We start from the raw sequence: 56,305 nt of genomic DNA, 5'->3' as shown, positions 1-56,305 counted from the left end.
AGCAATCCGAGCATCGTGAGCGGGTGCACTTCACCGAACGTGCGGCCGGGCGTCCATGAGTCGAGTGCTACGGGTCGGGGGCATGGTGCCCCTGACCACCCTCGATTATCCGGGCCAACTGGCCTGTGTGCTGTTTTGCCAGGGATGTGCCTGGCGGTGTCGTTATTGTCACAACCCGCAACTGATCCCGCCGCGCGGCAGTGAGGAGGTGGAGTGGTGCCGGGTGTTGGCGTTCCTGCAACGCCGTCAGGACCTGCTCGACGCCGTGGTGTTCAGCGGCGGTGAGCCGACCTTGCAGGACGGCCTGGCGCCAGCGATGGAGGAGGTGCGGCAAATGGGGTTTCGCATCGGCCTGCACAGCGCCGGTATCAAACCGGCGGCCTTCGCCAAAGTGGTCGGCCTGGCCGACTGGGTCGGCTTCGACATCAAGGCCTTGCCCGAAGATGCCCTGGACGTGACCCGGGTCGAAGGCAGCGGCACTGCCAACTGGCGCAGCCTCGACCACCTGCTGGACAGCGGCGTTGATTATGAATGTCGCACGACGGTGCACTGGCATCTGTTCGACCCGGAGCGGTTGCTGACCCTGGCCCGACGCCTGAGCGAGCGCGGTGTCACCCGGTTTGCTGTGCAACTGGTGCGCACCGCGCGGATGCTCGATCCGCATCTTTCCAGTGTCTCGGCGCAGGCCTTGCAGCCCGAATTATGGGCCGCCATGCGCGAGTTGTTTCCCTCGTTTGTATTACGCAGTTGAACGCACGCTGGGTTGAGTGATTGCCCGCCACCCCCTGTGGGAGCGGGCTTGCTCGCGAAAGCGGTGGGTCAGCTTGCGATGATGTTGGATGTACCAACGCCTTCGCGAGCAAGCCCGCTCCCACAAGGATTTTGTGTTGAGCCCAGATGTTGAGAGCACCCGCTCCCACAGTATTTAGTGTGTCACCACCCCCAAAACTGCAACCACCAACCATACCCCACCCAACCGCTGGCCACTATCAGGCAGGCCATGGCGGGCAGTCGCTGAACGGGCGATGCCTCCATCTGCTCCAGGCGCTTCCAACCCAGCCACAGGCTCCAGGCCATCGCCGCCACCAACAACCCGGCTCGAGCCGGCTGCACCCATTCCAGCAACAGCCCTTCATAGCGCAGCAATTTGACGGTGGTGGCCGATAGACCGAGGAACAGGCCGGCACCGCCAAGGGGTGTCAGGGTGAGGGCCAGGGGCAAATATTCTGCGGGATTGCCCGCGAGTCGTGCTGCCAGGCGCATCAGCAGCATCAGCGAAGTCCCCAGCAACAGGGCACTCATGCCCAGATAACCGACGATGCAAAAGCCATCGAGCCAGCTGAAGCTGTCGTTGAGTTGCGGGTAGTGCGTCAGCAACCACCAGGGCGCGTTGTCTTGCAGCGGCCATAACAGGTCGTGTGCCACCAGCCATTGCGCCAGTGCCTGCTTCAGGGCGATGAACCAGGGGCTGACGGTCCATTGAAAGGCCCCCATGGCCAGGCCGATGACGCCGAACAACAGCAAGCGCACATCCCAGGGCGAGAGCGTGGTGGGCGTTGACTGAAGGATTTCCTGGTTGCTGGAGCGGGCGATCAGGCGCACCGCATCGCGCTGACCGCTGCAGCGACCACAGGCGTGGCAATCGGTGGCACCGCGCATTCGGCGGATGTCCAGCAAGGGCGCGCAGTTGGGTGCGGGGCGACGCGGCGCAGGGTTTTCCAGCCAGCGTTGTTCGTCTACCTGAAAGTGCATCGGTGCCAGGCGGGCGAGGAGGGCGAAGACGCCACTGACCGGGCACAGATAACGGCACCACACTCGCTTGCCCCGGGCGAACAGCAGGCCAACGATCACTGCCGCGACGGTCGAGCCACCCAGGATCAGCAGCGCCGCCTGGGCATAGTCGTAGACGCTGATGAGCTGGCCATACATCGTCGTCAGGCAGAACGCCAGGGTCGGCCAGCCGGCCCAGCGCACGCTTCTCGGCACACCCAGGCCTTTGCCGTAGCGACTGGCCCATTCACTCAAGGCGCCTTCGGGGCACAGCACGCCGCACCAGAGCCGACCGAACAAGACGATCGAGAGCAATACGAACGGCCACCACAGGCCCCAGAACAAAAACTGCGCCAGCAGCGTGAGGTTGTCGAACAGGTGCGCCTGACTGCTGGGCAATGGTAATAGGGCGGGTATCACCAGCAGCACCGCGTAGAACAGCACCACCGCCCATTGCACGGAACGAATGGTTGCGCCGTGGCGCCGCATGCCGTCGCCCAGGCGCTGGAGCCAGGGGTTCAGGTGGGGCATGGCAGGTTTTGCGCCTTGGGTGTCCGCAACCATCCTGCGACGGCCAGCCAATAGCCAAGCCATACCAGCAAGGTCAGCGCGCTGGGACTGGCGCGATACCCGGCGAAGTCGGCGAGGAATCCGCCCAGGCCATGGCCGTCGTCCAGTATCGCGCTACTGTTCCACAGTGCATCGCCAATGCCACGGTACACCGGCTCGGGCCAATCCATCGCGAGCAATTGCCCGCCGATCCGCTCGATGCCGCTAACCAGCAACGCCGCACCCAACAGCAGCAGGATCGCTTCGCTGATGGCGAAGAAACGCGGCCAGGAGATGAACCGACGACTGCCGTGGAGCAAGGAAACGCTCAACAGCGCCAGCACCAGGCCAGCGACTGCACCCACGGCGAACAGGCCCAGTGACGGCCCTTGCAAACGGGCTCCGGCGCCGTACAGGAAGACCACGGTTTCACTGCCTTCGCGGCTGACCGCCAGCAATGCCAGCACCATCAGGCCCAGGCCACCCTGACGGCTCAGGCGCTGGTCGGCTTGGCGCGACAGGACCTGTTTCAGTGTCCCCGCGTTGCGGTGCATCCAGCCGACCATTTGCACGATCAACAGACTCGCGATCAACGCCAACGAAGCCTGGAACCATTCATTGGCGCTACCACTCATGGCTTCGCCGGCCAGCAGGATCAAACCCGCCAGCACGCCCGACAACAGCAAGCCCAGGAGTGCGCCGCTCCATAGGTACCGCAACAGATGGCTGGCCTGTTGTTGCCGGCTGACCCAGGCCTGGAGGATACCGATCACCAACAACGCCTCGACGCTTTCGCGCCAGACAATAAACATCGATTGAGTCATGCAAACGCCTCCTTCTGGACGATCATTGGGCGAGAATCCCGCCCTCGGGCAGTTGCGGGTTGAATTCATCGAAAAACGGATAGTGCCCGGGGCGCAGCGGATGGATGACCACGAAGGTCGTGACGCCGGGCGAGAGCACTTTTTCGACGCGCAATGGCGTGCTTTCGAATTCCGCCGGGCCCTGGCCGACATTCTTCAGCACGATCTTGAAGCGTTTCCCGGCCGGCACTTCCAGCTGCGGCGGCGTGAAATGCCCGTCGCGCATGCTCAACTCATAGGTGGGCAGTTCGGCCTGGGCGAGCGACGGCAGCAGCAGAACGGCCAGCATCAGCCAGGCCAGGCATGACGGCCAGGATCGGCGGCTCATGCTCAGTACCCGCCTTTTTTACCGATCCCGGCGTAAACGAATTCGTAATGCAGCTCGCAACGTTCGAACCACGGCGCCACGCCGGTTTCCTTGTCGGTATGACGACCGAGGGACGCGTGGTCAGCCGGTGGCAGGACGGTGAAGGTCAATTGGTATTTGCCAGGGCCGAGCAGCTTGACGTTGTCACCGTAGTGCGGCCCGTCATTGGCGACCATGGCGTGGAAGTCGCCCTTGAGCTCGGTGTCGTTGCCTTGTTTCTTCAGCTGGAACGACACGTTGAGATAGGGTACGAAACTGCCTTCCTGAAAGCCTTGCTGGTTGTCCGCCGTGGCGCGGATGTCAGCTTCCAGGTGCACATCCGAATCTGCGGTGGCGCGCATCATGCCGGTGGGGGCCATTTCGATCGGTTGCAGGTACACCGCACCGACTTCCAGCCCCGGGCACAGTTGTGGTTCGCCGATGGGGTATTCCTTGGCTTGGGCCAGCGGTGCGAGCAACAGCAGGGTGAGGGACAACGGAGCAACGGGGCGCATGATGACTTCCTGGCTGGCTAAATGATGGCGCCGAGTCTAGGAAGCTTCGCTGCGAATAATAATGATTCTTGTCAATTTTCAGTGCGAAATTTTGCTCGGGGAGCATCTGTTGCTCTCGCGCGGCTGTTCTTGATCGGGATCAAGGGTGGCGCTGTCCCGACGGGGTAGGGTACGGGCACACCCATCTGTTATGCGGGGTCGCCATGGCAAAGCCTTTTCCCATCAGTCCCAAACATCCCGAGCGCATTTGCTGGGGTTGTGATCGTTACTGTCCGACCACTGCGTTGGCCTGTGGCAACGGTGCCGATCGAACCATGCACCCGGCCGAGATGATTGGGGACGATTGGTACCTGCATGGGGATTGGGGGCTGGAACTGGTCGACATTACCGCCAAGGTCATCGATCCAAGCGCCACTCACATGAAGGAATGAAGCAACCCTGTGGCGAGGGGATTTATCCCCGCTGGACTGCGCAGCAGTCCCACGATTTTGCGGTTGCTGCGCAACCGAGCGGGGATAAATCCCCTCGCCACATTAGAACCGGCAAACCTCACTGGCTTTCCCGAGCAGGGATATTTACAACTTCGGCAACTGCCCGATCCGCCCCATCATCTCGGTCACGATCTGCAAGTCCAACAGGAACTGCTCCACCGTCTTGAACTCGTTGTCGTTGTGGCCGGTGTATTTGACGTCGGGCATCGCCAGGCCGAATTGCACGCCGTTGGGCAGGTCATGGACCGACGTGGCGCCGGCGGAGGTGCCGTATTTGTGTTCCATGCCCAGGTTCTCACTGGCCACGGCCAACAGCGCCTTGACCCATTCACCCTCGGGGTTGCGGTACATCGGCTCGTCGATGGAATAGTCGAAGGCCACCGCGACCTGGGACTTCTTGCTCCAGGCGGCCAGTTTGTCGGCAATGTCAGTCTTGAGGGCTTGCGTGGTCTTGCCGACCGGCACCCGCAGGTTCACCGCCAGTTTGAAGGTCTTCTCATCCATCCCGACGAACGTCAGGGACGCGGTCAGCGGGCCCATGAAGGCATCGGAAAAGCCAATCCCCAGTTTGTTGCCCAGATAGTCCAGGCCCCAGTTGTCGGCGGCGTAGCGGGCGGCGTCGGTGATGTGGTTGTGTTTGAGCGCGACCTTGCCGTCCAGGCCATTGATGAAGTCCAGCATCCGCGCGACCGGGTTGACGCCTGACTCGGGCTCGGAGGAGTGGGCGGATACGCCGGTGAAGGTCAGTTCCACGTCCTTGCCGACGACCTGGGTGCCCACTTCGAAATTGCCGCCGTTGCGCTTGGCATACTCGGTAGCGGCCTTGAGCAGATCGGCGGCCAGTTCGGCAGGCTTGTCGGTGGCAAAGGTGGCCACGGACGTCGACGGGATCTGATTGGTCGCCAGGCCGCCGGTCAATGCGGTGATTTGCGCGCCCTTGCCCTGTGCGGTACGCCGGGCGAAGTTCGCCATGACGGTGCCGTAGCCTTTCTCGGCAATCACCACCGGGTAGCCGCCATCCAGCGCCAGGTTGTAGTTGGGCGTCGGGTTGCGCTCGAAATAATAGGGAATGGCGTCGCCGGTGGTTTCTTCGGTGGTGTCGACCAGCAGCTTGAAGTTGCGCGCCAGTGGCAGTTTTTCTTCCTTGATGACCTTCATGGCGTAGAGCGCCACGACGATGCCGTTCTTGTCATCTTCGGTGCCCCGGCCATACATGCGGTCGCCCACCAGGGTGACCTTGAACGGATCGAGGCGGGTGCCATCTTTCAACACCCAGTTTTGCGGCGTGACCGGCACCACGTCGGCATGGGCATGGATACCGACGACTTCGTCACCGCTGCCTTCGAGGGAAATCTCATAGACGCGGTTGTCGATGTTGCGGAAGTTCAGCTTGAACGCTTCGGCCAGGCTTTTGATCTTGTCGGCGATCTTGAGGAATTCCGGGTTCTCGTGCTGGGCTACACCGTCCTTGCGAAAGGTCGGGATGGCGACCAGTTCCTTCAGCGTCTCGGTGGCGGCTGTGCCGTATTTCACACGGGCGTAGAGGCCCAGCAGGCGATGGATTTCGTTCTGTTGGTCAGCCGACAGGGTTTTGTTGTCCTGGAAGGCGCTGATGGCCGGGCCGAGGTTCGCGGTCTTGGCGAGGTCGCTTTTGGCTACTTCTGCGAGGAACTGCCGGAAATCAGTGACGGAGGTGTCGGAGAAGGTTTTGACGAGGGTCGCGCTTTGTTGTGCAGTGATATTGGCGTTGGCCGACATCGCGAATGACGACAGGCTGGAGAGTATGAGGGTGGCAACGGCAAGACGCTTGAACGGGAAGTTCATGGTGGCAGGCATTCCTTTGCAGGGGAGAAGTGTCGTGTGATGAAACAATCACTTACAACCTAACACCATGAACCCGCGGCGGGGGAGCCCTTGAACAGAATTTGTCGCCCGGAAAAGCGAAAACGGCGCAGAAATGAAAAGTGGCGGTGGGATATTTCGGCCATTCCTCCACCGCAGATCCAGTGTGGGAGCGGGCTTGCTCGCGAAGGCGGTGGGTCAGTTACATTGATGTCGACTGTCACACCGCCTTCGCGAGCAAGCCCGCTCCCACAGGGATCTGCGCGGGTAGCAGGCCTTGCGGACTCAGTGCGGTGAGCGCGCAATTGTCTTGAGCAGGTCTTCAGGGCTGATATGGCCCACCACGGGCTGCGCCGTGCTGCCGGGCAATGGCAGGTCAAGGATGTGCCCCTTGATCTTGCCGACCACATGCATCTCGCAGGGTTTGCAGTCGAACTTCAGCGTCAGCACTTCATCGCCATGTATCAGTTGCATCGGCGCGACCTTGGTACGCACGCCGGTGACACCCTTGGCCTGCTTGGGGCAGAGGTTGAACGAGAAGCGCAGGCAGTGCTTGGTGATCATCACCGGCACTTCGCCGGTTTCCTCGTGGGCCTCGAACGCCGCATCGATCAGCTTGACCCCATGGCGATGATAGAAGTCCCGGGCCTTCTGGTTGTAGACGTTGGCCAGGAACGACAGGTGTGACTCCGGGTACACCGGCGGCGGGCTGGTCTCGGCCTTGCGGCCACCCCGTGGATGAGCCGCCACACGAGCAGCGGTCAGGGCCTCGATGGCTTCGCGGCGCAAGGCCTTGAGCTGCGAGTTGGGGATGAAGAACGCCTGGGGCGCATCCAGCTCGATGGCGGTGGCGTGGTATTCGGTGGTGCCCAGTTGGCCAAGCAGGTCGTGCAATTGCTCCAGGGCCTGTTCCGGCTTGTTGGCCAGGCCGAACGGCCCGTCCAGGACGATGCTGGCGCTGAGGCCTTCCTCGCTGGTGGCGGTCAGCTCCAGGCGCTCTTCCCGCAGGCGCGCGACCCAGGCCAGGCCGACGCGGCGCTCCGAGGAGGTCTTGAGCAACGCTTGCTGCCAGTTGTGATCCAGGTTGCGGCTCAACGGGTGGTTGGGACGCAGCTGGTGCATGCCGGCCGGCATTTCGTTGGGCTCGACGCGGTAGCGGTAGCGCTTCTGGCCGTCCTCTTCGAATTCGCCCTTGGGCTCGGCGATGTTGGCGCGGAAACCGACGACTTCGCGCTTGACCAGTACGTTGAGACCGTCGCCGTTGGACAGCGGATCGAAGGTCACCACTTGCAGGTCGCGCTTGCCGACTTTTTCCACCACGCCCACCGGCACGCCGGTAAAGGTTGGCGAATCAAAGGCACCGATGTCGATCTTGCGCTCGCTGACGAAATAGTCGGTGCTGCCACGGTGGAAGGTCTTGTCCGGGTCGGGGACGAAGAAGTGTGCGGTACGGCCGCTGGACGCGCGGGCCAGGTCCGGGCGGTCTTCGAGGACATCGTCCAGGCGCTGGCGGTAATAGGCGGTGATGTTCTTCACATAGCCCATGTCCTTGTAGCGCCCTTCGATCTTGAACGAACGTACGCCGGCTTCGACCAGGGCACGGATGTTGGCGCTCTGGTTGTTGTCTTTCATCGACAGCAGGTGTTTTTCATAGGCGACCACCCGACCCTGGTCATCCTTGAGGGTGTAGGGCAGGCGACAGGCCTGGGAGCAGTCGCCACGGTTGGCGCTGCGGCCGTTCTGGGCGTGGGAGATGTTGCACTGGCCGGAAAAGGCCACGCACAGCGCACCGTGGATGAAGAACTCGATGGCCGCTTCGGTCTCGTCGGCGATAGCACGGATTTCCTGCAGGTTCAGCTCACGGGCCAGGACCAGTTGCGAGAAACCGGCCTGGTCGAGAAACTTTGCCCGGGCCAGGGTGCGGATGTCGGTCTGGGTGCTGGCGTGCAACTCGATGGGCGGGATATCCAGCTCCATGACCCCCAGGTCCTGGACGATCAACGCGTCGACGCCGGCGTCGTACAACTGGTGGATCAGCTGGCGGGCCGGCTCCAGTTCGTTGTCGTGCAGGATGGTGTTGATGGTGGTGAACACACGGGCGTGGTAGCGGTGGGCGAACTCCACCAGCCGGGCAATATCGCCCACCTCGTTGCAGGCGTTGTGACGCGCGCCGAAACTCGGGCCACCGATGTACACGGCGTCGGCGCCATGCAGGATGGCCTCGCGGGCGATGGTCACGTCGCGGGCGGGGCTGAGCAATTCCAGATGATGTTTGGGCAAGGACATTTGTTTTTAGTCAGGCTGGTCACGGTCGAAGCGCGCATTGTAGCCGCCAGGCGCCTCGCCGGCACCTGTGGACTTGGGTTTGCACGATTCTGACCGATGCGCGGCACTCCCGCGGGTTCACCCCGGCGTCGAGTCGGCGCTGCACCAGCGGTTTCGCCCGGTGTTCTTGGCCAGGTACAAGAAGGCATCGGCGGCCCTGATCAGCATGGCCGGGGTGACGTCCTCGCCGCTCGGCTGGCAGGTGGTGATGCCCGCGCTGATGGTCACGATGCCCAAGGGATGGTCGCCATGTTCAATGTTCAAGGCCCTGACCGCTTCGAGGATTTGCTGCGCGACCTTGGTGGCGCCGGCGCTGTCGGTGTTTGGCAGCAGCACGGTGAACTCCTCACCGCCGTAGCGGACCGCCAGGTCGCCCGGCCGTTTGATGGTCTGCCTGAGTGCGGCTGCAATCGCCCGCAGGCAATCGTCCCCGGCGGCATGGCCGTATCTGTCGTTGAAACGCTTGAAGTAATCGACGTCGAGCATGATCAGGGCCAGGGACGAACCCTGGCGCCTGGCCAGGCGGATCTCATCGGCCAGGGCAATGTCCAGCCGCCTGCGGTTGCCCAGTCCGGTCAGGCTGTCGGTCAGCGCCATGTCGCGCATGGCCTGGTGGGCGCTGCGAATCTGCTTCTCCATGGCCATGCGGTAGCGCAGCTGGCTCAACACGATGAGCCCGAAGCCCACCAGGATCGCGATCAGGAAAATCAGCACCAGACCGGTCTTGAGCAGGTCGCGGCGCCAGGGCGCGATGATCGATTCGCGGGACAAGCCGGCTTCCACCACCAAGGGGTAAGTGGTCAGGGCCCGGTAGCCGTACAGGCGCTCGGTGTCGTCGACGACGGCCTTGGCTTCGGCAACCCCTTGGTTGGAGGTGGGTAAATGTTCCCTGAAAATCACGCTGTTGACGAGGCTCTTGCCAATCACCGAAGCGACGAGGGGACGTCGGACCAGGATCGTTCCGCTGCGCTTGGCCAGGACCAGCGCGCCTTTGCCATCGATTTTGAAGTCGCCGTAGTAGTCGACGAAATAGCTGACCTTCACGGTCCCCAGCAATACGCCGGCAAACGAGCCATCAGGGTTGTTCAGGCGGCGGGAAATGGGAATGATCAGGTCGTTGGTGGAGCGGCTATTGACGACGTCACCGATGCGCACGCCTTGATCCTCGTGGGTGCGGTGGTATTGGAAGTAGTCGCGGTCGGCGTTGTTCGCCATTTCCGGGATCGCCTCCTTGTCCGTCACCAGCCATTGGCCGTCCGGGCCATAGATAAACAACCCGTGCAGTTGCGGCATGATGGCAGCCTGCTGCACCAGTAGCTTATGGATGCGTGGGATGTCCATGTTCTGCAGGCCATCGCCCTCCACCCGTTCGGCGAGGGCGGCGGTGACCACATCCACTTGTCGAATGGTATCTTCAGCGTGCTGGGCCGTCGCCCGCGCCAGGTTCGTCACTGAATCCCGGGCAGATGCAAAAGCGGCACGATAGTCGCGCCACGTCCGCCAGCCTTCGACGGCCAGGAAGGCCAAAACCACCACCAGCATGAAGCTTACGGTGAGCCGCAACGCCGCTCCGGCCTGGGCGGTCTGGGGAGAGAAGGCCTCATCCGGGCTTTCGATCTTGGGCTCCGGCTGCTTGCGTCCGAGCATTGACGTATCCTTTCCATGACGGGTCTGCACTTTTCACGGCGCAGCCTATCCTATTCGAATTCAGCATGTTAGCTGACTGCGACGAGGCAGGTACGAGCGGCGACACACGATTGGGGAGAAAGGTTTCATGAAAGTCGGCGTCATTTCCGATACCCACGGCCTGTTGCGTCCCGAAGCACTTGCCGCGCTGCAAGGCTGTGAGCGGATCATTCATGCCGGCGACATCGGCAGCCCCGATATCCTGGCGCAATTGGCATGCCTCGCTCCGTTGTACGTGGTGCGGGGCAATAACGACCTGGGTGCCGAGTGGGCGGGGGAGCTTGCCGATCGCCTGCAATTCGACCTGGACGGCTGGCCAGTCCTGTTGGTGCATGACATCGCCGATGTCCAGGCTGCGCTGGACCCGGCCGTGAAGTGGGTGATCACCGGCCATTCCCACAAGCCGAGCATCGAATGGCGCGGCGAACGGCTTTACCTCAACCCCGGCAGCGCTGGTCGGCGGCGTTTCAAGCTGCCGGTGACACTGGCGTTGGTTGAGGTGGAGGCCGCAGTGATCGAGCCGCGGATCGTTCAGTTGCTGGAATGACCGGCGTGTAGCCCTCGTCTTTTCTCATTGGCATAGAAAAGCTGTACAAATACATATCTCTGTACAATTATTGGGGCGTCCTTGAGAAACCGGTGGCGTGCCCATGATCAGGTCGTTCGCGTTCAGGAAAAGCCTGGCCCGATGCATGGTTGGCCTGCTTGTGCTGTATTGCGCCCACGCCTGGTCCGATTGGCGGCTCGCACTGCCGGGCACACGGCTGGTCGGGCAGGCCGATTTCACCTGGTTCGGGTTCGAGGTGTATCAGGCGCGATTATGGAGCGCAGCCTTGCTACCCGGCCTTGAAACGGCGTTTGCCTTGGAACTCGATTACCGGCGCACCATCAGCGCGCAAACCCTGGTCGAGACCAGCCTTGCAGAAATGCAACGCATCAGGGGAGCGCCCTTGGATGCTGGGCGTCTGGATGCATGGCGAGGTCACATGCGGCAGGCCTTTGTCGACGTAAAGCCGGGAAGTCGCATTACCGGCGTCAATCTGCCGGGGCGCGGTTGTCGTTTCTATGTGAATGGGCAGCTGTCCCACGAGGTGATGGACCCGGCATTCGCCCGAGCCTTCTTCGCCATCTGGCTGGACCCGGGCACCAAGGATAAAAAACTCAGGAATCAACTGCTTGGGCTTCAAAGTTCACGTGACACAGGAGTTCAACCATGACCCGTTTTCTATTGGCGTTGCTGGTGATATTGGGTCTGACCAGTTGCGGTAATGTCGATGTCGACCACTACGCCGACCAGCAACCCCGGTTGGACCTGGAGCGTTTTTTCAGTCAGCCCGTCAAGGCCTGGGGCATTTATCAAAAACGCTCGGGTGAAGTGATCAAGCGTTTCGAGGTGGACATCTCCAGCCGCCACGAGGGGGATCGATTGATCCTGGATGAGCGTTTCCTCTACAGCGACGGCACGCGTCAGCGGCGGGTCTGGACGTTGACCCCCGAGGGGGCCGGACGCTGGCGCGGGCGTGCCGACGACGTGATCGGCGAAGCCCGGGGAGAAGTGGCCGGCAATGCACTGCGCTGGCAGTATCGGTTGAATTTGCCGGTGGACGGTTCGACCTATGAAGTGACCTTCGATGATTGGATGTACCTGATGGATGACGACACGCTGATCAACCGTTCGAGCATGAGCAAGCTGGGTGTCGAACTGGGTCAGGTCACGTTGTTTTTCCGGCGTCAGGCCGGGGGCATGCCATGACTTTGCAGGACTTGACCGACCTGGCCGTTGATGGCCGGATCCACGAACTGGAACTCTTGTCCCTGGAAGGCGGGCTCTACGTATTGCGCGCTCGGCTGGACAGCGGATGGCATACGCTGCTTGACGCATCGGACAAGACATTGCCGGTACGCTCCACCACCCACCTGCGGGAACTGCTGCGTTTCGTGCCGCGCCTGCCGTGCATGTTGGTGCAGCAGGTGGTTCATGATGAGATGTGTGGTCAGCGTGAGGGCGTCGTCGAGCCGTTGCGCATCCCGCTGTTTCTGGACGAGCCCTGGTAGCGTCTCGCTGGCGTCCTGTGGTCAGCGCGATTCGGCCAGGCGCAACGCCAGCGGCAGCCATAAGCCCCACAGTGGCGCCAGGAGCAGCGCGGTTGCGAGTGAGCCGAGGGGGAGCGTCACCCCGGCCAGCGGTGCGCCCGCGCAATAGGCCAGCGGCCCGCCAACCATCCCCACCAGCACACCGCGCCAGGCCGGTCTTGTGGCCCAGGCCAGGCTATGACGCAAACCAGTGGCGAAGACCAGCCAGAGCAGCGCCAGCCAAAGTGGCAACGGACCTCGCTCGAACACGAACACGCCCAGCGCACCCAGGCTCCAGTCCAGCAACATGCCGCAGAGGCCGACGCTAATCACCGCGTGGCACTCGGATTTGGGCGCCGGGCTGAATGTCAGGTGGGCGAGCAGGCCGCCGGCTACCGCCAGCAGCCAGCCCGGCTGATGGGCACCGGCCATGCAGCCCCACCAGCCCAGTTGCAGCCAGAGCGCGTTGATCAGCAAGCCGCTGCGGCTCATCGGACTTACCGTTGTTCCGGCAGGAACGACGGGCGGGCGGCGGGACCGGCGAACAACAACTGGGCAACGCCGATGGCACGCTCCTGGAATCCCCCTTCGCAGTAGCACAGGTAGAACTCCCACAGGCGCTGGAAGGTTTCGTCATAGCCCAACTCCGACAAAGCCTGGCGCGATTGGCGGAAGTTCTCGTGCCAGTGCCGCAGCGTACGGGCGTAGTGTGCACCGAAATCCTCGAGGTGCAGCAGGTTGAGTGACGTCTGTGTGCTGGCGGTGTTCAACAGGATCGACAGCGATGGCAGGGCCCCGCCGGGAAAGACATGGCGTTGGATAAAATCCACCGAGCGCCGGGCTTGGGCATAGCGCTGGTCACGGATGGTGATCGATTGCAGCAACATCAAACCATCATCCTTGAGTCGTGCGGCGCAGCAGCGGAAATACTCAGGCAGGTAGCGATGGCCGACCGCCTCGATCATTTCGATGGACACCAGCTTGTCGTAGCGTCCCTGCAAATCGCGGTAGTCCTGGCACAGCACCTGGACACGCGCTTGCAGGCCCAGCGCCTCGACACGCTGCAGCGTATGGCGGTACTGCTCGTCGGACAAGGTCGTGGTGGTGACCTTGCAACCGTAGTGTGTCGCCGCATGGATGGCGAGGCTGCCCCAGCCCGTACCGATTTCCAGCAAGTGGTCGCCGGGACGCAGGTCAAGCTTGCGACAAATGCGTTCCAGTTTGTTGCGCTGGGCGTCTTCCAGGCTTTGTTCGGGGCTTTCGAACAGCGCGGCGGAATACATCATGGTGGGATCGAGCAGTCGCTCGAACAGCTCATTGCCCAAGTCGTAGTGAGCCATGATATTGCGCCGCGAGCCTTTGCGATTGTTGCGGTTGAGCCAGTGCAAGCCACGCATCAGCGGGCGGCTGAGGCGAGCCAAGCCGCTGTCCATGGCGTCGAGCACTTCCAGGTTGGCCACGAACAAGCGTGTCACGGCGGTCAGGTCGGTGCTGCGCCAGTAGCCGCGGATATAAGCCTCGCCAGCACCGATGGAGCCGTTGCCGGCGACCATGCCCCAGGCGGCGGCGTCGAGAATCTCGACCTCGGCCACCAACGGGCTGGCGAGGTCGCCGAAGCTCAACGGCGCGCCATCGACCGTCAGGCGCAGGTGGCCGTGACGCAGGCGGCGCAATTGGCCGAGCACGGCCTGCTTGAAGAAGCCGCCGTTGAACAGGCAGGAGCTGCTGGCCTTAGTGACGCTCAGGGTGGGTTCGGGCATGGTCGGAGTCCTTGTGGGCGGTTTCGCCAATACTCAGGTCGCCTTGGCTGGCCTGGTGTGCGTGCAGGGGTGTGCGTTTGAACAGCAGGCGCAGGGCCTGCCAATAGATGGCGCTGACGGTGCGCAGGCTCATCCATGGGAAGGCCAGGACATGACGGCGCAGCGACCGGCTATCGAGAGGCTGGCGCTCGAGCGCGAGGTGGGCCTCGAACACTTTGTGCCCGGCGCGCCAGTTCTCCATGTGCACACGGATACTGGCGTCCTGGACCCGGAAACGCATGCGATAGTCCATGTCCCGGGGCAGGAACGGTGAAACATGGAACGCCTTGGCCACCCGGAACGCCTGGGGTTCGCCCGGACGCACGGGCAGCACATAGTGGTAACGTTCGCGCCATGGGGTATTACGCACTTCGCAGAGGATCGCCGACAGGCGTCCGTCGGTTTCGTGGCAGAAATAAAAACTCACCGGGTTGAACGACAGGCCCCAACTGCGTGGCTGGGTCAGCAGGTGGATCGCACCTTGCGGAGCCGTGCCCAGGCTTTCGGCGAGGATCTCGCGCACGGCGTCGACCAGGGGCACGCCCAGATGGGTGCGCGCCGGCAGGTAATCGCGCTCGCGCCAGCACAGCGGCGCCAGGGTCCATGGCCGCAGCAGGCGCGACAGGCCCAGCACGTGCTGCTGTTCGGCGAGGTCCAGGTACAGCATGCCGATCGGATAACGAAAGGCGTGGACGCGCGGGGCATGACGCCGATGGTCGATCCAGCCGCGACACAGGCTGCTGTTCACAGGTGCTCTCCGAAATGCTCCGCGACGTGGAGTGCGCTGACCACACCGTCTTCATGAAAGCCGTTGGCCCAATAGGCACCGCAGAAATAGCTGTGCCGCTGCCCTTGCAACTCACCCTGGCGGGCCTGTGCGGCGACGCCGGCGAGGCTGTATTGGGGATGGGCGTAATCGAAGCGTGCAAGCACCAGGGCCGGGTCGACCGCATCGCTCTGGTTCAGGCTCACGCAAAAGGTCACCGGCGCGTCCAGGCCCTGGAGGATGTTCATGTTGTACGTCAGCGCGGCCGGTGCCTGGGGTGGTCCACCGAGGCGGTAGTTCCAGCTTGCCCAGGCCTGGCGCCGCCGTGGCAGTAGTCGGGTATCGGTGTGCAGCAGCACTTCGTTGCTGGCGTAGGCCAAGGCGCCGAGGACCTCGGTCTCTTCGGCGCTGGGAGCCTCGAGCAGGGCGAGGGCCTGGTCGCTGTGGCAGGCGAACACCACTTTATCGAAGCGCTCGATGCCAGCTGCGCTGGTCACGCTGACCCCGCTGGCGTCCCGGTTGACGCGTTGCACCGGGCAGTCGAGTCGGATGTGCTGGCGGAACCCGGCGCACAACGGGGTGATATAACCGCAAGAGCCGCCTTCGATCACGCGCCATTGCGGACGGTGGTTGACTGACAGCAGACCGTGGTTGTGGCAGAAGCGCACGAAGAACTGCAGCGGAAACTCCAGCATCCTGGCCGGCGACATCGACCAGATCGCCGAACCCATAGGCACGATGTAGTGATCGATGAAGCGCTGGCCGTAACCGTGGCTGTGCAGGTAGTCACCGAGCCGCGTGGCAGCGTCGATGCGTTGCGCCTGCAGATCGGCCGTCGCCTGCCGGTTGAACCGCAGGATATCTCGCAGCATGCCCCAGAAACCGGGTGACAGCAGGTTGCGCCGGCGGGCGAACAGGCTGCGCAAGGTGTGGCCCTTGTATTCTTGCCCGGTGGCCGGTTCATGCACCGAGAAACTCATTTCCGTAGGGCGCGAAGCGACACCCAATTGGTCCAGCAGGCGAATGAAGTTCGGGTAGGTCCAGTCGTTGTACACGATGAAACCGGTATCCACGCCATAGCGTCGGCCTTGCCAATCGACCTCCACGGTATGGGTGTGGCCCCCGATCCGGTCGTCGGCCTCGAAGAGGGTGATCTGATGGCGACGGTTCAACAGGTAGGCGCAGGTCAACCCGGAAATGCCACTGCCGATGATTGCGATGCGCATGTCTCAAGATTCCTTATTGGGGCGTGCCAGGCGCCGGCCCAGGGCCAGCCGCCAGCGGGCGGGCAACTGTCCGAGCAGGCGCAGAACGGCGGTGAAGGCCCAGGGAAATGCGATGTCCAGCGGCCGTGCCGGCAAGCGCCGGGCGATATGCCGTGCGGCCCGTTGCGCTGACCAGCGCATGGGCATGGGGAAGTCGTTGCGCCGGGTCAGCGGGGTATCGACGAAACCGGGGCTCACCAGTGTGACGTCGATGCCTTCGGCGGCCAGGTCGATGCGCAGGGATTCCACCAGGTAGCGCAATGCCGCCTTCGAGGCACCGTAAGCCCCGGCACGCGGCAGGGCCAGCCAGGTGACCGCGCTGCCCACCACCACCAGGTGCGGGCGCTGGCCCCGGCGCAGCAAGGGCAAGGCCGCCTCCAGGCAATGGCTGGTACCGAGCAGGTTGGTGGTGATGACACGCTCGACGAGGTGGGTGTCGAAATGCCCGGACTCCAGATATTCACAGGTCCCGGCATTGAGGATCACCACGTCCAGCGTCAACCATTCACGCTCGATCTGCTGGCAGACCAGGGCGACCTGGCGCGGGTCGGTCAGGTCGCCCGGCAGTGCCAGCACCTGGTCTGGATAGCGGGCCGCCAACGCCTGCAAGGGTTCTGCCTGGCGCGCGCTCAATGCCAGGTGATGGCCTTGTTCCAGCAACTGTGCCGCGAGGGCCGCGCCGATGCCGCTGCTGGCCCCGGTCAGCCAGATGCGGCTCATGCCAGCCTCCGCTTGAGCCAGCGGACCGCCGGTCCCAGCAACGGCAGGTGTTCGTAGAGCAGGGCGCCGGCGTCGAAGAAATCCTGGTGATGGTGGACCCGGTCCGTCCAGCGCAAATGGCTGCAACCCTGCAAGGCAATGGGGGCGCCGCTTGCCAGGCGTGGGTGCCGAAAGTGCAAGGTCCAGCGCAGATAACCTTCACCGGGAGCGACCTCGTCGAACGCGTGGAAGTCGTAGCGCACGTCACTGGTGTTGGCATACAACTGCGCAAAGTACTCGCGTAAGGCGGTCAGGCCTTCGATCCGGTGCAAGGGGTCTTGGAAATGGATGTCGACGCTATAGAGCTCATCGAGCTCGCCGAGGCGACTGGCATCCAGCTTGGCGAAAGCCTGGGCGAAACGCTGGAGATAGGCGGACATGCTAGGCTCCGAAATATTGTACAGAAAACTGTTTCTGTACAAGTTTTGAAGCCTACTTCAGTAGTTATACGTTTGGAAGTTTTTTGTACAAGAAAATGTGAATTTGTACAATTCCAGTCGGGGCAAGAGCAGGGCATCGCAAGCCCTGCTTTGCGTCTTGCTGGCTCACGTCTCCTGGATCATTGCGCCCGGGCTTCGGCCAGGGTCGGATAATCCGTGTAGCCCCGTTCTTCGCCTTGGTAGAAGGTCGCTGCGTCGGGTGTGTTCAACGCCTCACCCTGTTTGAAACGCTCCACCAGGTCCGGGTTCGCCAGGAATGGCGTTCCGAACGCGACCAGGTCCGCGTCGCCACGACCGATGGCATCGCCTGCACGCTCCGCGCTGTAACCGCCGTTGGCAATGTAAGGCCCACCGAAGCGGCGCTTGAGTTCGAGGAAGTCGAACGGGCCTTCACCCAGTTCCACGATGTGCAGGTAGGCCAGGCCATAACGGCTGAGCATCCGGGCTGCGTATTCGAAAGTCGCCTGCGGGTTGCTGTCGCTCATCGAGAAATAACTGAAGATCGGCGACAGGCGCACGCCAACGCGGCTGGCCCCGAAGACTTCGATTACCGACTCGACCACCTCCTTGAGGAAACGCGCGCGGTTCTCGATCGAGCCACCATAGGCATCGGTGCGCTGGTTGGTGCCGTCTCGCAGGAACTGGTCGATCAGGTAGCCATTGGCGCCATGGATTTCCACGCCGTCGAAGCCGGCCAGCTTCGCGTTGACAGCGGCCTGGTGGAAGTCGGCCACCACTTCGCTAATTTCATCGAGGGCCAAGGCCCGTGGCAGTTCGTAGGGCTTGAGGCCTTCGGCGGTGTAGATCTCGCCATCGGCCTTGATCGCCGAGGGCGCTACCGGCAGTGCGCCCTCCTGCTGCACCAGCGGATGGGAGAGCCGGCCCACGTGCCACAGCTGGAGGAACATCTGTCCGCCTTGGGCGTGGACCGCGTCGGTCACTTGCTTCCAACCGGCGACTTGTTCGCTGGTGAAGATGCCGGGCGTTCGCAGATAGCCCTTGCCCTGGGCCGAGACCTGGGAGCCTTCGCTAACGATCAGGCCGGCGCTGGCGCGTTGGCTGTAGTACTCGGCCATGAGGGGGGTGGCCACGTCACCCGCACCTGCACGGCTGCGGGTCATCGGCGCCATGATCAGGCGGTTTTTCAGGGACAGCTTGCCGACCTGGGCGGGGGACAGCAGAAGGTCGAGACCGATGTTGGTCATGGATGTTCACCTCTATGGGATTCGGACAGTGGATCAGGATTGAGTCGAGGGGCGGCTAGGCCAGCCGACCCTCTTGCTGCAAAACGGTGCCGATGCGCTGGATTTCCTTCTCGCCTTTTTCCAGTGCGGCTTTGCTGGTGTGCACGGAGTAGTAGCCCATCACCAGGTCGTGGGGATGCTTCACCGCGGAGCCGAGCACGAAGGACGTCGCGCCTTGGGCAACGATGTCGATGGCCCCGCCGGACTCCTCGAAGACCACCATTTCCCCGGCATTGACGGTGTCGCCAGCGGTGAGACGGCCGCTGCTGACCGCCAGCCAAGCGACGGTGTGTCCGGCCGGTGGGGTATAGCGCCAGCGCGCCTGGTCGTTCAGGTGGACGGCAAGGTAATTCATGTCCCCTGGGGTCACCACGTTGCTGCGGGCCGTACCGTATTGGCCGAGTAACACCAGCGCCGGGCCCTCCCGGGGGATCGCGGAGGGTGCCAGGTAGAGGCTGTGGGCCGGGGCATTTTCTTCGGCGGCCGGCAGCGCGACCCAAAGCTGGAAGCCGTGGATCGGCGCCCCACTGACCGGTCGGCCGTCATGCCACACGCCGTTACCGGCTTGCATCCATTCCATACCGCCGGAAGGCAGCACGCCAGACTGGCCGGTACTGTCTTCGTAAGTCACCTGGCCTTCGAGCAGGTACGTCAGGGTGACGATCCCGGAGTGGGGGTGCATGCCGAAACCACTTGGCATGACGCCGTCCTTGAAGGAGAAGAGATCGAGAAACACGAAGGGCTTGCAGAGTTGCCCCAGGTCTCCCGGGCTCATGAGACGCGTAATAGGCCCGTGGCGGTGGCCGGCGGTGCGATGGATGATGGCCCGCGGTGGGGCGGTGACGATGCTGTTCATGGTATCCCTCACTGGTTGGGCATCGGGCTTCGATGGGCGAAGGATAAGCACCTGGCAATCGATTGATTAGTCGATACAATCGGATTGAACTCGTCCATAAAACGAAGGAATGCCAGTCCCATGCTCGATCTGAATGATGTCGCGCTGTTTGTCCAGGTGGTGCGCAGCGGCAGCTTTGCCGAAGCAGCCAGGCGGCTGGGCATGCCTTCCAATACCGTGAGCCGGCGGGTCCAGCAGTTGGAGGCGCAATTGGGGAAGCGACTGTTGCAACGCTCCACTCGCAAACTCACGCTGACTCAGGTGGGGCAGGGGTTCTATGAACGCTGCGTCAGCGCCGTGGATGGGCTGACCGAGGCGGGGCAGGAACTGATGAAGGGCAGCGACGAGCCCAGTGGACGGGTGCGTATCGCGGCGATGGCGGATTTCTTCGATTTTTTCCCGATGCAATGGGTGGCCGATTTCCTCGCTGCCCATCCGCGAGTGCAATTGGATTTCGTCCTCAGCGATGACCGTGTCGACCTGATTGCCGACCGCATCGACGTGGCCTTTCGCGGTGGCCCGCTACAGGACTCCGGGTATGTCGGTCGCCAACTGCTGAGCAACGAAGGCGACGGCATGGTCGCCAGCCCTGCCTACCTCGCCGCACGGGGGATGCCGGCAGCGTTGCAGGACCTGGTTCACCACGACAGCGTGAGCTTCGCCCACCCCAGCGGCTTGAGTCACTGGCGCCTCATCGGCCCGGACGGCGCCGAAGAGGAGGTGCAGGTCCCCAGCCGTTTCAACGCCAACACCGCTCAAGCCTTGCGCAAGGCGGCGGTGGCGGGCCTGGGCATCGCCGTGCTGCCCTCGGCGGTGAGCAGCGTCGACCTGGAGGCCGGAAGGCTGGTACGTGTGCTGCCACAGTACCGGCGCATCGGTTTTGGCCTGAATGTGCTTTATCCCAGTCGGCGGCAATTGCCCCTGGCGGTCTCGGCGTTCATTGCGTTGGTGATGGAAAAGCTTGAACTCAAGGCGTTTCCGGCGCGGTTGGAGTAGGCCGGTCAGTCAACATCCATTCCCTTCAGATATTGACCCCTCTTGAAATGCCTGATCCCTCATCGGGCATTCATCCAGTTTTTTCCTTCCCAGCAACGATAAAAACCCTCGTTTCGCAAATTCCCGCCTGCCAACACAATCGCCTCGACACCGCCCATCGATAGTCGCAACCGCAGAACAACAATCAGAACCCGAGGCGGCGCCATGCCGACCTGAACCGAACCTACTGCCGGAAGTGCACAGATATGCCTTTTGAAACAACTCACATCGATACGCTTGTCATCGGCGCCGGCCAAGCCGGCGTGGCCATGAGTGAGCACTTGAGCCGGCAAGGCGTGCCTCATCTTGTCGTGGAGCGCAGCCGCATTGCCGAGGCCTGGCGCACGGCGCGTTGGGATTCGCTGGTGGCCAACGGGCCGGCCTGGCACGACCGCTTTCCGGGTTTGGAGTTCGAAGGGCTCGACCCGGATGCCTTCGCGACCAAGGACCAGGTGGCCGATTACTTCGAAGCCTATGCCCGCCAGTTCAACGCACCGATCCGTACTGGCGTGGAGGTCCGGGGTGTCGAGCGCAATATCGGGCGTCCGGGCTTCACCGTGGAAACCTCCGAAGGCCTGATCGAAGCGATCCACGTGGTCGTCGCCACCGGGCCCTTCCAGCGGCCGGTGATTCCACCGATTGCGCCGGACATGGCGACGGTCACCCAGCTTCACTCGGCTCAGTATCGCAACCCCGGGCAATTGCCCGAGGGGGCTGTGTTGGTGGTGGGCGCCGGGTCGTCGGGGGTGCAGATCGCCGATGAACTGCAGCGCGCCGGCAAGCAGGTCTATCTCTCGGTGGGGGCCCACGATCGTCCGCCCCGGGCCTATCGCAACCGCGATTTCTGCTGGTGGCTCGGCGTGCTGGGCGAGTGGGATGCGGAGGCCGTCAAGCCGGGCAAGGAGCACGTCACCATCGCGGTGAGCGGTGCCCGTGGCGGCCATACCGTGGATTTTCGCCGGTTGGCCCACGAGGGCATCACCCTGGTGGGGCTGACGAAATCGTTCAATGGCAGCGTGGTGACCTTTGAACCGAATCTGGCCGAAAACATCGCCCGCGGCGACGAAAACTACCTGGCGCTGCTGGATGCCGCCGACGCCTACATCGCCCGCAACGGCCTGGACCTGCCGCTCGAACCGGAGGCTCGCCACCGGCTGCCTGATCCGCAATGCCTGACCCAGCCGATCCTGGAACTGGACCTGGTCGCCGCCGGCGTGACCAGTGTCATCTGGGCCACCGGCTACTCGGTGGATTACAGCTGGCTGAAGGTCGACGCCCTCGGCGCCAATGGCAAGCCTCGGCATCAGCGTGGCGTTTCCAGTGAACCGGGCCTGTATTTCGTCGGCTTGCCCTGGCTGTCGCGACGGGGCTCGGCGTTCATCTGGGGTGTCTGGCATGACGCCCGGCATATTGCCGACCACATCGTGAAACAACGCATTTACCTCGCCTATCAAGATGCTGCCCAGCGCCAGGCCCCGGCATTCGATAGCGATTCACACCGTTCGAAAACCAGTCTCACGGGAGTTCGTTGATGCCTACTCACACACGCATTCGCATGTTCAATACCAAGGACACCTACCCGAACCAGACGCTGGACAACGACCTGTGCCAGGCCGTGCGCGCCGGCAACACCGTCTACGTGCGCGGCCAGGTCGGCACCGACTTCAACGGTCAACTGGTAGGCCTCGGCGATCCTCGCGCCCAGGCCGAGCAGGCCATGCGCAACGTCAAGCAATTGCTGGAAGAGGCCGGCAGCGACCTGAGCCACATCGTCAAGACCACGACGTACCTGATCGACCCGCGCTATCGCGAGCCGGTGTACCAGGAGGTCGGCAAGTGGCTCAAGGGCGTTTTCCCGATCTCCACCGGCTTGGTGGTCAGTGCCCTGGGCCAGCCGCAGTGGCTGATGGAAATCGACGTGATCGCGGTGATCCCTGAATAAGGAACGGAACATGACCTTTTCCATCGTTGGACGCTGTGTCGAAACCGGCCAGTTGGGCATCGCCATCAGTTCCTCGAGCATTGCCGTCGGTGCACGTTGCCCCTGGTTGCGCGCGGGCGTCGGCGCGGTGTCGAGCCAGAACATTACCCTGCCGGCCCTGGGCCCGCAGGTTCTCGATGAACTGGCGGGAGGCCTGGCGGCGCAAGCGGCGCTGGAGCGGATCCTGGCGCGCAACGGCTACAGCCAATACCGGCAGGTGGCAGTGATCGATGCCGAGGGCCGCACGGCGATTTTCAGCGGCGAGCATACCCTGGGCACCCACAACGCCGTGGCCGGTGAGCAATGCGTGGCGGCCGGCAATCTGTTGGCCAACGCTGGGGTGATCGAGGCCATGGTCACGGCCTTCGAGCAGGGCGGTGGTTGTCTTGCGTCACGCTTGATGAGCGCGTTGCAGGCCGGGCAGGTGGCGGGCGGGGAGGCCGGGGCGGTGCATTCGGCGGCGCTGTCGGTGGTTGATGACCTCACTTGGCCCATCGTCGATCTGCGGGTGGATTGGGCCGAGGAAAATCCCATCGGCGAGCTGGAAAAACTCTGGCTCGCCTATCAGCCGCAATTGCAGGATTACCTGACCCGCGCGCTCAATCCGACCCTGGCGCCGAGTTATGGAGTGCCGGGCGATGAGTGAGCTGCGCAGTCGCGCGCTGCTTGCCGAGCTGGTGAGCTTTGCCACGGTCAGCCGCGATTCGAACCTGGCCTTGATCGAGTTCGTGCGCGACTACTTGCAAGGGCTGGGCGTGAACAGCGAGCTGATCTACAACGCCGAGCGAACCAAGGCCAACCTGCTGGCGAGCATTGGCCCGGCGCTGCCCGGTGGCGTGGTGTTGTCCGGGCACACCGATGTGGTGCCGGTGGACGGGCAGGCCTGGACGGTCGAGCCGTTCCGCCTGACCGAGATGGACGGTAAATGGTTCGGGCGCGGCACGGCGGACATGAAGGGATACATCGCCTCGGTGCTCGCGGCGGTGCCGGTGTTCTTGTCGAGCCCGCTTCGGCGACCGGTGCACCTGGCGTTTTCCTATGACGAAGAAGTGGGTTGCCTGGGCGTTCACAGCTTGCTGGAGGTGTTGGTGCGGCGGATTGCGCAACCGGCCCTGTGCCTGATTGGCGAACCCACCCAACTCCGACCGGTGCTGGGGCACAAAGGCAAGCTGGCGATGCGTTGCCATGTCCGAGGGGCTGCTTGTCATTCGGCCTATGCCCCTTACGGGGTCAACGCCATCGAGCAGGCGGCGCGCCTGATCGGGCGGTTGGGCGAGATCGGCGCGCAGCTGGCCGAACCCTCGCGGCACGACCCGCGCTTCGACCCGGCGTTTTCCACCGTGCAGGTCGGGGTGGTCCACGGCGGCACGGCGCTGAACATCGTCCCGGCGGACTGTCGTTTCGATTTCGAGGTGCGCGCCTTGCCGGATTTCGATCCCCTCGTGGTGGCTGAGCAATTGCAAGGTTATGCCGAGCAGACCCTGCTGCCGGCCATGCAGGCGGTGGCGGGGGATACAGCGATCCGCTTCGAACCGTTGTCGGCCTACCCGGGCCTGGCCACTTCGCCGGACAGCGCGGCCGCCCAACTGGTTGCACGGCTGTGCGGCAGCGACGCTTTCAGCACCGTCGCCTTTGGCACCGAAGGCGGCCTGTTCCATCAGGCCGGGGTGCCGACGGTGGTCTGTGGGCCCGGCAGCATGGACCAGGGGCACAAGCCCGACGAATACGTGAGCGTTGAACAAATGGCCGCCTGCGACCGCTTGATGGATCGGCTGGCGAGTTATCTCTGTGAACCCAATGATTGCTGACCGCAAGGTGCCTGAGGAGGACGATTTCAATGGAAGGAGATTCCTCGCGGTCAGCCAGGCGACACCCATGAACAGGCCGACAAGAGCCTTTGCTGTAGACCTTGCCGCCCGTATTTACGGTCACTTTTGAGTCCCGTCACCGGCTCGTGCGGGCGAGCCGGTATTTTCGAGGAACCGCTTCATGTCCAGATCCTTGCGTTGCAATATTGCGTGTGCCCTGGCGTTGCTGAGTACCAGTGTCCTGGCCGCGCCACAGAGCCTGACCGTGATTTCCTTCGGCGGCGCCACCAAGCAGGCCCAGGACAAGGCCTACTTCCAACCTTTCAATGCCAGCGGCGCGGGAAACATCGTGGCCGGCGAATACAACGGTGAATTGTCGAAGATCAAGGCCATGGTCGCCGCCGGCCACACCAGCTGGGACGTGGTCGAAGTGGAGAGCCCCGAGCTGTTGCGTGGTTGTGAGGAGGGGCTGTTCGAGAAGCTTGACCTGGAGCGCCTGGGCGACCCGGCGAACTATGTGCCGGGAGCGCTCAATGAATGTGGGGTCGCCACCTACGTCTGGTCGATGGTCCTGGCTTATGACCAGAGCAAGCTCGCCAAGGCACCCAAGTCCTGGGCGGACTTCTGGAACGTTGCCGAGTACCCGGGCAAGCGCGGCCTGCGCAAGGGCGCCAAGTACACCTTGGAAATCGCCTTGCTGGCCGACGGAGTCAAGGCACAGGACGTGTACAAGGTGCTGAACACCCCGGAAGGCGTGTCCCGGGCATTCGCCAAGCTCGACCAGATCAAGCCGAACATCCAATGGTGGGAAGCCGGCGCGCAACCGGCGCAATGGTTGGTGGCGGGGGACGTGGCGATGAGTGCGGCCTACAACGGGCGCATCGCGTCGGCGCAAAAGGAAGGCATGAAGCTGAGCATCGTCTGGCCGCAGAGCCTCTACGACCCGGAGTACTGGGCCGTGGTCAAGGGCACGCCGAACAAGGCCCTGGCCGAGCAGTTCATTGCCTTTGCCAGCCAGCCGCAGACTCAGAAAGTGTTTTCGGAAAACATCCCTTATGGGCCGGTGCACCGCAAGACACTGGCGCTGTTGCCGACGGCGGTACAGGAACAGTTGCCCACCGCCGAGGCCAACCTGGCTGAAGCCCAAGCCGTGGATGCGGAGTTCTGGGTCGACCATGGCGAGGAACTGGAACAACGCTTCAACGCCTGGGCCGCTCGCTAGACATACACCTGTGGCGAGGGGATTTATCCCCGCTGGGCTGCGCAGCAGCCCCAATGCAGCCAACTCCATATCACCTGATATCTTGGATGTTAGGTTTTGGGGGCGCTGCGCACCCCAGCGGGGATAAATCCCCTCGCCACAAAAGTAGTGTTGCGTTCATATCCCTTGGCTCAAGGCAGCCATTGCTTGAACTGCTCCTTGCAATAGTCGACAAACAACTGCGCCGGCTTGGTGAGGTGCGCACGCTTGAGCCAGCCTGCCACCAGTGCCGACCCCGTCACGTCCTCGGCGATGTCGACGCACACCAAGTGTTGCCCATCGTAGGTGCAGGTGGACTGCGGCCGGGTCACCAGCACGGCAAAGCCGAATGCCTGGCCGACCATGCCCCGCACCATCTCGATGGACGGCGAGCTGAAGACAATATTGGGCGTCAGGCCAAGCTCCTCGAAGATGCTCACGAAATAGGTGCGGCTGGGCTGCACATCCAGCAGGATCATCGGTTCGAGGGCCAGGTCGCGCAGCGATACCTGGGCCTGATCGGCGAAGCGATGCCCCGCCGGCAATAACGCATAGGGGCGTTGCGGCGCCGTCAGTGCTTCGGTCTCGATGGTACTGTCGAGGTCGTGTTCATAGAAAATCGCCAGGTCGAAACGCCCTCCCGTGAGGCCTTGCACCAGCTCCTGTTGCTCGCCGTCCTGCACGCGGATTTCCACCCCCGGGAAGCGCTCGCGAAAGCCCGCGATCAGCCGCGGTAGGTAGAGCGGGGCGACGGTTTCGAAGCAGCCGATGTCGATCTGCCCGCTGACCACATCGTTATCGGCCAGCGCGTTCTGCTCGAACTCCCGAGCCATGCGCAACAGCTCCTGGGCCTTGCGATAGAAGCGCGCACCACCGGGCGTCAGCGATACTCCCTGGGCGTGATGACGAATGAGCAATTGCACACCGAAACTGTCTTCCAAGCCCTTGATGGCGGAGGCGATCGACGGTTGGGCGATGTACAGCTTGCGAGAGGCTTCGGCGACGCTGCCACATTCGACGGTGGTGACGAAGTACTTCAGCTGACGCAAGGAATAGGACGCCACGGCACACCTCGATCCGGATGATTTCTGCCTACCTTACCTTGTGCACGGAAGGCGGTGGGCGGGCATTGATACGGATTTTGCTGGGCAGTGACGATATTCAGGCTGGCTTGGGGACGAGCGCCGGAAAAAAACGCCTGCCCAAGGATCGTTGGCAGGCGTCTGGGAAAGACCGGCGCACAAAGGAGGGACTGGCCGGGGGCGGAAACGGGTTTCAGGCCACCGGAATCAACGGGTCGGCGGCGGCCAGGGCGGTTGCGCGATCAGCCGCGGGCGGGTAGATCCACACCGTGTTGATCTGGGTCTTGAGGTCTTTGGCTTCTTGCCCGACCAACTTGAGCTGGCGATCCCAGCCTTCGGTGTACACCGCGCCCCAGGCACCCAGGTCCAGGCAGGTCACATACTTGGGTTGGCTGTAGGCCATCGGCGCGACGCCCAGCAAGTCGGCCGCGACGTTGTTGCCGGCATAGCGGCCCAGGGCGATGGCGTGCTGGCAGGACATCACCGCATAGTTGCCCAGCGTGTCGGTGGCGGCGTAGGCCACGTCACCGCTGGCGAATATGTCGTTCTGGCCCAGGACTTTCAGGTTGGCATCGACGTGCAGGCGACCCTGGCGATCGCGGGTGCCGGGTACCTGTTCGGTCAATGGACTGGCGCGGAACCCCACGGTCCAGATCACGGTATGGGACTCGATACGCTGGCCGCTCGACAGGGTGACACCCCTGGCGTCCACCGATTCGACCGAGGCGTTGAGGATCCACTCGATACCCAGGTGCTCGGACGCTTCGACAATGGATGGACGTATGCCGTCGCCCAATGCTGCGCCGATCTGCGGCCCGCGATCCACGACGATGACCCGGATGACCGCGTCCTCGCCGAGGACGGCGCGCAGGCGTGCGGGCATTTCGGTGGCGGTTTCGATCCCGGTAAAGCCGCCACCGGCCACCACCACGGTGTTGCGGGCCGGGCTGTCCGGCAGACTTTTCAGCGACTTGATATGGGCTTCGAGACGGGTGGCCTGTTCGATTTCATCAACGTCGAAGGCATGCTCGATCATGCCTTCAAGGTCGGGGCGAACCAACTGGCTGCCCGCCGCGAGTACCAGTCGGTCATAGCCCAGGGTGCCCTGGGCACCGAACCCATCCACATAGCCCACCCGTTTGTTGTCGACATCGATACTGCTCGCAGAGCCTTGTACGAATTTCACGCCCACGGCGTCGAACAGACTACCCAGCGGCGCCGCCATGGTGTGGACGTCCGGCTCGTAGAAACGGGGACGAATGCGCAGTTCGGCCTGGGGGGCCAGGACGCTGATCTCCACGTCATGACGGTCGTGTTGGTCCAGCAGCCGGGCCGCGCTCAATGCGCTCCAGACCCCGCCGAAACCTGCGCCGACAACCAGAATACGTTGTTTCATGATGAGCTCCCGAAGACAAAATCGATACGTTGAATGGTTTAACTGTTTCAGCGTGACCGTGTCGCGAAGTACTCCAAAATCGCCTGGCTGCAATGAGTTGCCATCGAGCACATTCAGTTTCGGTTCGCTGTAGGGAAGCTTATTGGCAGGACCTGTGTTTAACACTTCTACATAAGGTCATCGCGCCTATGCCTGGGTAGGGGGGGGCTATACGAAGGTATAGGGGCGCGACGCAGTCAAGCAGGCCGGGCCAGTACCGATTCGATGCAGGCGATCAATTCGGCGCAGTCGAAGGGTTTCGGGAAAAACGCCACCGGCTCGGGCGTACCGGCGCTCATACGAGGAGGCACGCCAGGGTATCCGGTGATGAAGATGATCGGGGGATGAATGCCCAGGGCCGATAATCGATCGTACATCTGAATGCCCGTCATGCCAGGCATTTGAATATCCGATATCAGGCACGCCGTGTTTTCAAGTTCGCAGGAAGATAAAAAATCCAAGGCGCTGGCATATGTTTTAACCCGATATCCGTGGGAACGTAACAAACCATCCAATGCAATTCGAACTGACTCATCGTCATCAATGATTGAAATGATTGCAGTGTTGGACATGTCGATACCTGGAGTTGATATCAGGTAGCCATAAAGGCGCCCGTGTCACTGCAAGATACGCCGTCCAATGGCCCCGCCAAGTATACGTGTGTATGAAAGGGTTCCTGTGCCGAAACGCTCGATTGACTATCGGCCTGTGTCAGCCAGACGCCATTCCAGCACCTGGGCCATGCGTACCAGATCGGCAAACGAGTGTGCGCACATCTTGCGCATGGCCTGGCCACGGTGGATCTTGACCGTGATTTCACTCAAGCCCAGTTCCCCGGCGATCTGCTTGTTCATCAGGCCTGACACCGCCAGTGCCATGACCTGCTGCTCCCGGGGCGTCAAGGTGGCGTAGCGGTCAAGCACTTGCTGATGGCCGCGTTCGGCGTCGCGCCGCTGGCGGTCCTGGTGATGGGCGGCGGTCACGGCGTCGATAAGGTCTTGTTCGCGGAACGGTTTGGCGAGGAAATCCACGGCCCCGGCCTTCATCGCCCGCACGGTCATGGCGATGTCACCGTGACCGGTCATGAACACAATCGGCAGTTGAGCGTTGGCCGCGACCAGCTCCCGTTGGCAATCCAGGCCACTGGTGCCTTGCAGCCGCACATCCAGGACCAGGCAACTGGGCTGATCGGGCCTGGGATGGTTCATGAACTGCGCGACCGAACCGAACAGATGGACCTGCAAGCCGATGGAGCGCAGCAGGCTGCCGAGGGATTGGCACAGCGGTGCGTCGTCATCAACGATATAGACGATGGGGGCGTTGTCGATGATCGAGTTTGAGGACTGTCTGGAGCTCATTGCGCGCTTCCCGACAGAGCGGTGCCCGTGAGCCGCGGCAGCGCGAACCTGAACGAGGTGCCTTGGCCGGCCTCGCTGGTGGCCCAGATCCTGCCGTCATGGAAGTCGATGATGGACCGGCAGATGGAAAGGCCCATGCCCAGGCCGTTTTCCTTGGTGGTAAAAAACGCATTGAACAAGGATGGCAGGACCTCGGGGGCAATGCCGGTTCCGTGGTCAGTCACCTCCAGCAGCACTTCGTCACTCTCCGTCCAGGTGCGTATGCGCAGGGTTCGTGCGTGTACCTTGACCCCGTCCATGGCGTGGCAGGCATTGATGATCAGGTTGATGATCACTTGCTGCAGTTGCACCCGGTCGGCGCTGACCTGGTCGTCGGTCGCTGCCAGGTCCACTTTGGCCCGGACTTTATGATGAGCCAGTTGCTGCTGGACCAGGTTCAAGGTCTCGCGGACGATGTCGTCCAGTCGCTCGGGCTGACGCAACGGGTCGCACTTGCGCGACAGCGCCCTGATACCGTTGATGACCTCGCTGGCGCGACAGCCGTTGGCGACGATTCGGTCGAGGCAATCCAAGGCTTCCCCTAGATTGGGTTCCGGGCGCTTGAGCCACCGGCGACAGGCCTCGCCGCTGCTGGTGATGGCCGTCAGTGGCTGATTGACCTCGTGGGCAATGGACGCGGCCATTTCCCCCAGTGAGGTCAAGCGAGTGACGTGGGCCAGTTGGCTCTGGGTGCGAAACAACGCTTCTTCGGCCTGCTTGCTGGCCGTCACGTCCATGAGTGCGCCGAGATACTGGAAACGGCCATGCTGGACGAGCAGGGGGCTGGCGATCATGTGGATGTGCTTGATGCGGCCATCAGGCATCAGCAGCCGCAGCTTGACCTCGATCTGCGGTTCGCCAGCGGCGGCCTGCTGGAAAACCCCGCGTGCCAACTCCAGGTCTTCAGGATGGGTGCGTTCCAGCATCATCGACACCGTTGGTGTCTTGCTGGGCGGGTACTCGAAAATCCGTGCCGATTCCTCCGACCAGGACAACGCTTGTCGATCACCGCGAAAGCCCATGCTGCCGGTCTGGCTCAGGCGCTGGGCGCCGGTCAGGTAAGCCTCGTTGCGCCGCAGGCTGTCGGAAGCCTGCTTGCTGCGCAGGGCCAGGAAAGCAATGGCGGACAGCGCGGTCAGGCAGCGGAAGAAGCCGGTGGTCGATTCCCAGCGGTGATAGCCGCCGTTGTACAAGAACATCGCGGTGAGCAAGCCCATGCACATCAGCGCGACGGTGATCACCAGATTGATGGAGAACAGGTTGGCCGCCATCAACAACAAGGTGATGTACAGCAGGGTCGGCGCCAGGTCGGAATGGGTTTCGGAGTTGATGATGACAATCCCGCAGGCCACCACCAGGCCCACCGCCCAGCCGAGGGCGTTGACCAGTGGGTGGGTGCTGATTCCCATCGACGGCCTAGGCCCGCTCTGGCTTGGGCTGTATCGAAGGCTGTCATAGACATTCTTGAGCATCGCGGAGGGTAGGGGCACGCTGGCAGACCTTTTGTTTTTACGTGGTCTCGCTCTGGATGTCGGGGCGACAGAGCATCGGTTTCTATCTTAGAAGCGCCGCTTTGCCTGAGGTAGGACATAAAACCCTGAAATCCCGCCAAGCTGTGCCAACACCTCTTTGTGGGCCTGGATATATACCGAAGTATCGATGACGTTGCCCAAAGGGTGAGTCGGGTGTCCCCACGTACAACAGACTTGGCGTGCTTCGAGGATTACGCTTTCAACACCTCGTCGCCGCAGGCCTTGATGGAGGGCGCAGGCGACGATCTTGTCCACTCCTGACTCAATGGCCTGGCGCCTGGGGCGACGACTATGATGAACAGAAATGACCTGCGTCGTGCTGACATCAATCTGCTGGTGGTCTTCGAAACCATGATGCACGAGCGAAACGTGACCCGTGTCAGCGAAAAGCTGTTTCTCGGCCAGCCAACGATCAGCAGTGCCCTGGCGCGTTTGCGGTTGATGTTCGATGATCCCTTGTTCATCCGTTCGGGACGGTTGATGGAACCGACCTCCCGGGCGCGGGAAATCTTCTCCAACCTGTCACCGGCCCTGGATGGTATCGCCGCCGCCTTGGGCCGCTGCCAGGCGTTCGAACCGGCCACCAGCGAGGCGACCTTCCATATCGGCCTTTGCGATGACGTCGAGTACGCTCTACTGCCGGAGCTGTTGCGTCGCCTGCGGGTCGAGGCACCGGGCACCACATTGGTGGTGCGCCGGACCGATCAATGGCAGGTCTCCCAACTGTTGGTCAGTGGCGAGATTTCCCTGGGCATCAGCCCGACGCTGGAACTGCCGGCCAATGCCCGGCGCAAGACACTGCGGCCGATTCGACCGATGTTGTTGCGCGCCGATTCGCAGCCCGGCGAGCTGACCCTGGATGAATTCTGCCGTCGGCCCCATGCCGTCGTATCGTCCATGGGCAATGTCATCGATGATTCGGACCGCGCGTTATGCCTGATGGGCCGACAGCGGCGGGTGGTGTTGACCGTGCCGCAGTTCAGCGCCTTGCCCGTGCTGCTGGCCCAGAGCGACATGATTGCCATTGTGCCGGATTACGTTGCCCAGGCGATGGCGGTGGCGACCGGCATGCGGGTGCAAGCGGCCCCGATCTGCTTGCCCCAACATGAGCTTTCCATGGTCTGGCGCGGCGCTACGCACAACGATCCGGGGGAGCGTTGGTTGCGTTCCCGTTGCAGCGCGCTCCTGGCTGAGCAGGCCGGCCCGCAGGAGCAATCCAGGCGAGTGGCCTGACGGACAGTGGCGCAAGGGTTTCGCCCTCAGCGAGAAAACCGGCTGCGATACTCCCGGGGGGATATCGAGAGATGGCGCTGAAACGTGTGGCGCATTCGTTCCTCGTCACCGAAACCGCAGGATCGGGCGATCTGGTCGATGTTGCGCGGGGAGTCTTCGAGCAATCGACGCGCGGCTTCAAGGCGGAACATCTCGATGGCTTTGGCCGGGGTTCGGCCGGTCTGGCGTTTGTAGACCCGGGCAAAATTGCGCGGGCTCATCCTGGCCTGCCGGGCCAGCCGCTCGACGGTGAGGTTGTTGTCGTCCAGGTGCTCGGAAATCCACACGTGCAGTTCGTCGAACCCGGCGCTCTCTTGCATCTGCAATTGCAGCAGTTGGCTGAACTGCGCCTGCCCGCCGGGGCGCTTGAGAAACACCACCAGCTCACGGGCCACCTGCAGGGCCACATCGCGACCACAGTCGGCTTCGACCAATGCCAGGGCCATGTCGATGCCGGCGCTGACACCAGCCGAAGTCCACACATTGCCCTGCTGGATGAAGATTGCATCGAGGTCCACCTCAACCGACGGGAAACCGCTCTTGAGCATCTCGCACATGGCCCAATGGGTGGCGGCCCGACGTCCGTCCAGCAAGCCGGCCTGGGCCATGAGGAAGGTGCCGCTGCACACCGATGCCGTGCGCCTGGCCTGGACCGAGGCCTTGCGCAGCCAGTGCACCAGGTCGACACAGTCGATCATCGCCTGCCGAATGTCCGGTGCGCCGGGCACGATCAGCGTGTCGATGAGCGTCCCGTCGAGCTCATGCAGGGCACGGGTGTCCACGACCAGGCCTTCGGCGCTTTGCATCAGCCCGCCGGCCAGGCTCGCGGTGTGCATGGCGTAGCCGGGCAGGCCGCGCTCGGTCATGGCTTTGGTGGCGGCCCAGAACACGGTCTGGGCCCCGGTCAGGTCCAGCAAACCCATCTGCGGGTAGGCCAGGAATACCAGGGTGCGCGGTTGGGAAACGGACTCGGTGGCGATGCCGATATCCAGGGACACTTCGTTCATGTTTGCTTCGCGCCGGGTGTTCGTCAGGGGAGGTCTGCAAGGTTATCAAGTGATCGTGCCCGTGGGTGCGGCTTCATGGGCTCGGATACCGAATATTTAGGTGCTATTGATATGCTATTAAGGTATTTAAATTAATATTTTTATAGCTTTAAAGTCGTGATCTTCAGTCTTTCACCTACTGTGAGGTTCACCAGACCATGGCTTTCAAGCGTCCTGCGCTCACCTTGTTGGTTTCCCTGGCGGCCACTGCGCTGCTCAATCCCTTGGCCCACGCCGAGGGCAAGATCAGCATCGCCCAGCAATTCGGTATCGGCTACCTGATCCTGGATGTGGTGCGTGACCAGCAGCTCATCGAGAAGCATGGCAAGACCCAGGGCCTGGATATCAAAGTGGACTGGAACAGCATTTCCGGCGCGACGGCGATGAACGAGGCCTTGCTGACCGGCGCTCTGGATGTGGTGTCGGCGGGCGTTCCGCCGATGCTGACGATCTGGGATCGGACCCGCGGCAAGCAGAACGTCAAGGCCATCGCCTCGCTGGGGTCGATGCCTAATTACCTGCTGACCAACAACCCGAACGTGAAGAGCCTCAAGGACTTCACCGACAAGGACCGGATCGCTGTCCCGGCGGCGGGTGTCGGGTTCCAGTCGCGCACGTTGCAGATCGAAACCGCCAAGGTGTTCGGCAACGATCACTTCAAGAAATTCGACGACATCTCGGTCAGCCTTCCGCACCCGGATGCGACGGCGGCGCTGATCGCCGGCCAGTCGGAGATCAACTCGCACTTCTCCAGCCCACCGTTCCAGTACCAGGCATTGCAAAGCCCCAATGTGCACAAGGTGCTCAGTTCCTATGATGTGCTGGGCGGCCCGGCGACGTTCAACGTGCTCTACACCACGGAAAAATTCCACGACGAAAACCCCAAGACCTACAAGGCCTTCTACGATGCCTTGGTGGAGGCGCAAGGCATCATCAAGGCCGACAAGCCGGCCGCTGCCCAGACCTACATCCGCGTAGAACAGTCCAAGTTGCCGCTGGCGCTGGTGGAAAAAATCGTCACCGACCCCGAAATCGACTTCACCGTCGTTCCGCAACGCACCTACATCTATGCCGAAAAACTGCATGAACTGGGCGTGTTGAAAAACAAGGCCGACAGCTGGAAGGACTATTTCTTCGAAGAGGCCCATGCCGACGCCGGCAGCTGAATCCGGGCCGGCCCATGGATCGTCGACGTGGCCGATTGGCGAGGGAGCCTGCTCCCGCGGGTGGACACCCGTAGGAGCTGTCGAGCGAAGCGAGGCTGCGATCTTTGCGCTGCCAATCAAAATCAAAAGATCGCAGGCTTCGCCAGCTCCTACAGCGTCCGGCGAGATCTCTGGCCACAAAATCGCCTCACACCGCGCTGCGTTCACGCGACGCCTGCAACCGATCAGCCCCGCCTTCAGCCACGCGATTGTCGATCAAGCGATCAGAGCCGCCCTCGGCCACGCGATTCTGGATCAAACGATCGGACCCGCCTTCAGCCAGTTTATGCGCAGCCTGGGCCGGGGCGTTCTTTGCCGAGGCAACGTTCGACAGGCCGACGCCGCCAACCAGTGTCAGGGCGATTGCCATAGACGAAAGTTTCGAGAAGTTGAACATGGTGATTCTCCTTGCGCTTGATTGAGTGGGCCGGTGGCAATGAATGTGTTGCTGTCCGGTGATCACAGTTAAACGCGCGGATGTATCGACGATGTGTGCGAGGAGGGGGCGAAATCCATCATTTCGTATCAGCCCGCATTTGATATACAGACCGATACAAACTCGGTAAGCGAGGGCGAGCGGATAGGTTCAGATGCCTGATCAGGGCTGGGCCAGGGCTTGCTTCAGCTGGTCCACCAATGCAGGCGCCATGTAGTGCGGGCCATCGAACAGGTAGAGCGGGTAGCCCGAATAGGCCGCCAGTTGTGGCTTGAGCTCGGCGACGGTGGCGGCGCGGAAACCACCGCCGTATTGGGGGCGGAAGGCTTCGACGATGATCCGCACGCGGTCCTTGCCAAGCCGATCGCGCAGGGCATCGGCGTAGTTGCGGGCCACCGGGGCGGTGCGGGCGTAGACGCCGACGCCGTCCTGGAAAAACACGCCGATATCGTTTGGCAGCCATTGCTTGAGCCAGTCTGCGGTGGCGGCGGGGCCGATGTTGGCACCGTCGTAGACGCTGATCCACAGCGGCCGCGGCAGCTTGGCGAGCAGGGCCGGTAATTCCGTGGCGCCTGACCAACTGGGGTCGACTTCAGCCGGAAAGTACCAACCGGTGACATGCAATGGCGTGGGCAGCCCAGCGATGCGCTCCGACAGCGCCGCCAGTTGCTCGATATCGTCCCGAGAGCGGTTCTCGCTGAAATAACCGGCCAACCCGAGGATGACATCCTGGGCCCAGGGCGCCTTGGCGATGCGCGCCCAATCCGGCAGTACCGGCACGCTGGTCAGGCCGGTGCCGGGCACGAAGGCCTGGTCGTCCACCACCGTCCATTGCACCAGCAGCTCGTGCACGCCCAGTTTTTCCCAATTGCCGCTGATGCCGACGGTCTGGTTGTCCGGCTGCCAGACAATGCCGACGATGTTCGGTGCAGCGCGGGTGGTCATGTAGTACGTCCCTGTACCTGCGGCGAGGAGCGCGGCCAGTAACAGTGCCGCGACAGTCTTGCGATGGATGAACGTTGCGAAGCTTTTCAAACAAGTTCCTTCTGGATGCAGTGTAGTCGCGGCTCGGCAAGACGAGCCGCTTTTCGTAGCGATGGACCGACTGGCACACCCAGCGGATCAATAGGAGTAGGTCAAGCGCGCGAACACCCCTTTGGCGCGATCCTCGCCGAACACCCTGGCGCGGTATTGCAGGGAAAAATCCACATAGGAACGTGGCGCGTTGTAGGCGTCTTCCCGGAACCAGTAGCGTACGTTGTTTCCTATCCCGATGCCTCCGGCGTCGCCGGAAGAAAAGCCGCCACCGGCTTCGCTCTTCATCTTCGAATCGTAGTCGATCGCCGCGACGACATGGGGGAAGGTCACCCAGCGCGAACCGGTCCCGCCGATGGCGTAGCTGCGGCCTACTTGCCATTCGCTGTTGAAGTAGTTGCGCGAGTCGTTGATGTAATGGCCGACCTCGGCATACAACTGCGAGGTCCACCAGCTCGGCACATCGACCCGCAGGTCGGTACCGATGCTCGAACCGTAGCCCAGGCGCACCAGCCAGTCGCCGTCGACATTGGAAGAGCCGAGAGGGAACGTGCGTTCAAGGGCGGCCATGATGTTGATGGAACTGAAGGGCTTGACCCGTACGCCAACGGCGCCCTGCAGGGCATCGGCACCGGTGTCCGAGTCGCTGTTCTTGCTCCACAGGGTGTCGGTGATACGCCCGTAGAGTTCGACAAAGCGGGCGTTGCGATAACCCAATGGGCGCCAGGACAGTTCGGTGCTGTTTTGCAGCAGGTCGTTGCTTTCGCTGCCGCCGCTGTTATTGGTGCTCGGCGCTCCGCTCAGGCCACTGGAGCCGCGATAGCTGGTGGTGCTGGTCAGGCCCATCCTGCGCGAAACGTCACCCACGGCGCGGCGGGTATCGAACAGTTGTTGCGCGGACATGGGCGCTTCTGCAGTTTTTTGCCCATCGATCACGCGCTTGAAGTACGCGACGGATTCGTCGTCCTCATGGACGCGCATGGCGTTGTAGGCGGCGTCCTGGGCTGCCGCCGGCTTCAGTGGCTCAGTGGCGTCGGCCTTGCGGAACGCGGCGTGGGCCGCCTCGTCATCGCCGCTGCGGACCGAATCATAAGCAAGCTGCAGATCGCTCACCGGTGCCCGCTCATAGGTGTTAACCGGCCGGGTGGCGCACGTCAGGCCGAAGGCGCTTTCCTGACACTCCAGGACCGGTGCGTCGGAATCATTGGCATCGAGCAATGCACTATCGAGCAGTTGCTGGTTGGCGGCGATTTCCGGAGCCCAGGCTACGGCTTTGCGGGCCTTTTCCACAGCCAGGGCGCGGTTGCCTTGCTGCAGGGCGCGGTAGCCCTGGACCGCCAGCGATGCTGCCAGTTGGCGGCGAATTTCTTTGCGCCGCATCAGCAACGAGGTGTCATTGGTGAAAACCCCTAGCGCATCGGTAACGGCTTGGTCGGCTTCTTCCAGGTGTTGCTGGCGTTGCAGGGCGTCGACCAGTAACAACCGGTATTCCCGGCGTCGGGGTGCCTGGGTGATGGCCTTGCGGGCCGATTGTGCGGCCAGGCCGAATTGTTCGCGATCGTAGGCTTTGAAGCCCTGGGACGCGGCGGCGAAGCCCGGTGCTGCCGCCACGGCGCGGGATGATCTGGCTGTCCGCGGCTGGTCGCGCAGTTTCTTGTCCCGTTCGGCCAGCTCGATCAGTGTGTTCAAGCGCGTCATGTCGGCGCGCTGGCGCAGGGCTTCGCGTGCCTTGGCGATGGCCAGGTCGTAGTCCTTGCGCTCGTAGGCGCTGTAGGCCTCGTTGGCGGCGGTGTAGGCCGGCCCTGTCAACGGCAGCGGCAATGTCTCGGCAGACGCCAGCACGGGAATCAGGCTCAGCCCCGCGGCCAAGAGGGTCAGAAGGGGGCGGTTCATGCCGGAAGCTCCATTGGGTAGAGGCTGTGCTGGCGTGCCACCACTTGTTCGATCGTTGCCCGGGGCAATACACCGCTGTCGACCAGGTAATCGCCGATCCGGCCGTGATGCTGCGGACGATACTGCAGCATGGCTTGGCTGAACTGATCGCGATCGATCAGGCCCATTTCGATCAGCAGGTCGCCCAGCAGCGGCGCGCTGGCATTCGGTACGGCATGACCGTTGTTCGCTGGCAATCGGCGCAACAACGCGAGAATTTCACTCTCCCGGGCGATCAATTGCACCGGCTCGCTGCCCAATTCGGCGCTGACCTGTTGCAGACCTTCATCGGAAAGCGGGTTGGCGACCGCGATCTGTTCACGTCCTTCGCCATTGCGCCCCAGGGGAATGACACGCCAGCGCAAGGCAAACTCGCTGGCCAGCGACGAGGTTGAGGCTGCGGCTTTTTCGGCCACGTCGAAGACCCGTGGCAAGTCATTCTGGAACGCGATGGCTTCGGCCAGGGTTTCGTCGTCCAGCCAGCCGTTATTGAGCAGAATCCGACCCAGCGGGACATTGCGCGATTGTTGTTCGTCGAGGGCGCTTTGCAGGTGGGTGTCGGTAATGGCTTGCCAGGACAGCAATACACTGCCCAGGCGGCGTGGTGCGGTGGCGACCAGGTCGGTGGACGGGAAGTCATGCATGGTCTTGTCCCAGACCAGCTTGCGGTTCATGACCTTGCCCACCAGGAACATGCGCCAAGCGCGAGAGGCGGCCATGAAGTTGACGAAGTTGCCCACCAGCATGCGCGGGATCGACAGCAAACCGTGCTGCCAGCCGTACAGTACGGTGGTGAAGTAATAGCGGTGCAGGATGCGCCAGGCCAGGGCAACGCCGTTGGCCAGTAACAGGTATTTGATCACGTCGTTGGTTTCAAAGGGCGTAGGGAAACTGACGTCCCACAAGCCGCTGTTGCGCAGAATGATCAGGCCCAGCAGTTGCACCAGGATCACATAGGCAATGATGCTGATGAACGCTGTCACGACGCCCTTGCGGTCGCGAAACAGCAGGTATCGGTTGGCCAGCGAGCCATTCCAGCCCATCTGTTCCCAGCCTTGCAGGCCGATGCCCAGGGTCCAGCGCGCCTTTTGCCGGAAGGCGGTGCGGAAGGTGTCGGGGAAAAACTCACGCACGCACAACGGCATCGTCAGGGTCGATTCATAGGGCTTGCGGAACCAGGATTTGCGCAGCACCCGGAACTGCACCGGGAAGCGTACGAAGATCGCGTTCATGCCGACCTTGGCCAATCGTGCACCAACGTCGTAGTCCTCGGTGAGGCTGTCGGTGTTGAACGGTTGGTTTTCGGTTTCACCGGCCAGCACCCGCAGGGCACGATGGGAGAAACAGGTGCCGACGCCGGCCGAGGGCACGGTGTCGGTCATGCTTTCACGCACCACCAGGTCCTTGCCGTGCCATTCGGCAAACTCGTCCATGTAGACGCCCGCCACCCATTCGTACCAGTTGCGTTCCAGCGAGACCACCGGCAACTGGATCATGTCCTTGCGCGGCAACAGGTAGTTGAACAGGCGCAATTCCAGCGGATGCAGCACGTCTTCGCTGTCGTGCAACACGACGCCGGCGAAGGTCATGCCATGAGTTTTCTCGTGCAGGAAAATCGCTTGGATCACCCAGTTCAAACAGTCAGCCTTGCAGGTCGGCCCTGCATGGGGCACTTCCACGCGGTGCAACTGCTTGTAGCGCCGGCGCATCCGCTCGACTTCGTCGATGGTGCGCTGGTCGTTGATATAGGTGCCGACGAAGACCACGTAGTTCTGGTAGTCGAGCGTCGACACCATGTTTTCGATCATCGGCGCGATGACGTCGTATTCCAGCCAGGCCGGGACCATGATCGCCAGGGGTTGCTCGTCCCGGGCCAGCAATTGCTCGACGGTCAGTGGCCGATAGCGGCGATCTACAGTGAATTTGCGGTACAGGCGACGAGACCAGTACCACACGTCAATGATCAGATCGTCCAGGCTGGAGATCAGGATCAGTACCGCGACCACAATGGTCGCGGCTTCCAGGTAGTTGTAGTAGTGGGCCAGCCAATAGGGCCAATAAAGCGACGTCATCAAAGGTTACCGTTACTGGCGATTGCGACGGGCGCTACGGCCTGCCAGCAACAAGATAAGGAACAAGGCAATGCCACCCGGGATCAGCCAAAGCAGTGAAGGTTTGCGCCAGGCATCCAGGCCCTTGGGCTCTTCCTCGCCGATCAATTGGCTGCCGTTGGGATCCTGGGTATCGAAGACCGCCACGGCACCGTTGTCGCCCAGGATCGCCACATCGCCACGGGTCAGTACGACCGGCTTGGCCAGGCTTGGGGGCTGGTCGCCCAGGGCCCGATAGACCAGGCCGTGCTGGCCCGAGGTCTGCACCACTTGCAACGATGCCAACTGGTTGAGGCGCTGCACATCCAGCATCACCTGGTCCTTGTGGTTGATCCGCAGGTGACCTTGCTCGTCGACCTGGACCGACTCCTTGCTGTCCTTGAGCGGCAGTTCGAAAGCCAGGAACGCTTTGTCCGGGCTGACGGCGGCTTTCGGATCGGTGCTGACTTTCAACTGTGCGCGCAGCGGCGAGACACCCGAGGCGTCGGCCACCGGGATCACTAGGGCCAGGCTGCTGGCCGGGTGGTCAAGATAGGCCTGGGGAACGAGCACTTGGGTGTCGACGGCGAAGCGTGCGGCGATGCCGGCGAAATCGTCACCCAGTGAGGTTTTGTCCAGCACGATATGGCTGGTAGGCAGTACGGACACCGGGAACGCCTGAGGCGTTTCGAGGCAACGGTCGCTGACCGGTTGGCGCTGGAACGAGACGCGCAGTACGTTTTTCGAACCCAGGGCGTAGCGTGGGATGTGAGCCTGGATGCGTTGTGGTTCGCCATCGGTGGTCAGTTGCTGGGCACCGATCAGGAAGTCATTGAAAAACAGCGAGGCCACGGGCGCGGTGTCCGAAGCGCCGGGTGCGGCGGAGACGTCGACCACGGCGGTGACGGGCAGGCGACCGTCATACGCCACGCTGCCCAGAGGGAACGAAGTGCTCCAGTCGAATCGCGAGGCTACGTCGAAGTTACCGGGAGCGCCGCCCAGTCGCGACAGGGCCACGCGGCCATCTTCACTCAACGGCGTTTGCGCTTCGTTCACGGTCAACTGGCGGCTGCGTGCCAGTTTGTTCCAGGCAGAGCCGAGCAAGGACAGGGCTTTGCCGGTCGCATCCGGGGCGATCATTAATACCGGGCGAGTGCCCAACAGTGCCAGACGCACGTTGTCAGTGCCGGTGCCCACCAGGGCGGCGTTGACGTGCGCATCGCGCCATTGGGTCAAGGCCGCTGCCGCCGTGGCGTCGACGCCTTGGACCTGATTCTGCAAGGCATCCAGGGACTGGTTGATGGCCTGGAGCAGTTGCGGGTCGCTGATGGCCAGGTCGGCCTGCAGGTTCGGCACTTGGCCAAGCATCAGCAGTGCACCGATTTCGGCTGGGTTGGCCAAGGTATGCTGGCCCTTGCCATTGAGGCTGGCGAAGGCGGGAATGTTCAACAGTTCGGCCGGGACGCGCAGATTGCTCAGGTCGACGCTGTCCTGCAGGGCAGGGAAGGGCAGGATACGGGCATGCTTGCCGATCCGCTCCAGGGCCACGCCCAATCGCCAGGCGGCATCATAGCTGCCGGCCGACAACGAGCCCGGTGCGACCAGGATGCCAGGGTTGGCCGGCAGTGTCGTCCAGGCGGCGCCGACATCCTTCAGTTGGCTGGCATCGTAGCTGTAGTTCAGGCGGGTATCGGGCTGAATGCGCAGCACGTTGCCGATGACCCGGTCGTCTTCGCACAGCGGCCGGGAGACCACCGACGACCAGGCAATGCCCAGGCGTACCAGACCGTTGTCCCGCGGGGTCTGGTCTACGCCCAGCTTGACGCTGGCATCGCCCTGCGCCTCGCTGAGGCCTTCGGCGCGCACCGGGTAGCCATCGAGCGACAGCAGCATGGTATTGCGGCCGCCTTCGCCATTGAGATAGCTGGCGTCCAGTTGCAGTGTCGCATCGCTCAGGGTCACGCCGGCGGGTACCGGCAAATACAGTTCGCGTCGAGCGTCGCTGGCACCCAGCAGGATTGGTGCGGTGATGCCCAGGTCGCTCAAGCGGATCTCCCGCTCCTGGCGAGTATCGGCGTTGAGTCGGTTGATTGCCTGGGTGAGCGGGCTATCCGCAGCCAGGGCAAAGTTTGGCATGAGCGCGAGCAGGCTCAGGCCACAGGCAAGGGCGCTGAGCGCGCCCGTAGGAATGGCAACGGAAGGCTTCATTCAGGCAAATCTCGATCTGATAAGGGTGGGTAGCAGTTATGAGGTGAAATCGGCGAGCAACTCGCGTGGCTCGGACAGCGGCGTGTGTGACGGCTCGTGGGCCGCTTGCACCTGACCCACGACAAAGTCGTCGACCGCGCGTCCCATCAGGGTGTCGACGATGCGCTGGCTGGCCTTGCCATCGCCGTAGGGATTGACCGCCTGAGAGGCACGACGCCACAAGGCCGCGTCGTCGAACAGCGCGTTCACGCCAGCAATGATCGAGGCCGGGGACGTGCCCACCAGGCGCACGGTACCAGCGGCCACGGCTTCGGGGCGCTCGGTGACGTCGCGCATCACCAGGACAGGTTTGCCCAGGGACGGCGCCTCCTCCTGCACACCGCCGGAGTCCGTGAGGATGACGTGGGCATGTTGCATCAGGCGCACGAACGCCAGGTAATCCAGGGGCTTGATCAAGTGCACGTTGAGCAGGTCGCCCAGTTGTTCGGTCACCGGCCCCAATACGTTGGGATTGAGATGCACCGGGTAGACAATCTGGATATCAGTGCGCTGGGCCAGCTCGCGCAAGGCCTTGCAGATGTCCAGGAAACCCTCGCCGAAGTTTTCCCGACGATGACCGGTCACCAGTAGCAGCTTGCGTCCGGTTTGCAGGAACGGGAACTGTTGGTCCAGATCACCGCGCAACCGGGCATCGCCATTGATGCGTTGCGCAGTCAGTTGCAGTGCATCGATCACCGTATTGCCGGTCACCAGGCAGCGACCTTGCAGGCGTTCGCCCAGCAGGTTGTCCCGTGATTGGCCGGTAGGGGCAAAGAGCAGGTCGGCACTGAGATCGATGCAGCGACGGTTCATTTCTTCCGGCCATGGGCTGTAGATATCACCGGTGCGCAGCCCGGCTTCGACATGGCCTACGGGGATGCGCCGGTGGAAGGCGGCCATCGAGGCCACCATGGCCGAAGTCGTGTCGCCATGGACCAGCACCCGATCCGGCCGGGTCTGTTCCAGGACCGGGTCGATGGCGTTATAGAGGGCGGCAGTCAGGGAGTTGAGCGTCTGGTGCGGCGTCATCACGTCAAGGGTGAAATCAGCCTTGAGATCGAACAGATCCAACACCTGCGTGAGCATGCTTTGATGCTGGCCGGTGACGCAGATCAGCGATTCAATGCCTGGTTCGGCGGCGAGGGCCTTGACCAAAGGAGCCATCTTGATGGCTTCGGGACGGGTGCCGAAGATCGACAGGATCTTGATTCGTGGGACTTGAGTAGCGATGACGCCCTTCCTCGCGCAGTTTGCTGCGCCGCACAACAGTTCGCCCAAGTGCGGGTACGCACTTGAGTAAGTGATTTAAGTTAAGTGTGGTTCCAATATCCGAAAGGGGTTGTGCGCGTAAAGAAAGTTACGTGGTGGCACCTTGGTTTTTGGCTCGGCAGATTAATAGCATCAAAGAGCGTGGGCGCAAAGTTTTTTATAGGAAGTTTTATTAATATTTTTTAATAGCTCTAATTGAGGGTGGGGGAATGGCTGTTAATTTTCAGAGTTAATATTATTTGTTGTTGATTTTAAAGGGTTTTATTTTTGTTTTTTGTTGTTGTGGTGAAAGGTGTTCCGTTGTTAATTATTGGCGCCTGAAAAAACAAGATGGAGTTTTTGCATGTCGTAAGACTGGCGCCGGAATGTTGTCATTGGCTCGTAGTTGGTGGGCTTGAGTTAACTGTGTGCAAGGTGCTGTGACTGAGTTTTGTTCATTTTATTTTTATTTATTATGACGAACGGTTGGTAAATAACTTTTTAATCGGGCGTGCTGCTGTTCTTCAACCAAGGAAAGTTTGTGCCTGGTTTCGCAGGTGCGGGGGGCGGGCAGACCTGTGAACGCATAGCCGATAATCGCCCGCTTTGTCATGGGTTGGTGCCTGGGATATTGACCGAACTAACCGGTTGGTACATTTTAAGCGCCACATACGTCTTGCGACGCATTGCCAAGACCATAATAAAAAATAGAGGAACACCTCATGCGAACCTTTCTGCAAACGCCCGACACCTTTCCCTCGGTCTGGCGCTCCTGGCCTCAAGCCCCTCGGAACATCTCCATTTGGATTCGATAGCGGACACCGTCGCCGTTCTATCACCCCGGTTGGAACCCGGCACTCGACAATCCGAGAGGTCTTCAAGATGGCAAAAGTCGTCGATTTGTATTTCAAGCTGCTGAAGCTGCTGATCGTACTGTGCATGCTCGCAATGATCGTGCTGGTGTTCGGCAATGTGGTGCTGCGCTATGCCTTCAACTCCGGCATCAGTGTGTCGGAGGAGCTGTCGCGCTGGTTCTTCGTCTGGATGATTTTTCTCGGTGCCCTGGTGGCGCTCAAGGACCGTGCCCACCTGGGCATGGACAGCCTGGTCAAGCGCTTGCCGTCGGCAGGCAAGCGGATCTGCCTGGTCATCGGGCATCTGCTGATGTTGTACATCTGCTGGCTGATCTTCAGTGGCAGTTGGCAACAGGCGGCGATCAACCTGAACGTAGTCGCCCCGGCATCGGGATTGTCCATGGCGCTGTTCTATGGCGCCGGCCTGGTGTTCGGCGCCAGTGCCGCACCGATCCTGCTCTACGAGCTCTACCTGGCGTTGTTCGGCAAGCTCGGGGATGACGAACTGATGATGGTCAAGGACAACGACGGCGAGGCGATCACTCATCACCCCAGCACCTCTGATTCCATCAAGAGTACCCGCCCATGACGCTGGTTATTTTTCTCGGGTCCTTGATCGGCAGCATGGCACTGGGCATGCCCATCGCGTTTGCCTTGCTGGTGGTCAGCGTGGCGTTGATGGTTTACCTGGATCTGTTCGATGCGCAAATCATTGCCCAGAACCTGCTCAACGGCGCGGACAGTTTTCCGCTGATGGCCGTGCCGTTCTTCATGCTGGCCGGCGAAATCATGAACGTCGGTGGCCTGTCCAAGCGCATCGTCAACATCGCCATGGCGCTGGTAGGGCACAAGCGCGGTGGCCTCGGTTACGTGGCGATCATCGCTTCCTGCCTGCTGGCATCGTTGTCCGGTTCGGCCGTGGCCGATGCGGCGGCGCTGGCGGCGTTGCTGGTACCAATGATGGTCTTGGCCGGGCACAACCGAGGGCGCTCGGCCGGGTTGATCGCCGCCGGCAGCATCATCGCGCCGGTCATTCCGCCGAGCATTGGTTTCATCGTCTTTGGTGTGGCATCCGGGGTGTCGATTTCCAAGCTGTTCCTGGCCGGGATCGTACCGGGGTTGATGCTGGGGGCTTCGCTGGCCGTTGCCTGGTGGTACATCTCCCGCAGCGAGAACGTCGAGACACCGTCCAAACGTTCCCGTACCGAAGTGCTGCGCACGTTGCTCGATGGCAGTTGGGCGATGGGCCTGCCGTTGATCATCATCCTGGGCCTGAAATTCGGCATCTTCACGCCCACGGAAGCGGCGGTGGTCGCGGCGGTCTATTCGCTGTTCGTGTCCCTGGTGATCTACCGGGAAATGAAGGTCAGCCAGTTGTACGAAGTGATCCTGTCCTCGGCCAAGACCACTTCGGTGGTGATGCTGCTGGTGGCGGCGGCCATGGTTTCATCGTGGCTGGTGACCATCGCCGACCTGCCGGGCCAACTGGCGGAGCTGCTGGCGCCGTTCATGGACAACCAGACCGTTCTGTTGCTGGTGATGATGGTGCTGATCATCCTGGTAGGGACGGTGATGGACATGACCCCGACCATCCTCATCCTCACCCCGGTGCTGATGCCGGCCGTCATCCAGGCGGGGATCGACCCGGTGTACTTCGGCGTGCTGTTCCTGATCAACACGGCCATCGGCCTGATCACGCCGCCCGTGGGGACGGTGCTCAATGTGGTTTGCGGGGTGGCCAAGCTGGACTTCGAGGAAATCGTGCGCGGGGTATGGCCGTTCATGTTTGCGCAGTTTGTGGTGCTGTTGCTGTTGGTCCTGTTCCCGCAATTGGTCCTGGGGCCGTTGAAATTCTTCACCGGATAACACCGGTGCTGTTAGCTCGACCTAAAAAACAATAACGATCGGAGAGTGACATGGGAAAACTGATGAAAACCCTGCTGGCCGGGGCATGCGCGACGGGCTTGCTGTTGACCGGCGTGGCCAGCCACGCGGACGAGATCCGCGAGCGGACCTTGCGATTCGCCTTCCAGAACGTCAAGGAGCACCCCCAGGGGCAGGGGGCGCAAAAGTTCGCCGACCTGCTCAGCGAAAAGAGCGGCGGCAAGATCAAGGTCCGCCTGTTCCCCGGCGGCACGTTGGGCGGCGATGTGCAAACGGTGTCGGCGTTGCAGGGCGGCACACTGGACATCACGGTGCTCAACTCCGGCATCCTGGCCGCCCAGGCACCGGATTACGCCATGCTCGATTTCCCGTTCCTGTTCAACAACGTCGAGGAGGCCCATGCGGTCATCGATGGGCCGGTCGGGCAGAAGCTGGCGGCGCAACTGGACAGCAAAGGACTGGTAGGGCTGGGTTATTGGGACCTGGGTTTTCGCAACCTGACCAACAGCAAGCATCCCGTGACCAAGCTTGAAGACATGCAGGGCCTGAAGATTCGCGTCATCCAGTCGCCGATCTACCTGGAGACCTTCTCCGCCCTGGGCGCCAACCCCGTGCCGATGGCGTTCCCCGAGGTCTACACCGGCCTTGAGCAGCACACCATCGACGGCCAGGAAAACCCTTTCACGGTGATTGAGGGCAACAAGTTCTACGAAGTGCAGAAGTACCTTTCCGTCACGGGGCACATCTTCAATCCGCAATCGTTGATCATCAGCCAGAAAACCTGGAACCGTCTCAACGACGATGAAAAAGCGATGATTCGCGCGGCTGCGGCCGAGGCGCAAACATTCCAGCGTGAAGTCACGGCGGCGAGCATGGACAAGGCCAAGGCCACGTTGGCCGCTGCGATGACCGTCAATGAAATCACCCCTGCCGAGAAAGATCGCTTGCGTGAGCGGGTGAAACCGGTGGTCGACAAGTTCGCCAAATCCTTGGATGGCGACCTGGTGAAGATGATGTACGAGGAAATCGCCAAGGTGCGCGCGGCACAGTGAGGTGAATGGGCCTGTCCGGAGCAGACCCCATCACAGATCCCCGTGGGGCGGCCCCAGGATTTACATACGCCACAGATCCCCTGTGGGAGCGAGCTTGCTCGCGATTGCAGTGTGTCAGTCAACCTCAATGTGGCTGACCTGACGCCATCGCGAGCAAGCTCGCTCCCACAATTGTTTTGGGCTGGCCCAGGATTCATATACGCCACAGATCCCCCTGTGGGAGCGAGCTTGCTCGCGATAGCGGTGTGTCAGCCAACCTCAATGCGGCTGACTTGACGCCATCGCGAGCAAGCTCGCTCCCACAGGGATTTTTGTTTCGGCCAACGGTTATTCGGCTGGTACGGCCAGCCATTGGCCAATCACTTTCTGGTAGCTGCCATTGGCCTTGCTCAGGTGCAGCCACTGATCGACGTACATCTTCCAGGTGTTGTCATCCCGTGGCAGCAGGTAGGCCTTCTCGCCATATTGCAGGTAGCGGGTCGGGTTGACGGCGCACAGGCCGGGCTTGAGTTTTTGCTGGTAGAGCGCTTCCGAGGCGTCGGTAATCATCACGTCGGCTTTCTTGTCCAGCAGTTGCTGGAAGATGGTCACATTGTCATGGAAGCTGAGCTGGCCGTTGGGCAGGAACGCCCGGACGAAGGCTTCGTTGGTGCCGCCGGCCGGCTCGACAAGGCGCACCGAAGGCTGGTTCATTTGCTCGAGGGTCTGGTAACGCTCCTTGTCTTCGCAACGCACCAGGGGAATCTTGCCGTCCACGTCCAGAGTGGTGCTGAAATAGGCTTTCTTCTGACGCTCCAGCGTCACCGAAATCCCACCCATGCCGATGTCGCATTGGCCTGCAACCATATCCGGCATCAGGGTTTTCCAGGTGGTCTGCACCCATTGCACCTTGACGCCGAGGCTGGCGGCCAGGGAGCGCGCCATGTCGATGTCGATGCCTTCGTATTCGCCTGCTTCGGTTTTAAAGGTATAGGGCTTGTAGTCGCCGGTGGTGCACACCTTCAGTTCGCCGCGTTGCAGGACCTGGTCCAGCAGCGAAGGTGCCGGTTCGGCCAAGGCGCCGCAAGAGAGCGCCAACAGGCCACAGAACGTCATCGAGCTTGTTATGGTTTTCATCGTGAGGGGACGTCTCGTAGCGGAGGGAAACAAGATCAGGGAGTGTAGTAAAAGTGTTGGCAGGCTGTCACTGGAGCATGGCTGACGAACAGTCAGCAGACAGCGGTCTCAAAGGGGCGTCGCTGCAAGCTCTCCAGGTAGGCGCAGAACATATCGGCCATGGCGTCGCTGTAGATGGCAACGTCCGCAGGAGAGCGGGGCGCTGATGAAAAGCGCTTACCCACGGCACTGAGCGTGCTGATGACCAGGTCACCTGCCAGGGTGCGGGTTTGGGCCGGGGCGTCTGGCAACGCTTGCAGCATGAAAGCGTCCACCGACTGTTGCACCGACATCCGCGCGGCCTGGTGCTCGGGAGCGTCGCGGTAGAGCGGGGCGGCGTCGTTGAGGGCGACGCGTATCTGGGCTTCGTCACATTCGGACTGGATGAACGCCTGCACGAGGGTACGCAGGCGCTCGAAGGGCGGCTTGTGGGTGTCTTCAAGAATCTTGCGCAGCATGTCGCTGGTTTGCCGCCATTCATCACTTTGCAGGCGGAACAGGATCGCCGCTTTGTTCGGAAAGTATTGATACACCGAGCCGACGCTGACGCCCGCGCGTTCGGCAACACGAGCCACCGTGAAACGTGCCGCGCCCTGGGTCGCCAGAACCTGAACAGCCGCTTCCAGAACCGCGGCGACGAGCTCGGTGGAGCGTGCCTGTTTAGGCTGTTTGCGCGAGGAAATCTGCGGACTTGAGCGTTCGGACATGTGGGCATGAACCTCGGCAGGGAATGCGAATAGGAAATGCGACGGATTATTCGTATCTTGAATGCGACGAATTGATCGCATTCTAGTCGCCTCTGCAGGCAGCGTTCAACGTCACATCCATCCTCTGCGTGGGTAAGGTTATGACACAAGACAATATTCATCTCGGCGCTTCTTCGGCGCCTCAGGCAGCCGTTGAGGCCAATCCGGCACTCAAGCTGTTGCCGCTCACACTGACCGTATTCATCGGTTTCCTCACGATCGGCATGCAACTGCCGGTCTTGCCCCTCCATCTGCATGACACGCTGGGCATGGGCACGTTGGTGATTGGCCTGGTGGTCGGGGCACAGTTCGCCGCGGCGCTGTTGTCACGGGCCTGGGCCGGCAATTTTGCCGACATGCGCGGTGGCAAACGCGCGGTCATGACCGGGCTGGTGACAGCCGCGGTTTCAGGGCTGGACTATTTGCTTTCCCTGGCGTTCGTTGCCGCGCCGGTCACGTCGGTCTGGCTCTTGTCTGGTGGTCGGGTGCTGCTGGCAATTGGCGAAAGCCTCATTGTCACCGGTGCGCTGGGGTGGGGCATCGGCCTGGTGGGGGCGCAGCATGCCGGCAAGGTCATGGCCTGGAACGGCATCGCCATGTACGGGGCCTACGCACTGGGTGCTCCGCTCGGCGTGGTGCTCAACGGCGCCTGGGGGTTCACCGGCATTGCCATGGCCTCGATGTTCATTCCGCTACTGGCCTTGCCGATTGTCGCGGGGGTGCGCGCTGTCGCCCCTACGGCGACCCGGCGAACACCGTTCTACACGATGCTCGGGGCTGTGTGGGTTCCCGGCATGGGGTTGGCGTTTTGCAGCGTCGGCTTTGGTGTCCTCACGGCGTTCATTGCCCTGTTGTTCGCAGCCAGGGATTGGGGCAACGCTTCCTTGGCGTTCACGGCGTTCGGTGTGGCTTTCATCGCTGCGCGCCTGCTTTTCGGGCACCTTCCGGACAAGATTGGCGGCGCTCGCGTCGCCCTGGTCTGCGTATTGATCGAAACCGTTGGGTTGCTGCTGATCTGGAGCGCCGACACCGCGACCATGGCTTATGTGGGCGCGGCTTTCACCGGCTTCGGTTACTCCCTGGCGTTTCCCGGCTTCGGCGTGGAAGCGGTACGGCGTGCGCCGCCGCAGGCACGCGGTCTCGCCATGGGGGCCTACGTCGCGTTTCTTGATATTTCCCTGGGCATCACCAGTCCGCTGGCCGGTTTGTTGGCCAGTGGCTGGGGCATCGGTGCGGTTTACCTGGGCGGCGCCATTGCCGTTGGGCTGTCCTTCGGGGTGGCCTTGATGCTGCTCAGAGGACGGCAAGCACAAGTTCAATACAAATCCTGAGTCTTCGATGGGTTATAGAAGATTTTTGGTCTCGGTTTTTAGAACAGGAGCGTTGCATATGCACGTATTCGTTACCGGTGCCACGGGCTGGGTTGGAGCGTCCGTGGTGAAGGATCTGATCGCCTCCGGGCATCGGGTCACGGGCCTGGCCCGATGCGAAGAAAAAGGCGCGACACTGGCTGCGACAGGCGCGAAGGTGATTTCAGGCACGTTGGATGATCTCGAGATCTTGCACAGCGCAGCCTCGGCGGCGGACGCGGTGATTCACACGGCGTTCAATCATGACTTCTCGCGATTTGCCGAAAATGCCCAGCAGGACCGTCGCGCCATCGAAACGTTGGGCGATGCGTTGCGCGGCTCCGACCGGCCGTTGCTGGTGACGTCGGGCCTGTTTGGATTGACGCGGGGCGCGAGTGAACTGGAAGTGGTGAGCCCGGCTTCGCTCCGCAAGTCCGAAGCCGCCGCCCGGGACCTGGCCGAGCATGGGGTGCGTGTGGCGACGGTGCGACTGGCGCCCTCGGTCCATGGCCTCGGCGACCATGGCTTCGTGCCGATCCTGATTCGCCTTGCCCGGCAAAGCGGCGTATCGGCTTACCCTGGTGATGGCAGTCATTGCTGGTCGGGTGTGCATCGACAGGATGCCGCGCGGGTTTATCGGCTTGCCTTGGAGCAGGGGGTGACGCAATCCGTCTACCACGCCGTCGCCGACGAGGCCGTGCCGTTCAAGGACATTGCCCAGGCGATCGGTCGTGGCCTGGGGTTGCCGGTCGAATCCCGGGAGCGCGAGCATTTCGGCTGGTTCGCCCATATGGCGGCGGCGAACATGGCGGTGTCCAGCGAATACACCCGTGCCTTGCTGGGCTGGATGCCAAGCGGCCCGGGATTGTTGGATGATCTTGCGTTGCCGGGTTATTACCACGCCGATTGAAATGAGTAACCTGTGGCGAGGGAACGGTGTGGGGCCTAGCGGGAAATGATCCCGTGGTCGATCGCGTATTTCACCAGGGCCGCGGGCTTGTCGATGTTCAGCTTGCGGCGGATGCTCAGGCGATGGGTTTCGACGGTGCGTACGCTGATGTCCAGTTCACGGGCCATTTCCTTGTTGTTCAGGCCCTGGACCATTTTGTACAGCACCTGGCTTTCCCGTGGTGTCAGCTCGTTGTCGGTGTGTGGGTCGGTGGCGAGCCGCTGGGCAATCTCGGCACTGTAGAAGGTGCCGCCGCTGATGATGGCTTCGATGGCCGCGATGATTTCCCGCGATGGCGCGTTCTTGAGCACGTAGCCGCTGGCGCCGGAACGCACGGACTCGCTCACGTACTCATAATTGTCGTACATGCTGAGGATCAGGATCTTGAGGCTGGGGTATTGCTTGCCCAGCAGCCGGGTCAGCTCGAGCCCGTTCTTATCCTTGAGGCCGATGTCCATCAGCAGCAGGTCCGGTTGGCAGCGACCGACCATTTCGATCGCTTGCGCGCCGTTCTCGGCTTCGCCCACCACATCCAGTTGCGGCATCACCGACAGCAGGGCCCTGATGCCGTCGCGGACCAGGGAATGGTCATCGACCAGTGCGACGCGAATCACGGGAGGCAGGTTCATCGACGAGTGCTCTTGTTGGCGTGGGCGTGCATCAGTTTTCCGTGACCGAGAGGTTCATGGGCAGCAGGATGTCCAGTTCGCTGCGGCCCGGTACGGACGTCACTTCCAGGCGACCGCCGAAATGTTCGACCCGCTCGCGGATATTGCGCAGGCCGATGCCGGCATGGCCGCGTTCCACTTGCGGGACGTTGAACCCCATCCCGTCGTCGACCACCGTCAGTCGCAAGGACTGGCTGGAACCGAACAGGGTAATGCCGACGCTTTTCGCCCCGGCATGGCGCTCGATATTGGTCAGGGCTTCCTGGGCAATGCGAAACAGTGAGACAGGGGCGCCATTTTCAAGGCGGCAATCGAATTCGTTGCTTCGATAGGACACTTCCAGCCCGCTGCGCTGCTGGAACTCGGTGGCGAGCTGGCCGATGGCGGCGGGCAGGCCCAAGGTGTCGAGCAGGGACGAGCGCAAGTCGTGGGAGATATTACGGATTTCGCCGATGGCTTCGCCGAGCCGGTCGGTGGCGTTCTTCAGGATGCCCAGGCCATTTTCCTGGCCATTCTCCAACACGTGGCTGGCCAGTTCGAACTGGAATTTTATCGACACCAGCAGTTGGCTGATGCCGTCATGCAGCTCGCGCGAAACCCGCGAGCGTTCTTCTTCCTGCAAGCTGACGATGCGCTGGTTCAAGCGCTGCAGTTTTTTGTCGGCCAGGCGATGCTCGCTGACATTGAGGGTCATGCCGCCGGCGAACACCAGCAGGACCGCCACCAACGCGATCGCGGCAATGGCTTGCATGGTGGTGTGGATGCCGTGGGCGACTTCGTCACGGGCTTTCTGGGTGGCGCGCTCTACATCTTCCAGGTAAATCCCGGTGCCGAGCATCCAGCCCCATTTGTCCAGCATCACGACATAGGCCAGCTTGTCGGTCACCTGGCCGGAGGAGGGCTTGTTCCAGGCATAGCGCTGGAACCCTTCGCCTGACTCGGCGCTTTTGATCAGCGCCTGGATGACCGGCAGGCCGTGGGGGTCCTTCATGTCCCAGAGGTATTGCCCCACCAGCTCCGACTGGCGGGCATGCATGAGGCTGCGGCCCTGGCGGTCGTAGACGAAGAAGTAACCGTTGATACCGAAGCTGAGCTTGCGCAGTTCTTCCAGGACCTGCTGTTGCGCGCGCTCGTCGCCCTGGCCGTCGTTGTACAGCGGTGCGATCAGGCTCTGCGCCATCTCGACATAGTTCTTCAGCTCGGCGCGCTTGCTCGCCAGGATGCTGTCTTCGATCAGTTGCGCCTGTTGATCGCCCAACTGGCGGTTGAGCGAGATCACCAGGGCGCAGATGACGGCGATGGCCAGGGCCAGCGGCAAAATCCCGAGGGCGACGATTTTGTGTTTGAGCAGCATCTGTACTCCTGTCCGGGCTCGGCGGGGAGGCGAATGGCGGCATCATATGCCAAACCCATGGGGGAGGCATAAAACCTGTGGGAGCGAGCTTGCTCGCGATGACCTCGGATCAGCCAGCCGGGATGTCGCCTGACACAATGCCATCGCGAGCAAGCTCGCTCCCACAGGGGATGGGTGTCTACGTAGAACTACGTAGATGGCCCGTACGTAGTACTGCGCATTTATTTATTGACGACTTGCAGGGATATTGGGCCGGCTCCGAATAGCCGGGGCACACTATAAAAACAATCGCCGCAATCCACTGGATATCGGCAGGAGACATGCAATGACAACCCGTCTGGTTAAACACCTCGCCTGGTTTGCCGTGGCTGTTCTGGGAGCTTGTGCGTTGAGTGTCGTGGCCTTGCGCCGAGGCGAGGCGATCAACGCCCTCTGGATCGTCGTCGCCGCCGTGGCCATCTACCTGGTCGCCTACCGCTACTACAGCCTCTTCATCGCCAACAACGTGATGCAACTCGATGCGCGCCGGGCCACTCCCGCCGTGCTCAACAACGATGGCCTGGACTACGTCCCGACCAACAAGCACATCCTCTTCGGCCACCACTTCGCGGCCATTGCCGGTGCGGGGCCGCTGGTCGGGCCGGTGCTGGCGGCGCAGATGGGCTACCTGCCCGGCACGCTCTGGCTGATCGCCGGCGTGGTGCTGGCCGGTGCGGTGCAGGACTTCATGGTCCTGTTCCTGTCCACTCGCCGCAACGGTCGCTCCCTGGGCGACATGGTGCGCGAGGAAATGGGCCGCATCCCCGGCACCATCGCGCTGTTCGGCTGCTTCCTGATCATGATCATCATCCTCGCGGTGCTGGCGCTGATCGTGGTCAAGGCCCTGGCCGAGAGCCCGTGGGGCATCTTCACGGTAATGGCAACCATCCCGATCGCGATGTTCATGGGCATTTACATGCGCTACATCCGCCCGGGCCGCATTGGTGAGATCTCGCTCATCGGCGTGCTGTTGCTGCTGGGTTCGATCTGGCTGGGCGGGCAAATCGCCGCCGACCCGGTCTGGGCCAAGGCTTTCACCTTCACCGGGATCCAGATCACCTGGATGCTGATCGGCTACGGTTTCGTCGCGGCGGTGCTGCCGGTGTGGCTGATCCTGGCGCCGCGGGACTACCTGTCGACCTTCCTCAAGATCGGCACCATCGTCGCCCTGGCGATCGGCATCCTGGTCACCATGCCCGAGCTGAAAATGCCGGCGCTGACCCAGTTCACCGACGGCACCGGGCCGGTGTGGAAGGGCGGGCTGTTCCCGTTCCTGTTCATCACCATTGCCTGCGGCGCGGTCTCGGGCTTCCATGCACTGATCTCCTCGGGCACCACGCCCAAGCTTCTGGATAACGAAACCAACGCCCGCTACATCGGTTACGGCGGCATGCTGATGGAGTCCTTCGTGGCGATCATGGCCATGGTCGCCGCTTCGGTGATCGAGCCGGGCGTGTACTTCGCCATGAACAGCCCGGCGGCGATCGTCGGCGGTGACGTGGTGGCCGTGGCCCAGACCGTCAGCAGCTGGGGTTTTGCCATCACGCCCGAGGCGCTGCAGGCGGTGGCCAAGGACATCGGCGAGACCACCGTGCTGGCCCGTGCCGGCGGTGCGCCGACCCTGGCGGTGGGGATCGCGCAGATCCTGCACTCGGTGCTGCCGGGTGAGAACACCATGGCGTTCTGGTACCACTTCGCGATCCTGTTCGAAGCGCTGTTCATCCTCACGGCCGTGGACGCCGGCACCCGTGCCGGGCGGTTCATGCTCCAGGACCTGCTGGGCTCGTTCGTGCCGGCCCTCAAGCGCACCGAATCGTGGACCGCCAACCTGATCGCCACCGCCGGTTGCGTGGCGCTGTGGGGTTACCTGCTGTACCAGGGCGTGATCGATCCGCTGGGCGGCATCAACACCTTGTGGCCGCTGTTCGGCATCTCCAACCAGATGCTGGCCGGTATCGCCCTGATGCTCGCCACCGTGGTGCTGATCAAGATGAAGCGCCAGCGCTACGTCTGGGTCACGCTGCTGCCGGCGTCCTGGCTGCTGATCTGCACCACCACCGCGGGCCTGATCAAGCTGTTCGACGCCAACCCGGCGATCGGCTTCCTGGCCCTGGCGCGCAAATACAACGATGCCCTGGCCGCCGGCCAGATCCTGGCCCCGGCCAAGAGCATCGAGCAGATGCAGCACGTGGTGTTCAACGCCTACACCAACGCGACGCTGACGGTGTTGTTCCTGTTCGTGGTCTTCAGCATCCTGTTCTATGCGCTCAAGGTCGGCATCGCCGCCTGGGGCACCAAGGAACGCACGGACAAGGAAGCGCCATTCCAGGCCCTGCCGGACGCTTGATAGAGGATTGCAACGATGTTCAATGATTTGAGTCGCCTGGGTAAATACCTCGGTCAGGCCGCCCGCCTGATGGTCGGCATGCCCGACTACGACAACTACGTCGAGCACATGCAAACCAAGCACCCGGACAAACCGATGATGGACTACGAGGCGTTTTTTCGTGAACGCCAGGAGGCCCGTTACGGCGGCAAGGGTGGGCCCAAGTGCTGTTGAATTGAGCTAAACCCAACCCCCCTGTGGGAGCGGGCTTGCTCGCGAA

At 62.2% G+C, this 56,305-nt stretch carries 53 protein-coding genes (1 of these 53 cut by a window edge); 22 read left to right on the top strand and 31 right to left on the bottom strand.

Annotated elements, in window-relative coordinates:
• On the top strand, positions 1-59 hold the 3' end of the coding sequence (gene nrdD, locus BM317_RS25030; protein WP_092174522.1) for an anaerobic ribonucleoside-triphosphate reductase. 103 nt of this gene lie to the left of the window's left edge; 59 of the gene's 162 nt are visible here — the last part of the coding sequence; the start codon falls outside the window, past its left edge; the stop codon is at positions 57-59.
• Positions 56-751 (top strand): anaerobic ribonucleoside-triphosphate reductase activating protein, encoded by a 696-nt coding sequence (locus BM317_RS25025; protein ID WP_256574241.1) that lies wholly within the window; start codon positions 56-58, stop codon positions 749-751. The genes nrdD and BM317_RS25025 overlap by 4 nt, the downstream gene beginning before the upstream one ends.
• A 182-nt stretch (positions 752-933) precedes the next feature.
• Here the strand turns inward: BM317_RS25025 and BM317_RS25020 are convergent, their stop codons facing one another.
• Genes BM317_RS25020 through BM317_RS25005 form a run of 4 tightly spaced genes read right to left on the bottom strand, consistent with a single transcriptional unit; the run spans position 934 to position 4,043 of the window.
• On the bottom strand, positions 934-2,301 hold the full coding sequence (locus BM317_RS25020; RefSeq protein ID WP_092476646.1) for a 4Fe-4S binding protein: 1,368 nt from the start codon (positions 2,299-2,301) through the stop codon (positions 934-936).
• A complete protein-coding gene (locus BM317_RS25015; RefSeq protein ID WP_092174535.1) occupies positions 2,289-3,143 on the bottom strand; it encodes an FTR1 family iron permease in 855 nt (284 codons plus the stop codon). The genes BM317_RS25020 and BM317_RS25015 overlap by 13 nt, the downstream gene beginning before the upstream one ends.
• A 22-nt stretch (positions 3,144-3,165) precedes the next feature.
• Positions 3,166-3,510, bottom strand: a complete 345-nt coding sequence (locus tag BM317_RS25010; RefSeq protein WP_092476643.1) for a cupredoxin domain-containing protein — start codon at positions 3,508-3,510, stop codon at positions 3,166-3,168.
• A 2-nt stretch (positions 3,511-3,512) separates the two neighbouring features.
• Entirely contained in the window at positions 3,513-4,043 is a 531-nt protein-coding gene (locus BM317_RS25005) for an iron transporter (RefSeq protein WP_092174544.1), read from the bottom strand.
• 203 nt (positions 4,044-4,246) lie between these two features.
• Here BM317_RS25005 and BM317_RS25000 point away from each other — a divergent pair, with 203 nt between their 5' ends.
• Positions 4,247-4,474, top strand: coding sequence for a DUF3079 domain-containing protein (locus tag BM317_RS25000; protein WP_060742110.1), 228 nt, complete (start codon positions 4,247-4,249; stop codon positions 4,472-4,474).
• Positions 4,475-4,618: 144 nt separating this feature from the next.
• On the opposite strand, the gene BM317_RS24995 is transcribed toward BM317_RS25000, so the two are convergent.
• The 3 genes from BM317_RS24995 to BM317_RS24985 all read right to left on the bottom strand — a co-directional run bounded on the left by BM317_RS24995 (position 4,619) and on the right by BM317_RS24985 (position 10,348).
• Positions 4,619-6,358, bottom strand: coding sequence for a dipeptidase (locus BM317_RS24995; protein ID WP_092174548.1), 1,740 nt, complete (start codon positions 6,356-6,358; stop codon positions 4,619-4,621).
• Between the two features lie 303 nt (positions 6,359-6,661).
• Positions 6,662-8,662 (bottom strand): peptidase U32 family protein, encoded by a 2,001-nt coding sequence (locus tag BM317_RS24990; RefSeq protein WP_092174553.1) that lies wholly within the window; start codon positions 8,660-8,662, stop codon positions 6,662-6,664.
• Positions 8,663-8,779: 117 nt separating this feature from the next.
• Positions 8,780-10,348, bottom strand: a complete 1,569-nt coding sequence (locus BM317_RS24985; RefSeq protein ID WP_092174558.1) for a sensor domain-containing diguanylate cyclase — start codon at positions 10,346-10,348, stop codon at positions 8,780-8,782.
• Positions 10,349-10,475: 127 nt separating this feature from the next.
• Between BM317_RS24985 and BM317_RS24980 the strand changes: the two genes are divergently transcribed.
• The 4 genes from BM317_RS24980 to BM317_RS24965 all read left to right on the top strand — a co-directional run bounded on the left by BM317_RS24980 (position 10,476) and on the right by BM317_RS24965 (position 12,442).
• Positions 10,476-10,934 (top strand): metallophosphoesterase family protein, encoded by a 459-nt coding sequence (locus tag BM317_RS24980; protein ID WP_092174563.1) that lies wholly within the window; start codon positions 10,476-10,478, stop codon positions 10,932-10,934.
• A gap of 103 nt (positions 10,935-11,037) precedes the next feature.
• On the top strand, positions 11,038-11,604 hold the full coding sequence (locus tag BM317_RS24975; RefSeq protein WP_092174567.1) for a chalcone isomerase family protein: 567 nt from the start codon (positions 11,038-11,040) through the stop codon (positions 11,602-11,604).
• Complete coding sequence (locus BM317_RS24970; protein WP_092174570.1) at positions 11,601-12,140, top strand: DUF3833 domain-containing protein; 540 nt, start codon at positions 11,601-11,603, stop codon at positions 12,138-12,140. Before BM317_RS24975 ends, BM317_RS24970 begins: the two co-directional genes overlap by 4 nt.
• Positions 12,137-12,442 (top strand): DUF6482 family protein, encoded by a 306-nt coding sequence (locus tag BM317_RS24965; protein WP_092174575.1) that lies wholly within the window; start codon positions 12,137-12,139, stop codon positions 12,440-12,442. Before BM317_RS24970 ends, BM317_RS24965 begins: the two co-directional genes overlap by 4 nt.
• A 21-nt stretch (positions 12,443-12,463) precedes the next feature.
• Here the strand turns inward: BM317_RS24965 and BM317_RS24960 are convergent, their stop codons facing one another.
• The 8 genes from BM317_RS24960 to BM317_RS24925 form a co-directional block, all read right to left on the bottom strand.
• On the bottom strand, positions 12,464-12,952 hold the full coding sequence (locus tag BM317_RS24960) for a DUF2878 domain-containing protein (RefSeq protein WP_092174579.1): 489 nt from the start codon (positions 12,950-12,952) through the stop codon (positions 12,464-12,466).
• 5 nt (positions 12,953-12,957) lie between these two features.
• Positions 12,958-14,220, bottom strand: coding sequence for an SAM-dependent methyltransferase (locus BM317_RS24955; protein WP_092476641.1), 1,263 nt, complete (start codon positions 14,218-14,220; stop codon positions 12,958-12,960).
• Complete coding sequence (locus BM317_RS24950; protein ID WP_092174587.1) at positions 14,192-15,007, bottom strand: DUF1365 domain-containing protein; 816 nt, start codon at positions 15,005-15,007, stop codon at positions 14,192-14,194. Before BM317_RS24950 ends, BM317_RS24955 begins: the two co-directional genes overlap by 29 nt.
• Complete coding sequence (locus BM317_RS24945) at positions 15,004-16,251, bottom strand: NAD(P)/FAD-dependent oxidoreductase (RefSeq protein WP_092174592.1); 1,248 nt, start codon at positions 16,249-16,251, stop codon at positions 15,004-15,006. Before BM317_RS24945 ends, BM317_RS24950 begins: the two co-directional genes overlap by 4 nt.
• A gap of 3 nt (positions 16,252-16,254) precedes the next feature.
• Complete coding sequence (locus BM317_RS24940; protein WP_092174596.1) at positions 16,255-17,010, bottom strand: SDR family NAD(P)-dependent oxidoreductase; 756 nt, start codon at positions 17,008-17,010, stop codon at positions 16,255-16,257.
• Positions 17,007-17,429, bottom strand: a complete 423-nt coding sequence (locus tag BM317_RS24935) for a nuclear transport factor 2 family protein (RefSeq protein WP_092174601.1) — start codon at positions 17,427-17,429, stop codon at positions 17,007-17,009. The genes BM317_RS24940 and BM317_RS24935 overlap by 4 nt, the downstream gene beginning before the upstream one ends.
• Positions 17,430-17,608: 179 nt before the next feature.
• The gene (locus tag BM317_RS24930) at positions 17,609-18,694 is read right to left on the bottom strand and encodes an alkene reductase (protein WP_092174604.1); all 1,086 of its coding nucleotides are present in this window, start codon (positions 18,692-18,694) and stop codon (positions 17,609-17,611) included.
• A gap of 55 nt (positions 18,695-18,749) precedes the next feature.
• Entirely contained in the window at positions 18,750-19,589 is an 840-nt protein-coding gene (locus tag BM317_RS24925) for a pirin family protein (RefSeq protein WP_092476639.1), read from the bottom strand.
• A gap of 120 nt (positions 19,590-19,709) precedes the next feature.
• Here BM317_RS24925 and BM317_RS24920 point away from each other — a divergent pair, with 120 nt between their 5' ends.
• From BM317_RS24920 to BM317_RS24895, 6 genes are all read left to right on the top strand, one after another.
• Positions 19,710-20,624: a LysR family transcriptional regulator gene (locus BM317_RS24920; protein WP_092476637.1), complete on the top strand. Its 915-nt coding sequence runs from the start codon at positions 19,710-19,712 to the stop codon at positions 20,622-20,624.
• A 245-nt stretch (positions 20,625-20,869) separates the two neighbouring features.
• Entirely contained in the window at positions 20,870-22,195 is a 1,326-nt protein-coding gene (locus BM317_RS24915) for a flavin-containing monooxygenase (RefSeq protein ID WP_092476635.1), read from the top strand.
• A complete protein-coding gene (locus BM317_RS24910; protein ID WP_003201555.1) occupies positions 22,195-22,605 on the top strand; it encodes a RidA family protein in 411 nt (136 codons plus the stop codon). The genes BM317_RS24915 and BM317_RS24910 overlap by 1 nt, the downstream gene beginning before the upstream one ends.
• 10 nt (positions 22,606-22,615) lie before the next feature.
• A complete protein-coding gene (locus BM317_RS24905; RefSeq protein WP_092476633.1) occupies positions 22,616-23,290 on the top strand; it encodes a DUF1028 domain-containing protein in 675 nt (224 codons plus the stop codon).
• Complete coding sequence (gene argE, locus BM317_RS24900) at positions 23,283-24,452, top strand: acetylornithine deacetylase (RefSeq protein WP_092476631.1); 1,170 nt, start codon at positions 23,283-23,285, stop codon at positions 24,450-24,452. Before BM317_RS24905 ends, argE begins: the two co-directional genes overlap by 8 nt.
• A 181-nt stretch (positions 24,453-24,633) precedes the next feature.
• Positions 24,634-25,674: an ABC transporter substrate-binding protein gene (locus tag BM317_RS24895; protein ID WP_092174623.1), complete on the top strand. Its 1,041-nt coding sequence runs from the start codon at positions 24,634-24,636 to the stop codon at positions 25,672-25,674.
• A gap of 170 nt (positions 25,675-25,844) precedes the next feature.
• On the opposite strand, the gene BM317_RS24890 is transcribed toward BM317_RS24895, so the two are convergent.
• From BM317_RS24890 to BM317_RS24870, 5 genes are all read right to left on the bottom strand, one after another.
• On the bottom strand, positions 25,845-26,756 hold the full coding sequence (locus BM317_RS24890; RefSeq protein WP_092174627.1) for a LysR substrate-binding domain-containing protein: 912 nt from the start codon (positions 26,754-26,756) through the stop codon (positions 25,845-25,847).
• 211 nt (positions 26,757-26,967) lie between these two features.
• Complete coding sequence (locus tag BM317_RS24885) at positions 26,968-28,170, bottom strand: NAD(P)/FAD-dependent oxidoreductase (protein WP_092476629.1); 1,203 nt, start codon at positions 28,168-28,170, stop codon at positions 26,968-26,970.
• 236 nt (positions 28,171-28,406) lie between these two features.
• Positions 28,407-28,781: a response regulator transcription factor gene (locus tag BM317_RS24880; RefSeq protein WP_092476627.1), complete on the bottom strand. Its 375-nt coding sequence runs from the start codon at positions 28,779-28,781 to the stop codon at positions 28,407-28,409.
• Between the two features lie 126 nt (positions 28,782-28,907).
• On the bottom strand, positions 28,908-29,567 hold the full coding sequence (locus BM317_RS24875) for a response regulator transcription factor (protein ID WP_092174639.1): 660 nt from the start codon (positions 29,565-29,567) through the stop codon (positions 28,908-28,910).
• Entirely contained in the window at positions 29,564-31,096 is a 1,533-nt protein-coding gene (locus BM317_RS24870; RefSeq protein WP_256574237.1) for a sensor histidine kinase, read from the bottom strand. Before BM317_RS24870 ends, BM317_RS24875 begins: the two co-directional genes overlap by 4 nt.
• A gap of 333 nt (positions 31,097-31,429) precedes the next feature.
• Between BM317_RS24870 and BM317_RS24865 the strand changes: the two genes are divergently transcribed.
• On the top strand, positions 31,430-32,371 hold the full coding sequence (locus tag BM317_RS24865) for a LysR family transcriptional regulator (RefSeq protein ID WP_072404240.1): 942 nt from the start codon (positions 31,430-31,432) through the stop codon (positions 32,369-32,371).
• A 26-nt stretch (positions 32,372-32,397) separates the two neighbouring features.
• On the opposite strand, the gene BM317_RS24860 is transcribed toward BM317_RS24865, so the two are convergent.
• Positions 32,398-33,417, bottom strand: coding sequence for a GlxA family transcriptional regulator (locus BM317_RS24860; RefSeq protein ID WP_092174648.1), 1,020 nt, complete (start codon positions 33,415-33,417; stop codon positions 32,398-32,400).
• Between the two features lie 197 nt (positions 33,418-33,614).
• Here BM317_RS24860 and BM317_RS24855 point away from each other — a divergent pair, with 197 nt between their 5' ends.
• The gene (locus BM317_RS24855) at positions 33,615-34,622 is read left to right on the top strand and encodes an ABC transporter substrate-binding protein (protein WP_092174652.1); all 1,008 of its coding nucleotides are present in this window, start codon (positions 33,615-33,617) and stop codon (positions 34,620-34,622) included.
• 187 nt (positions 34,623-34,809) lie between these two features.
• Here the strand turns inward: BM317_RS24855 and BM317_RS24850 are convergent, their stop codons facing one another.
• The 6 genes from BM317_RS24850 to wecB all read right to left on the bottom strand — a co-directional run bounded on the left by BM317_RS24850 (position 34,810) and on the right by wecB (position 43,631).
• Positions 34,810-35,058: a phage infection protein gene (locus BM317_RS24850; protein WP_092476625.1), complete on the bottom strand. Its 249-nt coding sequence runs from the start codon at positions 35,056-35,058 to the stop codon at positions 34,810-34,812.
• Positions 35,059-35,259: 201 nt separating this feature from the next.
• The gene (locus tag BM317_RS24845) at positions 35,260-36,042 is read right to left on the bottom strand and encodes an alpha-amylase family protein (protein WP_092174710.1); all 783 of its coding nucleotides are present in this window, start codon (positions 36,040-36,042) and stop codon (positions 35,260-35,262) included.
• 177 nt (positions 36,043-36,219) lie between these two features.
• Positions 36,220-38,025 carry a bacteriophage N4 adsorption protein A gene (locus tag BM317_RS24840; protein ID WP_092476622.1) on the bottom strand — a complete coding sequence of 602 codons (1,806 nt, stop codon included), beginning with the start codon at positions 38,023-38,025 and terminating at the stop codon, positions 36,220-36,222.
• Positions 38,022-40,136 (bottom strand): glycosyl transferase family protein, encoded by a 2,115-nt coding sequence (locus BM317_RS24835; protein ID WP_092476620.1) that lies wholly within the window; start codon positions 40,134-40,136, stop codon positions 38,022-38,024. The genes BM317_RS24840 and BM317_RS24835 overlap by 4 nt, the downstream gene beginning before the upstream one ends.
• Positions 40,137-40,148: 12 nt before the next feature.
• The gene (locus BM317_RS24830) at positions 40,149-42,362 is read right to left on the bottom strand and encodes a hypothetical protein (RefSeq protein ID WP_092476618.1); all 2,214 of its coding nucleotides are present in this window, start codon (positions 42,360-42,362) and stop codon (positions 40,149-40,151) included.
• A 36-nt stretch (positions 42,363-42,398) separates the two neighbouring features.
• Complete coding sequence (gene wecB / locus BM317_RS24825; protein ID WP_092476652.1) at positions 42,399-43,631, bottom strand: non-hydrolyzing UDP-N-acetylglucosamine 2-epimerase; 1,233 nt, start codon at positions 43,629-43,631, stop codon at positions 42,399-42,401.
• Positions 43,632-44,531: 900 nt separating this feature from the next.
• Between wecB and BM317_RS24820 the strand changes: the two genes are divergently transcribed.
• Genes BM317_RS24820 through BM317_RS24810 form a run of 3 tightly spaced genes read left to right on the top strand, consistent with a single transcriptional unit; the run spans position 44,532 to position 47,439 of the window.
• Positions 44,532-45,092 carry a TRAP transporter small permease gene (locus tag BM317_RS24820; protein WP_092476616.1) on the top strand — a complete coding sequence of 187 codons (561 nt, stop codon included), beginning with the start codon at positions 44,532-44,534 and terminating at the stop codon, positions 45,090-45,092.
• Positions 45,089-46,369: a TRAP transporter large permease subunit gene (locus BM317_RS24815; protein ID WP_092174679.1), complete on the top strand. Its 1,281-nt coding sequence runs from the start codon at positions 45,089-45,091 to the stop codon at positions 46,367-46,369. Before BM317_RS24820 ends, BM317_RS24815 begins: the two co-directional genes overlap by 4 nt.
• A gap of 50 nt (positions 46,370-46,419) precedes the next feature.
• On the top strand, positions 46,420-47,439 hold the full coding sequence (locus BM317_RS24810; protein WP_092174683.1) for a TRAP transporter substrate-binding protein: 1,020 nt from the start codon (positions 46,420-46,422) through the stop codon (positions 47,437-47,439).
• 327 nt (positions 47,440-47,766) lie between these two features.
• Here the strand turns inward: BM317_RS24810 and BM317_RS24805 are convergent, their stop codons facing one another.
• Together BM317_RS24805 and BM317_RS24800 are read right to left on the bottom strand one after the other, a co-directional pair.
• A complete protein-coding gene (locus BM317_RS24805; protein ID WP_092476613.1) occupies positions 47,767-48,555 on the bottom strand; it encodes a transporter substrate-binding domain-containing protein in 789 nt (262 codons plus the stop codon).
• A 92-nt stretch (positions 48,556-48,647) separates the two neighbouring features.
• Entirely contained in the window at positions 48,648-49,301 is a 654-nt protein-coding gene (locus BM317_RS24800) for a TetR/AcrR family transcriptional regulator (protein ID WP_092476611.1), read from the bottom strand.
• Positions 49,302-49,441: 140 nt separating this feature from the next.
• Between BM317_RS24800 and BM317_RS24795 the strand changes: the two genes are divergently transcribed.
• Both BM317_RS24795 and BM317_RS24790 read left to right on the top strand, forming a co-directional pair.
• Positions 49,442-50,671, top strand: coding sequence for an arabinose transporter (locus BM317_RS24795; RefSeq protein ID WP_092476609.1), 1,230 nt, complete (start codon positions 49,442-49,444; stop codon positions 50,669-50,671).
• A 58-nt stretch (positions 50,672-50,729) separates the two neighbouring features.
• Positions 50,730-51,599: an SDR family oxidoreductase gene (locus BM317_RS24790; protein WP_092476607.1), complete on the top strand. Its 870-nt coding sequence runs from the start codon at positions 50,730-50,732 to the stop codon at positions 51,597-51,599.
• Positions 51,600-51,634: 35 nt separating this feature from the next.
• Here BM317_RS24790 and BM317_RS24785 read toward each other — a convergent pair whose 3' ends face one another.
• Together BM317_RS24785 and BM317_RS24780 are read right to left on the bottom strand one after the other, a co-directional pair.
• Entirely contained in the window at positions 51,635-52,267 is a 633-nt protein-coding gene (locus BM317_RS24785; protein WP_024619432.1) for a response regulator, read from the bottom strand.
• Positions 52,268-52,298: 31 nt separating this feature from the next.
• Positions 52,299-53,660: a cache domain-containing protein gene (locus tag BM317_RS24780; RefSeq protein WP_092174705.1), complete on the bottom strand. Its 1,362-nt coding sequence runs from the start codon at positions 53,658-53,660 to the stop codon at positions 52,299-52,301.
• Between the two features lie 325 nt (positions 53,661-53,985).
• Here BM317_RS24780 and BM317_RS24775 point away from each other — a divergent pair, with 325 nt between their 5' ends.
• Together BM317_RS24775 and BM317_RS24770 are read left to right on the top strand one after the other, a co-directional pair.
• The gene (locus tag BM317_RS24775) at positions 53,986-56,046 is read left to right on the top strand and encodes a carbon starvation CstA family protein (protein ID WP_092476605.1); all 2,061 of its coding nucleotides are present in this window, start codon (positions 53,986-53,988) and stop codon (positions 56,044-56,046) included.
• A gap of 15 nt (positions 56,047-56,061) precedes the next feature.
• Positions 56,062-56,259 carry a YbdD/YjiX family protein gene (locus tag BM317_RS24770; RefSeq protein WP_003182142.1) on the top strand — a complete coding sequence of 66 codons (198 nt, stop codon included), beginning with the start codon at positions 56,062-56,064 and terminating at the stop codon, positions 56,257-56,259.
• The last annotated feature ends 46 nt before the right edge of the window (positions 56,260-56,305 follow it).

Origin of the sequence: Pseudomonas sp. NFACC24-1 (assembly GCF_900115235.1) — a bacterium.
Taxonomy (GTDB): Bacteria; Pseudomonadota; Gammaproteobacteria; order Pseudomonadales; family Pseudomonadaceae; genus Aquipseudomonas; species Aquipseudomonas fluorescens_AA.
Note: the sequence above shows the minus strand (reverse complement) of the source record. Positions and strands in the feature narration are given on the sequence as shown.

Bases quoted from the DNA above. Each gene is read 5' to 3' on its own strand.
- BM317_RS25025 (WP_256574241.1), top strand. From the start codon at position 56: ATGAGTCGAGTGCTACGGGTCGGGGGCATGGTGCCCCTGACCACCCTC.
- BM317_RS25020 (WP_092476646.1), bottom strand. From the start codon at position 2,301: ATGCCCCACCTGAACCCCTGGCTCCAGCGCCTGGGCGACGGCATGCGG.
- BM317_RS25015 (WP_092174535.1), bottom strand. From the start codon at position 3,143: ATGACTCAATCGATGTTTATTGTCTGGCGCGAAAGCGTCGAGGCGTTG.
- BM317_RS25010 (WP_092476643.1), bottom strand. From the start codon at position 3,510: ATGAGCCGCCGATCCTGGCCGTCATGCCTGGCCTGGCTGATGCTGGCC.
- BM317_RS25005 (WP_092174544.1), bottom strand. From the start codon at position 4,043: ATGCGCCCCGTTGCTCCGTTGTCCCTCACCCTGCTGTTGCTCGCACCG.
- BM317_RS25000 (WP_060742110.1), top strand. From the start codon at position 4,247: ATGGCAAAGCCTTTTCCCATCAGTCCCAAACATCCCGAGCGCATTTGC.
- BM317_RS24995 (WP_092174548.1), bottom strand. From the start codon at position 6,358: ATGAACTTCCCGTTCAAGCGTCTTGCCGTTGCCACCCTCATACTCTCC.
- BM317_RS24990 (WP_092174553.1), bottom strand. From the start codon at position 8,662: ATGTCCTTGCCCAAACATCATCTGGAATTGCTCAGCCCCGCCCGCGAC.
- BM317_RS24985 (WP_092174558.1), bottom strand. From the start codon at position 10,348: ATGCTCGGACGCAAGCAGCCGGAGCCCAAGATCGAAAGCCCGGATGAG.
- BM317_RS24980 (WP_092174563.1), top strand. From the start codon at position 10,476: ATGAAAGTCGGCGTCATTTCCGATACCCACGGCCTGTTGCGTCCCGAA.
- BM317_RS24975 (WP_092174567.1), top strand. From the start codon at position 11,038: ATGATCAGGTCGTTCGCGTTCAGGAAAAGCCTGGCCCGATGCATGGTT.
- BM317_RS24970 (WP_092174570.1), top strand. From the start codon at position 11,601: ATGACCCGTTTTCTATTGGCGTTGCTGGTGATATTGGGTCTGACCAGT.
- BM317_RS24965 (WP_092174575.1), top strand. From the start codon at position 12,137: ATGACTTTGCAGGACTTGACCGACCTGGCCGTTGATGGCCGGATCCAC.
- BM317_RS24960 (WP_092174579.1), bottom strand. From the start codon at position 12,952: ATGAGCCGCAGCGGCTTGCTGATCAACGCGCTCTGGCTGCAACTGGGC.
- BM317_RS24955 (WP_092476641.1), bottom strand. From the start codon at position 14,220: ATGCCCGAACCCACCCTGAGCGTCACTAAGGCCAGCAGCTCCTGCCTG.
- BM317_RS24945 (WP_092174592.1), bottom strand. From the start codon at position 16,251: ATGCGCATCGCAATCATCGGCAGTGGCATTTCCGGGTTGACCTGCGCC.
- BM317_RS24940 (WP_092174596.1), bottom strand. From the start codon at position 17,010: ATGAGCCGCATCTGGCTGACCGGGGCCAGCAGCGGCATCGGCGCGGCC.
- BM317_RS24935 (WP_092174601.1), bottom strand. From the start codon at position 17,429: ATGTCCGCCTATCTCCAGCGTTTCGCCCAGGCTTTCGCCAAGCTGGAT.
- BM317_RS24930 (WP_092174604.1), bottom strand. From the start codon at position 18,694: ATGACCAACATCGGTCTCGACCTTCTGCTGTCCCCCGCCCAGGTCGGC.
- BM317_RS24925 (WP_092476639.1), bottom strand. From the start codon at position 19,589: ATGAACAGCATCGTCACCGCCCCACCGCGGGCCATCATCCATCGCACC.
- BM317_RS24920 (WP_092476637.1), top strand. From the start codon at position 19,710: ATGCTCGATCTGAATGATGTCGCGCTGTTTGTCCAGGTGGTGCGCAGC.
- BM317_RS24915 (WP_092476635.1), top strand. From the start codon at position 20,870: ATGCCTTTTGAAACAACTCACATCGATACGCTTGTCATCGGCGCCGGC.
- BM317_RS24910 (WP_003201555.1), top strand. From the start codon at position 22,195: ATGCCTACTCACACACGCATTCGCATGTTCAATACCAAGGACACCTAC.
- BM317_RS24905 (WP_092476633.1), top strand. From the start codon at position 22,616: ATGACCTTTTCCATCGTTGGACGCTGTGTCGAAACCGGCCAGTTGGGC.
- argE (WP_092476631.1), top strand. From the start codon at position 23,283: ATGAGTGAGCTGCGCAGTCGCGCGCTGCTTGCCGAGCTGGTGAGCTTT.
- BM317_RS24895 (WP_092174623.1), top strand. From the start codon at position 24,634: ATGTCCAGATCCTTGCGTTGCAATATTGCGTGTGCCCTGGCGTTGCTG.
- BM317_RS24885 (WP_092476629.1), bottom strand. From the start codon at position 28,170: ATGAAACAACGTATTCTGGTTGTCGGCGCAGGTTTCGGCGGGGTCTGG.
- BM317_RS24880 (WP_092476627.1), bottom strand. From the start codon at position 28,781: ATGTCCAACACTGCAATCATTTCAATCATTGATGACGATGAGTCAGTT.
- BM317_RS24875 (WP_092174639.1), bottom strand. From the start codon at position 29,567: ATGAGCTCCAGACAGTCCTCAAACTCGATCATCGACAACGCCCCCATC.
- BM317_RS24865 (WP_072404240.1), top strand. From the start codon at position 31,430: ATGATGAACAGAAATGACCTGCGTCGTGCTGACATCAATCTGCTGGTG.
- BM317_RS24860 (WP_092174648.1), bottom strand. From the start codon at position 33,417: ATGAACGAAGTGTCCCTGGATATCGGCATCGCCACCGAGTCCGTTTCC.
- BM317_RS24855 (WP_092174652.1), top strand. From the start codon at position 33,615: ATGGCTTTCAAGCGTCCTGCGCTCACCTTGTTGGTTTCCCTGGCGGCC.
- BM317_RS24850 (WP_092476625.1), bottom strand. From the start codon at position 35,058: ATGTTCAACTTCTCGAAACTTTCGTCTATGGCAATCGCCCTGACACTG.
- BM317_RS24845 (WP_092174710.1), bottom strand. From the start codon at position 36,042: ATGACCACCCGCGCTGCACCGAACATCGTCGGCATTGTCTGGCAGCCG.
- BM317_RS24840 (WP_092476622.1), bottom strand. From the start codon at position 38,025: ATGAACCGCCCCCTTCTGACCCTCTTGGCCGCGGGGCTGAGCCTGATT.
- BM317_RS24835 (WP_092476620.1), bottom strand. From the start codon at position 40,136: ATGACGTCGCTTTATTGGCCCTATTGGCTGGCCCACTACTACAACTAC.
- BM317_RS24830 (WP_092476618.1), bottom strand. From the start codon at position 42,362: ATGAAGCCTTCCGTTGCCATTCCTACGGGCGCGCTCAGCGCCCTTGCC.
- BM317_RS24820 (WP_092476616.1), top strand. From the start codon at position 44,532: ATGGCAAAAGTCGTCGATTTGTATTTCAAGCTGCTGAAGCTGCTGATC.
- BM317_RS24815 (WP_092174679.1), top strand. From the start codon at position 45,089: ATGACGCTGGTTATTTTTCTCGGGTCCTTGATCGGCAGCATGGCACTG.
- BM317_RS24810 (WP_092174683.1), top strand. From the start codon at position 46,420: ATGGGAAAACTGATGAAAACCCTGCTGGCCGGGGCATGCGCGACGGGC.
- BM317_RS24805 (WP_092476613.1), bottom strand. From the start codon at position 48,555: ATGAAAACCATAACAAGCTCGATGACGTTCTGTGGCCTGTTGGCGCTC.
- BM317_RS24800 (WP_092476611.1), bottom strand. From the start codon at position 49,301: ATGTCCGAACGCTCAAGTCCGCAGATTTCCTCGCGCAAACAGCCTAAA.
- BM317_RS24795 (WP_092476609.1), top strand. From the start codon at position 49,442: ATGACACAAGACAATATTCATCTCGGCGCTTCTTCGGCGCCTCAGGCA.
- BM317_RS24790 (WP_092476607.1), top strand. From the start codon at position 50,730: ATGCACGTATTCGTTACCGGTGCCACGGGCTGGGTTGGAGCGTCCGTG.
- BM317_RS24785 (WP_024619432.1), bottom strand. From the start codon at position 52,267: ATGAACCTGCCTCCCGTGATTCGCGTCGCACTGGTCGATGACCATTCC.
- BM317_RS24780 (WP_092174705.1), bottom strand. From the start codon at position 53,660: ATGCTGCTCAAACACAAAATCGTCGCCCTCGGGATTTTGCCGCTGGCC.
- BM317_RS24775 (WP_092476605.1), top strand. From the start codon at position 53,986: ATGACAACCCGTCTGGTTAAACACCTCGCCTGGTTTGCCGTGGCTGTT.
- BM317_RS24770 (WP_003182142.1), top strand. From the start codon at position 56,062: ATGTTCAATGATTTGAGTCGCCTGGGTAAATACCTCGGTCAGGCCGCC.